The 54,580-nt window shown below is 65.0% G+C and carries 54 protein-coding genes (2 of these 54 cut by a window edge); 23 read left to right on the top strand and 31 right to left on the bottom strand.

Annotated elements, in window-relative coordinates; translation table 11 throughout:
• A protein-coding gene (locus ACFW0H_RS15730) for an ArnT family glycosyltransferase (RefSeq protein ID WP_422914823.1) crosses the window boundary here: on the top strand, positions 1-394 show its 3' end. The gene continues 866 nt to the left of window position 1, outside the view; only the last 394 of its 1,260 coding nucleotides appear in the window; the start codon falls outside the window, past its left edge; the stop codon is at positions 392-394.
• Positions 363-1,319 (top strand): lipopolysaccharide core heptose(II)-phosphate phosphatase PmrG, encoded by a 957-nt coding sequence (gene pmrG, locus ACFW0H_RS15725; RefSeq protein ID WP_422914822.1) that lies wholly within the window; start codon positions 363-365, stop codon positions 1,317-1,319. Before ACFW0H_RS15730 ends, pmrG begins: the two co-directional genes overlap by 32 nt.
• A gap of 100 nt (positions 1,320-1,419) precedes the next feature.
• On the opposite strand, the gene ACFW0H_RS15720 is transcribed toward pmrG, so the two are convergent.
• Complete coding sequence (locus ACFW0H_RS15720; protein ID WP_422914821.1) at positions 1,420-1,680, bottom strand: hypothetical protein; 261 nt, start codon at positions 1,678-1,680, stop codon at positions 1,420-1,422.
• Positions 1,681-1,932: 252 nt separating this feature from the next.
• Between ACFW0H_RS15720 and copC the strand changes: the two genes are divergently transcribed.
• The 7 genes from copC (at position 1,933) to ACFW0H_RS15685 (ending at position 10,022) form a co-directional block, all read left to right on the top strand.
• A complete protein-coding gene (gene copC, locus ACFW0H_RS15715) occupies positions 1,933-2,310 on the top strand; it encodes a copper homeostasis periplasmic binding protein CopC (protein WP_422914820.1) in 378 nt (125 codons plus the stop codon).
• Between the two features lie 5 nt (positions 2,311-2,315).
• Positions 2,316-3,179 (top strand): copper homeostasis membrane protein CopD, encoded by an 864-nt coding sequence (copD, locus tag ACFW0H_RS15710; protein WP_422914819.1) that lies wholly within the window; start codon positions 2,316-2,318, stop codon positions 3,177-3,179.
• A 56-nt stretch (positions 3,180-3,235) separates the two neighbouring features.
• On the top strand, positions 3,236-3,610 hold the full coding sequence (locus ACFW0H_RS15705; RefSeq protein WP_422914818.1) for a DUF2946 domain-containing protein: 375 nt from the start codon (positions 3,236-3,238) through the stop codon (positions 3,608-3,610).
• Positions 3,611-3,717: 107 nt separating this feature from the next.
• On the top strand, positions 3,718-5,757 hold the full coding sequence (locus ACFW0H_RS15700; RefSeq protein ID WP_422914817.1) for a TonB-dependent receptor family protein: 2,040 nt from the start codon (positions 3,718-3,720) through the stop codon (positions 5,755-5,757).
• Between the two features lie 1,390 nt (positions 5,758-7,147).
• Positions 7,148-8,011 carry an integrase domain-containing protein gene (locus ACFW0H_RS15695; RefSeq protein WP_422914816.1) on the top strand — a complete coding sequence of 288 codons (864 nt, stop codon included), beginning with the start codon at positions 7,148-7,150 and terminating at the stop codon, positions 8,009-8,011.
• A 440-nt stretch (positions 8,012-8,451) separates the two neighbouring features.
• A complete protein-coding gene (locus ACFW0H_RS15690; protein ID WP_422914815.1) occupies positions 8,452-9,189 on the top strand; it encodes a S1 family peptidase in 738 nt (245 codons plus the stop codon).
• 686 nt (positions 9,190-9,875) lie between these two features.
• Complete coding sequence (locus ACFW0H_RS15685; protein WP_422914814.1) at positions 9,876-10,022, top strand: lmo0937 family membrane protein; 147 nt, start codon at positions 9,876-9,878, stop codon at positions 10,020-10,022.
• Between the two features lie 51 nt (positions 10,023-10,073).
• Here ACFW0H_RS15685 and ACFW0H_RS15680 read toward each other — a convergent pair whose 3' ends face one another.
• Both ACFW0H_RS15680 and ACFW0H_RS15675 read right to left on the bottom strand, forming a co-directional pair.
• Positions 10,074-10,481, bottom strand: a complete 408-nt coding sequence (locus ACFW0H_RS15680) for a PRC-barrel domain-containing protein (protein WP_422914813.1) — start codon at positions 10,479-10,481, stop codon at positions 10,074-10,076.
• Positions 10,482-10,584: 103 nt separating this feature from the next.
• On the bottom strand, positions 10,585-10,761 hold the full coding sequence (locus tag ACFW0H_RS15675; RefSeq protein WP_422914812.1) for a CsbD family protein: 177 nt from the start codon (positions 10,759-10,761) through the stop codon (positions 10,585-10,587).
• Between the two features lie 455 nt (positions 10,762-11,216).
• On the opposite strand from ACFW0H_RS15675, the gene ACFW0H_RS15670 reads away from it, so the two are divergent.
• Together ACFW0H_RS15670 and ACFW0H_RS15665 are read left to right on the top strand one after the other, a co-directional pair.
• The gene (locus ACFW0H_RS15670) at positions 11,217-11,552 is read left to right on the top strand and encodes a DUF3509 domain-containing protein (RefSeq protein WP_422914811.1); all 336 of its coding nucleotides are present in this window, start codon (positions 11,217-11,219) and stop codon (positions 11,550-11,552) included.
• Between the two features lie 294 nt (positions 11,553-11,846).
• The gene (locus ACFW0H_RS15665) at positions 11,847-12,680 is read left to right on the top strand and encodes a BON domain-containing protein (RefSeq protein ID WP_422914810.1); all 834 of its coding nucleotides are present in this window, start codon (positions 11,847-11,849) and stop codon (positions 12,678-12,680) included.
• A 337-nt stretch (positions 12,681-13,017) separates the two neighbouring features.
• Here ACFW0H_RS15665 and ACFW0H_RS15660 read toward each other — a convergent pair whose 3' ends face one another.
• On the bottom strand, positions 13,018-13,260 hold the full coding sequence (locus ACFW0H_RS15660) for a hypothetical protein (RefSeq protein ID WP_422914809.1): 243 nt from the start codon (positions 13,258-13,260) through the stop codon (positions 13,018-13,020).
• Positions 13,261-13,543: 283 nt separating this feature from the next.
• Between ACFW0H_RS15660 and ACFW0H_RS15655 the strand changes: the two genes are divergently transcribed.
• Positions 13,544-14,269 (top strand): Crp/Fnr family transcriptional regulator, encoded by a 726-nt coding sequence (locus ACFW0H_RS15655; protein ID WP_422914808.1) that lies wholly within the window; start codon positions 13,544-13,546, stop codon positions 14,267-14,269.
• 205 nt (positions 14,270-14,474) lie between these two features.
• On the opposite strand, the gene ACFW0H_RS15650 is transcribed toward ACFW0H_RS15655, so the two are convergent.
• The 7 genes from ACFW0H_RS15650 to ACFW0H_RS15620 all read right to left on the bottom strand — a co-directional run bounded on the left by ACFW0H_RS15650 (position 14,475) and on the right by ACFW0H_RS15620 (position 21,376).
• Positions 14,475-14,711: a hypothetical protein gene (locus ACFW0H_RS15650; protein ID WP_422914807.1), complete on the bottom strand. Its 237-nt coding sequence runs from the start codon at positions 14,709-14,711 to the stop codon at positions 14,475-14,477.
• A 43-nt stretch (positions 14,712-14,754) separates the two neighbouring features.
• Positions 14,755-14,970, bottom strand: a complete 216-nt coding sequence (locus tag ACFW0H_RS15645) for a CsbD family protein (protein ID WP_422914806.1) — start codon at positions 14,968-14,970, stop codon at positions 14,755-14,757.
• Positions 14,971-15,188: 218 nt separating this feature from the next.
• Positions 15,189-15,446, bottom strand: a complete 258-nt coding sequence (locus ACFW0H_RS15640; RefSeq protein WP_422914805.1) for a hypothetical protein — start codon at positions 15,444-15,446, stop codon at positions 15,189-15,191.
• Between the two features lie 844 nt (positions 15,447-16,290).
• Positions 16,291-17,526: a tyrosine-type recombinase/integrase gene (locus ACFW0H_RS15635; RefSeq protein ID WP_422914804.1), complete on the bottom strand. Its 1,236-nt coding sequence runs from the start codon at positions 17,524-17,526 to the stop codon at positions 16,291-16,293.
• A 340-nt stretch (positions 17,527-17,866) separates the two neighbouring features.
• Positions 17,867-18,694, bottom strand: coding sequence for an alpha/beta hydrolase (locus ACFW0H_RS15630; RefSeq protein WP_422914803.1), 828 nt, complete (start codon positions 18,692-18,694; stop codon positions 17,867-17,869).
• 22 nt (positions 18,695-18,716) lie between these two features.
• A complete protein-coding gene (locus ACFW0H_RS15625) occupies positions 18,717-19,856 on the bottom strand; it encodes an NAD(P)-dependent alcohol dehydrogenase (protein ID WP_422914802.1) in 1,140 nt (379 codons plus the stop codon).
• Positions 19,857-19,906: 50 nt separating this feature from the next.
• Positions 19,907-21,376 carry an aldehyde dehydrogenase family protein gene (locus tag ACFW0H_RS15620; RefSeq protein WP_422914801.1) on the bottom strand — a complete coding sequence of 490 codons (1,470 nt, stop codon included), beginning with the start codon at positions 21,374-21,376 and terminating at the stop codon, positions 19,907-19,909.
• A 146-nt stretch (positions 21,377-21,522) separates the two neighbouring features.
• Here ACFW0H_RS15620 and ACFW0H_RS15615 point away from each other — a divergent pair, with 146 nt between their 5' ends.
• Positions 21,523-22,533: an AraC family transcriptional regulator gene (locus ACFW0H_RS15615; RefSeq protein WP_422914800.1), complete on the top strand. Its 1,011-nt coding sequence runs from the start codon at positions 21,523-21,525 to the stop codon at positions 22,531-22,533.
• 97 nt (positions 22,534-22,630) lie between these two features.
• Here the strand turns inward: ACFW0H_RS15615 and ppa are convergent, their stop codons facing one another.
• From ppa to ACFW0H_RS15600, 3 genes are all read right to left on the bottom strand, one after another.
• On the bottom strand, positions 22,631-23,158 hold the full coding sequence (ppa, locus tag ACFW0H_RS15610) for an inorganic diphosphatase (protein WP_004420411.1): 528 nt from the start codon (positions 23,156-23,158) through the stop codon (positions 22,631-22,633).
• 78 nt (positions 23,159-23,236) lie between these two features.
• Positions 23,237-24,055 (bottom strand): M90 family metallopeptidase, encoded by an 819-nt coding sequence (locus tag ACFW0H_RS15605; protein WP_422914799.1) that lies wholly within the window; start codon positions 24,053-24,055, stop codon positions 23,237-23,239.
• A 10-nt stretch (positions 24,056-24,065) separates the two neighbouring features.
• Complete coding sequence (locus ACFW0H_RS15600; protein WP_422914798.1) at positions 24,066-24,725, bottom strand: DedA family protein; 660 nt, start codon at positions 24,723-24,725, stop codon at positions 24,066-24,068.
• 151 nt (positions 24,726-24,876) lie between these two features.
• Between ACFW0H_RS15600 and ACFW0H_RS15595 the strand changes: the two genes are divergently transcribed.
• Positions 24,877-26,463 (top strand): serine/threonine-protein kinase, encoded by a 1,587-nt coding sequence (locus ACFW0H_RS15595; protein WP_422914797.1) that lies wholly within the window; start codon positions 24,877-24,879, stop codon positions 26,461-26,463.
• 43 nt (positions 26,464-26,506) lie between these two features.
• Here the strand turns inward: ACFW0H_RS15595 and ACFW0H_RS15590 are convergent, their stop codons facing one another.
• From ACFW0H_RS15590 to eat, 4 genes are all read right to left on the bottom strand, one after another.
• The gene (locus tag ACFW0H_RS15590) at positions 26,507-26,962 is read right to left on the bottom strand and encodes a GNAT family N-acetyltransferase (RefSeq protein ID WP_422914796.1); all 456 of its coding nucleotides are present in this window, start codon (positions 26,960-26,962) and stop codon (positions 26,507-26,509) included.
• 268 nt (positions 26,963-27,230) lie between these two features.
• Entirely contained in the window at positions 27,231-28,064 is an 834-nt protein-coding gene (gene eutC / locus ACFW0H_RS15585) for an ethanolamine ammonia-lyase subunit EutC (RefSeq protein ID WP_422914795.1), read from the bottom strand.
• A 17-nt stretch (positions 28,065-28,081) separates the two neighbouring features.
• The gene (locus tag ACFW0H_RS15580; RefSeq protein ID WP_422914794.1) at positions 28,082-29,476 is read right to left on the bottom strand and encodes an ethanolamine ammonia-lyase subunit EutB; all 1,395 of its coding nucleotides are present in this window, start codon (positions 29,474-29,476) and stop codon (positions 28,082-28,084) included.
• Between the two features lie 132 nt (positions 29,477-29,608).
• Positions 29,609-30,976, bottom strand: coding sequence for an ethanolamine permease (gene eat / locus ACFW0H_RS15575; RefSeq protein ID WP_422914793.1), 1,368 nt, complete (start codon positions 30,974-30,976; stop codon positions 29,609-29,611).
• Between the two features lie 301 nt (positions 30,977-31,277).
• Here eat and qhpR point away from each other — a divergent pair, with 301 nt between their 5' ends.
• Positions 31,278-32,330, top strand: a complete 1,053-nt coding sequence (gene qhpR / locus ACFW0H_RS15570) for an AraC-like transcriptional regulator QhpR (protein WP_422914792.1) — start codon at positions 31,278-31,280, stop codon at positions 32,328-32,330.
• A gap of 203 nt (positions 32,331-32,533) precedes the next feature.
• Here the strand turns inward: qhpR and exaC are convergent, their stop codons facing one another.
• Positions 32,534-34,054 carry an acetaldehyde dehydrogenase ExaC gene (gene exaC / locus ACFW0H_RS15565; RefSeq protein WP_422914791.1) on the bottom strand — a complete coding sequence of 507 codons (1,521 nt, stop codon included), beginning with the start codon at positions 34,052-34,054 and terminating at the stop codon, positions 32,534-32,536.
• A gap of 319 nt (positions 34,055-34,373) precedes the next feature.
• Here exaC and ACFW0H_RS15560 point away from each other — a divergent pair, with 319 nt between their 5' ends.
• Complete coding sequence (locus ACFW0H_RS15560) at positions 34,374-36,275, top strand: sigma-54-dependent Fis family transcriptional regulator (RefSeq protein ID WP_422914790.1); 1,902 nt, start codon at positions 34,374-34,376, stop codon at positions 36,273-36,275.
• Positions 36,276-36,828: 553 nt separating this feature from the next.
• Here ACFW0H_RS15560 and phnX read toward each other — a convergent pair.
• The 3 genes from phnX to ACFW0H_RS15545 form a co-directional block, all read right to left on the bottom strand.
• The gene (phnX, locus tag ACFW0H_RS15555) at positions 36,829-37,656 is read right to left on the bottom strand and encodes a phosphonoacetaldehyde hydrolase (RefSeq protein WP_422914789.1); all 828 of its coding nucleotides are present in this window, start codon (positions 37,654-37,656) and stop codon (positions 36,829-36,831) included.
• 38 nt (positions 37,657-37,694) lie between these two features.
• Positions 37,695-39,035, bottom strand: coding sequence for an MFS transporter (locus ACFW0H_RS15550; RefSeq protein ID WP_422914788.1), 1,341 nt, complete (start codon positions 39,033-39,035; stop codon positions 37,695-37,697).
• A gap of 302 nt (positions 39,036-39,337) precedes the next feature.
• A complete protein-coding gene (locus tag ACFW0H_RS15545; RefSeq protein ID WP_422914787.1) occupies positions 39,338-40,495 on the bottom strand; it encodes a 2-aminoethylphosphonate--pyruvate transaminase in 1,158 nt (385 codons plus the stop codon).
• A 133-nt stretch (positions 40,496-40,628) separates the two neighbouring features.
• On the opposite strand from ACFW0H_RS15545, the gene ACFW0H_RS15540 reads away from it, so the two are divergent.
• Positions 40,629-41,501 carry a LysR substrate-binding domain-containing protein gene (locus tag ACFW0H_RS15540; protein WP_422914786.1) on the top strand — a complete coding sequence of 291 codons (873 nt, stop codon included), beginning with the start codon at positions 40,629-40,631 and terminating at the stop codon, positions 41,499-41,501.
• Here ACFW0H_RS15540 and ACFW0H_RS15535 read toward each other — a convergent pair.
• The 3 genes from ACFW0H_RS15535 to ACFW0H_RS15525 form a co-directional block, all read right to left on the bottom strand.
• Positions 41,498-42,247 carry a GntR family transcriptional regulator gene (locus tag ACFW0H_RS15535; RefSeq protein WP_422914785.1) on the bottom strand — a complete coding sequence of 250 codons (750 nt, stop codon included), beginning with the start codon at positions 42,245-42,247 and terminating at the stop codon, positions 41,498-41,500. The two genes, ACFW0H_RS15540 and ACFW0H_RS15535, sit on opposite strands and share 4 nt — an antisense overlap.
• 79 nt (positions 42,248-42,326) lie before the next feature.
• A complete protein-coding gene (locus tag ACFW0H_RS15530; RefSeq protein ID WP_422914784.1) occupies positions 42,327-43,016 on the bottom strand; it encodes a FadR/GntR family transcriptional regulator in 690 nt (229 codons plus the stop codon).
• Between the two features lie 64 nt (positions 43,017-43,080).
• Complete coding sequence (locus tag ACFW0H_RS15525; protein ID WP_422914783.1) at positions 43,081-44,409, bottom strand: C4-dicarboxylate transporter DctA; 1,329 nt, start codon at positions 44,407-44,409, stop codon at positions 43,081-43,083.
• Positions 44,410-44,712: 303 nt separating this feature from the next.
• On the opposite strand from ACFW0H_RS15525, the gene mpl reads away from it, so the two are divergent.
• The 3 genes from mpl to ACFW0H_RS15510 are packed head-to-tail and all read left to right on the top strand — an operon-like array spanning position 44,713 to position 46,987.
• On the top strand, positions 44,713-46,065 hold the full coding sequence (mpl, locus tag ACFW0H_RS15520) for a UDP-N-acetylmuramate:L-alanyl-gamma-D-glutamyl-meso-diaminopimelate ligase (protein ID WP_422914782.1): 1,353 nt from the start codon (positions 44,713-44,715) through the stop codon (positions 46,063-46,065).
• A 9-nt stretch (positions 46,066-46,074) separates the two neighbouring features.
• On the top strand, positions 46,075-46,704 hold the full coding sequence (ubiX, locus tag ACFW0H_RS15515; RefSeq protein WP_422914781.1) for a flavin prenyltransferase UbiX: 630 nt from the start codon (positions 46,075-46,077) through the stop codon (positions 46,702-46,704).
• Positions 46,697-46,987 carry a YceK/YidQ family lipoprotein gene (locus ACFW0H_RS15510; RefSeq protein ID WP_422914780.1) on the top strand — a complete coding sequence of 97 codons (291 nt, stop codon included), beginning with the start codon at positions 46,697-46,699 and terminating at the stop codon, positions 46,985-46,987. The genes ubiX and ACFW0H_RS15510 overlap by 8 nt, the downstream gene beginning before the upstream one ends.
• Before the next feature lie 199 nt (positions 46,988-47,186).
• On the opposite strand, the gene ACFW0H_RS15505 is transcribed toward ACFW0H_RS15510, so the two are convergent.
• The 5 genes from ACFW0H_RS15505 to ACFW0H_RS15485 all read right to left on the bottom strand — a co-directional run bounded on the left by ACFW0H_RS15505 (position 47,187) and on the right by ACFW0H_RS15485 (position 51,594).
• Positions 47,187-47,654, bottom strand: coding sequence for a YbaK/EbsC family protein (locus ACFW0H_RS15505; protein ID WP_422914779.1), 468 nt, complete (start codon positions 47,652-47,654; stop codon positions 47,187-47,189).
• A gap of 62 nt (positions 47,655-47,716) precedes the next feature.
• Positions 47,717-48,583, bottom strand: coding sequence for an MBL fold metallo-hydrolase (locus ACFW0H_RS15500; protein ID WP_422914778.1), 867 nt, complete (start codon positions 48,581-48,583; stop codon positions 47,717-47,719).
• A 71-nt stretch (positions 48,584-48,654) separates the two neighbouring features.
• Complete coding sequence (locus ACFW0H_RS15495; RefSeq protein WP_422914777.1) at positions 48,655-49,296, bottom strand: oxidoreductase; 642 nt, start codon at positions 49,294-49,296, stop codon at positions 48,655-48,657.
• 28 nt (positions 49,297-49,324) lie between these two features.
• Complete coding sequence (locus tag ACFW0H_RS15490; protein ID WP_422914776.1) at positions 49,325-51,052, bottom strand: C13 family peptidase; 1,728 nt, start codon at positions 51,050-51,052, stop codon at positions 49,325-49,327.
• Positions 51,053-51,138: 86 nt separating this feature from the next.
• Positions 51,139-51,594: a MaoC family dehydratase gene (locus ACFW0H_RS15485; RefSeq protein WP_422914775.1), complete on the bottom strand. Its 456-nt coding sequence runs from the start codon at positions 51,592-51,594 to the stop codon at positions 51,139-51,141.
• A gap of 219 nt (positions 51,595-51,813) precedes the next feature.
• Here ACFW0H_RS15485 and ACFW0H_RS15480 point away from each other — a divergent pair, with 219 nt between their 5' ends.
• Genes ACFW0H_RS15480 through ACFW0H_RS15470 form a run of 3 tightly spaced genes read left to right on the top strand, consistent with a single transcriptional unit; the run spans position 51,814 to position 53,489 of the window.
• Positions 51,814-52,176: a CidA/LrgA family protein gene (locus tag ACFW0H_RS15480; RefSeq protein ID WP_422914774.1), complete on the top strand. Its 363-nt coding sequence runs from the start codon at positions 51,814-51,816 to the stop codon at positions 52,174-52,176.
• On the top strand, positions 52,173-52,889 hold the full coding sequence (locus ACFW0H_RS15475) for an LrgB family protein (protein ID WP_422914773.1): 717 nt from the start codon (positions 52,173-52,175) through the stop codon (positions 52,887-52,889). Before ACFW0H_RS15480 ends, ACFW0H_RS15475 begins: the two co-directional genes overlap by 4 nt.
• Before the next feature lie 9 nt (positions 52,890-52,898).
• Positions 52,899-53,489 carry an LON peptidase substrate-binding domain-containing protein gene (locus ACFW0H_RS15470; protein WP_422914772.1) on the top strand — a complete coding sequence of 197 codons (591 nt, stop codon included), beginning with the start codon at positions 52,899-52,901 and terminating at the stop codon, positions 53,487-53,489.
• 634 nt (positions 53,490-54,123) lie between these two features.
• Here ACFW0H_RS15470 and ACFW0H_RS15465 read toward each other — a convergent pair.
• Positions 54,124-54,580, bottom strand: the final stretch of a protein-coding gene (locus ACFW0H_RS15465; RefSeq protein WP_422914771.1) for a bifunctional DedA family/phosphatase PAP2 family protein. 860 nt of this gene lie beyond the right edge of the window; 457 of the gene's 1,317 nt are visible here — the last part of the coding sequence; the start codon falls outside the window, past its right edge — the gene reads right to left on this strand; it ends in the stop codon at positions 54,124-54,126.

Raw genomic sequence — 54,580 nt, 5'->3', positions numbered from 1 at the left:
TTGGCGGCGTCGCGTGCTGGCCTGGTTGCCGCTGTTCATGCTGAGTGGGTTCGTCGCCTTCTTCACGATTCTTGAACCCAAGGTATTTGCCTACCGGGTCCAGGCGCTGTCAGAAATCAGCCAGGCGGTCCGGGAGCATCCGGCGCAAAACCTCTACAGCCTCGGTGAACCGGATATGCGCGTGGTGTATTACGCGGGGCGCCCGGTCAAGCCGGTAACGGTAGAGACCGTTCAATCGGCGGCCGCGACTGGGACGCAGCTCTTTGTCGCAGGGACGATTCCCGCACCGTTGGCCGCGCTGAAACCCTGCGTCACCGACCACTTCAAACCCTTCCTGAAGCATGGCAAGGAAGCCTGGCTGATTGGACTCGGCGACAAGTGCGATCCTGAGTGAATGCCAATGGCGAGGTCCGGCCGGGTTGCCGGACCATCCTTGTCAGCCTTCGCATTTTTGTAACGTCTTCATAACGTTTTTTTCAGGTCGCACCGCCCATCATCGAAGCACCTGCCTGTCTAATGGTGTCGAGAAACATGGTGCAGAGATCGGTGGTGAAAAGCCTGGTGCGGTGTGGGTTCGCTCGGCGTGCTTTGTCGCTGCAAGCGTGGGCTGCGGCATGATCAGGCTGAGTGTGCACTCCCTCTGGGACGGCTGCCGGAGCCTGTTATCGCTTGCGCTGCTGAAGAAGCGTGAGCTGTTCCTGTTAGTGGTTTCCATCTACACCACCGCAGTGGCCGCGCAGGGGTTTCTGTACGAGCGAAAGATCCCGGACCTGGCTCGGGCGGACCAGGACAAGCGTGGGGAACTGCTCAGGCACTGGCAACAGGGCGACCTGGTCGTACTGGTCCGTCACGTTGAGCGGTGTGACCATTCCGAGGCGCCTTGCCTGGATGTCGAAGATGGCATCACCAGCCGGGCTGTTGCGGTCGCTGCCGAGCTTGGCGGGGATTTCAAGGCGCTAGGGTTGGAGTTGACGGATGTCTACACCAGTCCGGTGACCAGGGCGATGCAGACCTCGGCCTACATGTTCAATTCGAAGGTGCCGCAGCAGGACTGGCTGTCGAACTGCAAAGAGGCGTTCCACGACGAGATCGTTCGGCACAAAAAACCCCACCGAAACCTGGTTCTGGTGACGCACAGCGAGTGCATGAACAATCTGCAAGACAGCTTGGCACTCCCTGCTTATCGAACGCCTCACTACGGGGAGTCTCTTTTCCTGACGCTTGCAGACTCAACTACCAACCTCAAGGTGATGGGCTCTCTGAGAGCCCCTGACTGGACGGCGTTCTCGTCCATTCCCGAGCCGGTTCGCCTGCCTTGAATGGCTAGCAAGGTTCAAGGCGGGTTCTGCGGGCGGGTTCTTAACCACTGGGCTTTTCGGCCCGGACAGTAACCCGAGCGCTTCGTCGGTACTTCGATATCTAGCGGCTGTCTCTCGCTCGCAGATGGGCCGCCTCGTACAGCACGCGGGCATCGGCAAGCAGTACGCCGAGCGCGGCGGCCAGTCGCGTGGCCTGGTGCTGGACGAAGTCCCGGCTGTCGCTGAACTCCACGATGTGCAACAGACTGAGCGCCGCAGCCATGCGCTGGTCGGCGGTATCGAACAGATCGCCGGCCGGCGCATCCGCGTTGAAGAAGAGCACGTCCTTGCAGGGTTGGGGAAGCGGGCGGAAGTCGGTCATGGTGCTGGTCCGGATAGTTCCATGGTCTATACCCGGCTCGCGCAGGTCAGCCAGAGTGCCAGAAGAATTTCTGGGTCCAGCTTGCCGCATTTCTTTCGGGGAATTGCTAAGAGTTCCTTAGGCAATAAAGAAGCCGGCTTGTGGGCCGCTGCGCTGAACTGCTCCAGTAGCAACCTGACGTTCGCTCCCTGCGCCTTTGGCTCATCTACTCTCAGTCTTCTATAAGCCCCCTCACAGAAGAGGATTCCTCCCATGACAAGCCGGTTTCCTCGGCCAATGCTTACCTGCCTGATTTTGCTGGGTGCGTTGATGGGAGCGCCGGCGGCACTGGCACATGCTCACCTGGTGAATGAGATTCCAGCGGCCAATAGCAGCGTCAGCGCACCAACAGAATTGCGCCTGACCTTCAGCGAGGGCGTCGAGGCAGCGTTTACCAAGGTCAGCATCCGGGCTGCCGATGGAACCGTAATCATGATCAGCGCGATCGCCGCTGACCCGAATGACCACAAGGTGCTGATCGTCACGTTGACTCAGCCGCTGCCAGTCGGTGAGTACGAAGTCGAATGGCGCGCGGTGTCGGTCGACACGCACCAAAGCAATGGCCACTACCGCTTCAAGGTCATTCCGTAGGGCCTATGGATGACGTCCTGGTGCTGTGCCGGTTCGTGCATTACTCGGCTGCCCTGGCATTATTCGGCAGCACACTGTTTCGGACCTTGTTGGGCCGTCTTGAGCCACAGACGCTGACAGCGCTGGATCGGCGGCTGTTGCTGGGCCAGCGGTTGGTGGCCGGCCTGGCGATCGTCAGTGCATTGGCCTGGCTGTTGCTGGTCGCAGCCAGCATGGGGGGCGCGAGCGTGAGCGAACTGACGCCCTCGATCCTGCTGGCCGTACTGGGTAAAACCTTCTTCGGCAAGGTTTGGTGCTGGCATCTGGTGAGCTGTTTCGGACTTCTGCTGGTGCTCGTTCGTTCCTGGCGCGGTGAGCACCTGCTACGGCCAGTGCTGGCCGGCCTGCTGCTCGCAAGCCTGGCACCGGTCGGCCATGGGGCGATGCTCGACGGCTGGGCCGGGCGCGGGTTGGTGCTGAACCAGGTCATCCATCTGCTGTGCGCCGGAGCCTGGTTTGGCGGCCTGCTGTTGCTTGCCGGGCTGCTCTACCAGTCCCCGGAGGGCACACACATGGCGGCGCTGCGGCGTTTCAGCGGTGTCGGCTATGGGCTGGTGGCCGGTGTCACGCTCAGTGGCCTGTTGAATGTCTGGGGATTGGTGGGCACCTGGCCCACGCCCTATGCGTCGACCTTCGGCCTGGTGCTGACGATCAAGCTTGCCCTGGTCGGCGTCATGCTTGCCCTGGCCCTCGTCAATCGCCTTGCACTGGCATTCCGGCAGCGCTACCTGTTGGCGTTGCGACGCAGCGTGATGCTGGAGTGGTGTTTCGGGTTGGCCGCTGTGGCCGCGGTTTCCTTGCTGGGCACGCTTTCCCCCGTCCCCGGCTGAGGCGATGCTCTGCCCACGCTTCTCACGCTGAAAACCCGGTGCTAGAGTCGCCGCCCATGAAAATCGCCCGCCAAGACCGCTCGCTGATTGCCTGGATGCTCTATGCCTGCGTCCTGCTCAATCTGTTCGCCTGCGGCCTCCATCACGGGCAGGCGATGGGTCTGCAACTGAGCGGTCTTGGTGGACAGTTCTGCGCCATCGGATCTGACGGCGGCCCAGCACTGGACGGCGACCTGGGTGGCGTCATGCCCGGTGGCTGGTCCGGCACCTTCAGTTGCCCCTTGTGCGCGTCCATCACCCTCAGCATTGCCGTTCTCTTCGGCCTGGCCTGGCTACTCCGGCCCGGCCAGTCGCCGCGATTCGTTCGCGAGGTTCGCGCCAAGGCGCCGCCTCGGCATAACTGGCCCCCCGCCAACCCCCGCGCTCCCTGATGGCGTTCCCTGGCTACCGCGCCCATTCGCGCGGTGCCTGCCTGTGCCTGCCTGATAGCCAGGCACACACCCATAACAACGCCAACTGAAGACCTTAGGAGTGCGCCATGCGCAAATATCCCATGCTGAGCCTGCTCGCCCTGAGCGTGAGCCTGGCCAATTTCGCCCATGCCGGGCAGGTGGAGCTCGACAAGACCCTGGTGACGGACGAATACCGCAGCGACCCCTCCGCCCCGACCCTTGCCGAGAAGAAGGCCGACTTCGCCCATATCCCCGGTGGCGCCGGCGTGGTGGACGCCGAAACCTACAAGACCGGCCGCAGCAGCACCCTGCAGGACGCCCTGGGCCTGGCCACCGGAGTGTTCATCCAGCCGCGCTTCGGCGCCGAGGAGGCGCGCCTGTCGATCCGTGGCTCCGGCCTGCAACGCACCTTCCACGGCCGCGGCCTGCTGCTGATGCAGGACGGCGCGCCGGTCAACCTGGCCGATGGCAGCTTCGACTTCCAGACCATCGAGCCCCTGGCGACCGACCATGTCGAAGTGCTGCGCGGCGCCAACGCCTGGCGCTATGGCGCGGCCAATCTGGGCGGGGCGATCAACTTCGTCAGCCCCACCGGCAAGACCGCGCCGCCGGTGACCCTGCGCGCCGAGGGCGGCAGCTTCGACTACCAGCGCCTGTACGGCGTCTTCGCCCAGGACTTCGGTGACTGGGACGGCTTCGTCAGCTTGAACCAGTACACCCAGGATGGTTTCCGCGATCACTCGAAGCAGGACAACCAGCGCTATTTCGCCAACCTCGGCGGGCGCATCAACGAGCGGCTGGCCACGCGTTTCTACCTGACCCACGTGGAAAGCGACTCCGACCTGCCCGGCAGCCTGACCAAGGCGCAGATGCGGCAAAACCCCGAGCAGGCCTCGCAAAGCAGCATCACCGGTGACCAGCAACGTGATTTCGACCTGAATCGCCTGGGCAATATCACCGCCCTCGACCTGGGCGGTGGGCATAGCCTGGAGTTGTCCAGCTACTACAGCGAGAAGTCGCTGTTCCACCCGATTTTCCAGGTGCTGGATGTCGACAGCGAAGACTACGGCCTGCGCCTCGCGCACAAGTGGGAGAACGCCCAGGGTTGGCGCTGGGCCGGCGGGGTCGAGGCCAGCCAGGGCCGCAACTGGGATTCGCGCTATGTGAACGTGGGCGGGGAGAAGGGCCGCAAGGTCAACGAACTGCACCAGACCGCGCGTAACCTCAATGCCTTCGGCGAGCTGGAGATCCCCCTGGCCGAGCGCTGGGCGCTGATCGGCGGCCTGGCCTGGCTGCACCAGGAGCGCGAGGTGGACGACCGCCTGCGTTGCAACGCCTTCGTCACCGGTTTCTGCCTGGCCCAGGACGAATCCTTCAACAAGACCTACGTCGGCCGTATAGCCCGCATCGGCTTGCGCCATGACCTGAGCGAGGAGCTGCAACTGTTCACCAACCTCAGCCAGAGCTTCGAGCCGCCGACCTTCAGCGAACTCACCGGCGGCCAGGTGGTGACCGCCAACGACGCGCAGAAGGCCAACACCCTGGAAGCCGGCCTGCGCTGGCAGCGGGATGACATTGACCTGGACCTGGCCGTTTACCGCAGCGAGATCCGCGACGAACTCCTGGCCCTGAACGATGCCAATGGCCAGCCGCTGGGCACGGTCAATGCCGACCGCACCATCCACCAGGGCATCGAACTGGGCGGCGCCTGGACCCTCGACCAGTTCGTGCTGCGCGGGCAGTACCTGTTCAACGACTTCCGCTTCGACAACGATGACCGCTACGGCGACAACCGCCTGGCCGGGCTGCCGCGCCAGTTCGTCAAGGGCGAGGCGCTGTGGCAGCGCGAAGGTTGGTACGCCGGCCCGACCTTCGAGTGGGTGCCGACCCACTACAACGTCGACCAGGCGGAAACGCTCTTCGCCGACGGCTACGCCATCTGGGGGCTGAAGGGCGGCTACCGGCCGAGCGAGGGCTTTGGCTTCTTCGTCGAGGGACGAAACCTTTCCGACAAGACCTACGTCGCCACTACCGGGGTGATTGCCGACGCCCGTGGCCGTGACAGTGCTCAGTTCCTGCCGGGCGATGGCCGCAGCCTCTATGTCGGGCTGGAGTGGCGGATGTGACGGCCGCGCTGGGAAGCATCGCCTCCCAGCACCAGACCTCGCGCCAGCGCGTGCCGTGGCTCATGCCGTGGCACCGCCGGTTGTGGCTGTTGGCCTTGGAGAAACTGTGCTTGCTTGCGTCCAGGCGGTTGTCATGAGCCGCCTCGCGGACCGCCGCAGGAGACTTTCTGCCTCCCTGCAAGTCCAGCAAATACAAACCTTTCAGGCATTAAAAAGCCGGCTTGTGGCCGGCTGCTTGTCTAATTAACTATATGTATTTAAGGATATATTTTTTTTACGCCTGTTCTGTCCCCCCATGCATCCCCCCACACTTTCTTTGTGTAACCGCATTTTCCCATGCTTTCGGGGAGAGGAAGGACCTGGCGTTGGGGCATAGTGCTGGTGCCACAAACAATAGGAAGTGGTGCAAATCAGACTGTCGCCTGACCCGCAGCGAGGGGTGCCCTGCGCAATGTCGTCGCGTACTTCGATCGGCTTGGTCATCGTCGCCAGGCCTTCGCGGCCTGCGGCCTTGACCAGGAGGCGCTGCCTCCTGGACCACCGTTCTCGCCGAAGGGCAGGGGTGCAGGGGGAAAAGCTCCCCTGCACCCGCCCGGTAGGTTGGCGCGCTACGTGGGCGTCAATGGTGCGCTACGCCGGGTGCTCACCCGTTCGGTGCTCGCCTGCGGCTGCGCTCCGCGCGGTACCGGTTTTGTGCGAGCTACCGGTGCCAAGCTGACAGGCTACCCAGTCACCTTGGCACCGGTAGCCGGCAAGGCCGAAGGCCGCGCCCAGTGCCGCAGCGCCCTTTCCAGGGCACGAAGGCCACCCTTGGGCCGTCACTGCCCGCCGCAGTGACGGCCCAGTGCACCCCAGCAACAAACGGGGGAAAACGCCATTCCGATTACCTGCGGCAGACATGATGATGGCCGCGGATACTGAGCGGGCAGTTGCCACTGACCACCGGGCTTTGTACGGCGGTCTCCCCCACGGCGCGGGTTCCTGCAAGCGTCGGCCCGCAAGGGCGGAACCACCCCAGGCGTGTCCGGTTCCCTAGCGCGCCAGTCCCTCCGGGGATGGAGCCCTGCTCATCCGTTGTTCGTCATCCCTTCTGCGCCCACGGCGCAGTGTCCTTCGCGGTCGTCCCTGACGCGCCTCGCGCCAGATTGCCACTGCTTTCATTCCATCCACTCATCAACAGGAGGGTTTGCCCACGCTCACCATGCTGTTCGCGCAATGTCTCCGTCTGACCTTCCAGCAGGAGGGAGGACGGACGCCTCATTCGAGGCCTCGGTGTCTCCTGAACATCGCGCCCTTGCCCTCACGGGATCTCGCCTAGCGAGTTGGCATGAACACTAACCATGGCATTTCAGGAACAACACGCACGACCCACGCTCGCGGAGGCTAAACGATGGATGACCTGACATACGACTTGCAGCAACTCTGCCGTCGCAACCGCGACGGCAGCCATGCGACCCAGGACGACCGCAAGCGCTCGCTGAAGTTAGCCGCCCAACAACTGCGCGAAGCCGGCTTTCGGCAGATGAGGGCCACGTCGTTCAAGGGCAAACACGTGGAGGCGTTATTGGCTCGCTGGCAAAGGGAGGGTCTTGCGGTGGGAACCATCAAGAACCGCCTCGCGCACCTGCGCTGGTGGGCGGAGAAGATCGACAAGGCGGGCCTGTTACCCAAGGACAACACCCAACTGGGCATCGCTGACCGCCGCTATGTGACCAACATCAACAAGGCGGTGGAACTGGGGCCTGAGTTGAGTCGGATCACCGATCCGCATGTGCGCATGAGTCTTCAACTGCAGGCGGCATTTGGGCTGCGGCGAGAAGAGGCGATCAAGTTCCGGCCCGGCTATGCCGACCGGGGCGATCATATTGTGCTCAAGGGCTCCTGGACCAAGGGTGGACGAGAGCGCAGTATCCCGATCACCACACCGGAACAACGCATCGTGCTCCAGGCAGCCCACCAGCTAGCGGGCGCGGGGTCCTTGATTCCGGCACACAAGAACTACGTCCAGCAGCGCAATGTTTACGACGGCCAGTGCAAGTCGGCAGGCATTAGTCACATGCATGGGCTGCGTCATCAGTACGCCCAGGCTCGATACAGGACGTTGACCGGCTGGCAGGCCCCTGCGGCAGGAGGCCCATCCGGCAATGCGCTGACGCCGGCGGAGCGGGTGCAGGACACCGAGGCTCGGCAAGTCATCAGCCGGGAACTGGGGCATGAACGGACGCAGGTTACCGCTGTTTATCTTGGGCGGTAAGGGCGCTCACAGCTTGGCTGCTGGCAGAGAATAGCCGACAGCTGCCTGTGACGATGGGTAAAGATCGGCCGATAGCAGACTATGACACGCTGCTAATGACTCCATAATGTGCACTAGAGTCATGCCACTTTTCCTCCTCGCTCCATGTCGTGGTTCTGCCGCAGCGCTCAAACTTTCGCTGCTTACCCAGCAGTTCCGGGACAGACCACCCCACGACGCCCACTTCCGTCCGGCTGTCGACCAGTTGAAGCTGTTAGTCGTAGTCAACTGCCTCGACTAGGCGGATGCTCGTGGGAGGCGCACCTGTTTCCAATGGCGCGCGGCGCCTATCAATCACCGGTCAAGTCGTGGAAGGACCTCGCGGGTCAGGCTGCCGGCGTGACGCAGGTCGCCCCGCTGCGGCGGCGGTCCCTGGGACGCGAGCTAATGGAGCTTACGCAATGTCGGTAATCGAACCACTGCTGCTAAGCACGGTGCGTATCTGTACCTATGCTGGACCACGCCTGCTGACCAATGCCAGTGGCTTCTTTTTCGCGCGGGGCGAGCGCCTGTTCCTGGTGACCAGCCGGCATGTGGTGCTGGATGCGCCGAGCCGGCATTTCCCTGATCGGCTCGAAATCGAGCTGCACACCGATCGGCACAATATGGCGCGTTCCTGCGGCTTCTCCGTGCCGCTGTATCGTGACGGGAAGAGCCTGTGGCGCCAAGGGCGGGATACGGCAGGTGGTGTCGATGTCGCATTGATCGAGCTGGAACGTGCGGCATTGCCGAGTGCGGTGGTTTACCACGCTTTCACCCCGGAGCACCTGCAGGCTCCCAGCGACTTGATCGAGGTCGGCACTGCCCTGTTGGTGGTGGGATTTCCCTTAGGTTTCCACGACCACCTGCATCACATGCCGGTGGTAAGGCATGCCATTGTCGCCTCGTCGTTCGGCTTGCGCTTCCAGGGGCAGGGCTATTTTCTCACCGATGCGCGCACTCACCGCGGCACAAGCGGCGCGCCGGTGGTGATGCGGGCGCCGGATGATTGCAGCAACCTGGGCGATCTGCCCTGGATCTTGCTCGGTATTCACTCGGCGCGCCTCGATCTGGGCAACCGCGACCTGGTGCAAGACGAAGCGCTGGGACTCAATTGCACCTGGTACGCCGACATCCTCATGACCCTGAGTGCGAACTGAGGAAGGTAGTCGATGTCGTCGGTGGTCTCATAATCTGGTATTCGCGGTTCGTCGGGGGCGCAAGGAGGAACTGCTCAGCCACGCATCTTGCGGTAGCAGTCCGTCACCGCGTCATAGCATTCGCAGGCCGTCGCCTCGAGTCCAGTTGAACGAGGATGGTGATCTCTCCACGGCTGTCGTGGATGAGGTGTTCTGCTGCAACGCCGCAGCGGCCATGGTCATGCCGCTTCGACGCACACCGAGCCGGTCGGCGAGATCCGCTTGGGGGAGATGGAAGTGAACGGACTGCATGCGGTCGTGGGTCATCAGCAGCCAGTGCGAGCCGTGGCCGGATCTCGTGAATACGGTTGCAGGGTGCCGTTTACGGCAGTTGTGCCATCAGTACATAGAGGTAGCGATGCAGGTGTGGACACTCGCGCAGTTCGTGCCAAAGGTGAGAGGAGGTGATTGTATTACAGGCGCCTTGCCCACCGGCGTAGGTCGGTGCCTTGTGAATGCCTAGCGCGAGGGGCCCCAGCATGCCTTCACCGCCGATCAGCGCGATTTTCAGGGGCGGTGGCCAGTGCCTGGATGTTGAAACTGGCGAACAGGTTCCCTTCAGTGTGATGCCGTACAGACCGGTCGTTCAGACCGGATGCAACCTGTAGGCAGTTAGGTCATTGCCGCAGTGCTGAAGGAGGCCCCAGATGTTCGAAACCCTCGTGATCGTATTGTTGGCTTTGTGGGCAGTGGGAGTGGTCACGTCCTATTACATGGGCGGGCTCATCCATGTCCTCCTGTTCCTGGCAATTGCACTGGTCTTTCTCCGTTACAGGCAGGGGCGGCGTGTGTGAGGCGCAGGAGCCCGTGCCAAGAAAGGCCCTCTTCGCGAGGGCACATTTCGTTCACGCCCAACCGGTGCTGCCATAAAAACGACTGACCTCCCTTTGCCAGCGCTGGTCGGCCATGTCAGGCCAATGGTTCTTGTCGAACCCAGGCGCCTCCTTCAGTCGACTCCTTTCAACATCGAGCATGAAACGCCCGAGCTTGGTATCCAGCGTCAACGCACGCCAGGGTACGACAAAGAGTTTTTCACCAAGGCTGAAGAACGTCGTACAGAACAGCACCGCATAGATGACCCGGCCGCTGCGCAGATCCAGCATGATTTCTTTGATTACCCCGAGGTCATCGCCGTCGAGGTTATAGACATCTTTACCGATGAGTCTGTCCGTGGCCATGAGTTCAGGTGCTCTTCGAGTCGCCGGCCCGACTTCATGGCCTTCGTTTTTGGCATCGTTTCCAGGACGGGTCATGGCCACCTCCAGTCGCAATGGGGTAAGCGTTCCCCTTTCTCTGGTGTGCCTCGGTACGGGGGGCGATGGCAGTTCTCGAGTGGGGAACACGCGTGAAGCCAGGTCAAGGCTCCTGCTTGTTGTCTTCCTTCAGGTCTCCAATTCCCGCCTGGATGTCTCCAGCGGCCTGTTGTGCCTTACCTTCTTTCTCCAGTCGTTGGCTACCGAAAAGCTTGTCCGCAGCATGTTTGAGCTGACAGGCCCACTGATCGACCTTTCCCTTGAATTGATCTTTGTTCATGTGCGCGCTCCCTGGGCATCGAGAGACGCGATGCCCTTCAAATGCCCGGCTCGCCTTCGATTGTGGACACCGGAGCTATGACTGTGTTGGCCATCGGACGGTCTGTCTGTGCGTCAGCGCACAGAGATGGTTCGAGCAGTCAATGTCCTGCGTCCTACCTTCCGAGAGTGCTCCGTTCGGTAGCGTACAGAGACATTCCGTGAATGAGTTCAATCTGGCCGACTGCGGATTGCTGTGCTCATCGCAGTTGAGCACTGGCGAGCGGGTCAGCCCTACCAGCAGTCCTCGAACTCTTGCTGCTCACCAGGCGGTGGGGCATCGGGGAAGGCCAATGCGGCAACAGCTGGCAAATGGATTGGGCGTCTTCGGGGAGGTTTGAGCATTCCCGCTCATCCAGGGGCAGCACACGCCGGCATTCCCACCACGGGCGCCCTGCTCGGGCGCAAGAGGGACACATGAATATCACTTCAATTCTTTTATCGGATGCTTTCCCAGGTTACGCGGTGTCGTTGACGTCACGCCCCGACAACAGGGTGCTGATGACGCTAATGCGATTGGAAGCATGCGCCATTAGCAAGGTCATCGATGCCCAGGCGCTGTTCAACCCGGCGATGGCGGCCAAGGTGATCTGGCAGGTCGAGCGCGACCTGAAACTGAAGGAAGGTGGCCTGAAATGGCACACGCCGGATGATCATTGGATCAGCCGTGAACTACCCACCTACCACGAAAATCCCCTGTGGCAGCGTGCCATCAAGACCCGGACGGGACGACGCCACAGCAGGCTCATCTGATGGTTGGGCTGCCGTCCAGGGCGAAGTCATTCAATTTCCTGATAGTCGCGGCGACCACAGGCGGCAGGTGCATATACGGCGCGATGAATTGCCATCACCTGGCTCAGGTGCACGGAGCAGTATTCCTCGGCAGGTAAGCGCGATAGCGCACCGACGCGGAGTCTTGCTGGCTGCGACAGTGCAGGCCCTACGACTGACTTTTTGCGGTCAACATGAGTAGGTGACCGAATCCAGCGGACCAGTCGTACTGGGTTCCCAGTTCGTTTGAATCCCTTTCCTGAATGGTGAAACCAGATGCATGCACAATTCCGCAAGCTGGCCCTCGCAGCCGGCGTTGCCATGGCGCTGGGAGCAATGAACAATGTGACCGCCGCGGAGTCGCAGAGCTACACCGACACTCGCCAGGAAACCCAGATCTGGACGACTTATGCATTGAGTCCAGAACTGCGGGCCAACGATCTCAAGGTGTTGGTAAGAAACGGAAAGGCCACCCTGAGCGCCATGGTCGCGGATGAGGTCCACAAGGAACTGGCTACAGACATTGCGCTGGCTGTCAGCGGAGTCGACTCGGTGGACAACCAGATAGTGGTTACGTCCGACTACGTCCCGCCGGAGCCGAGGCCGGGTATGGACCGGAGCTATGGGGTCATGGTCGACGATGCCGCGATCACCGCCGCGATCAGGTCGAAGCTGTTGTGGAGCAAACAGGCCGATGGCATGACCACGAGCGTCAAAACCCGCTCGGGCAGGGTGACGCTGACCGGCAATGCCGATAGCCAGGCGGACAAGGATATTGCCGGTCGCCTGGCCTCGAACACTGACGGTGTGATGGTGGTGGACAATCAGCTTGTGGTCGACGCCCTGAAGCCGACGCCTGTCGAGGGCGCCAAGGGTGCCGTGGAGCAGGCGCGGGATGATGTCGCCGATAGCTGGATCACGACCAAGGTGAAGTCCACTTTAATGTACTCGAGCAACGTCAGCGGTTCCGCTATCTCAGTGAGCACCAACGGCGGCATCGTTACCCTGAGTGGTCTCGTCGCCAGTGGTGTCGAGCGTGACTTGGCAATCGAACTGGCGCAGAACGTGCGTGGTGTGAAGAGCGTCCGCTCAAGCGAACTTCGCTATTGATACGACGGCCCTACGCCGGGCACGTCGTTGAATCCGAACCTAAAAAAAGCCCGCACGGGCGGGCTGTGGAAGCGTGGCCTCGGCAGCTATGGGTCAGCCATAAGGTCCACAATGGCCTCGCTGATGAAATCGGCGTTGGCCTCTAAGGTTGCCAGGCGACGGCAGATCAGCTCTGAGGTGTCCGGAGAGCCGCATTGGTCGATCCAGATCGTCAATTCGGCAAGCGCGGCACCCAACATGATCTAATTCATGTGGATGCGACGGATAAGCAGCGGGAGAGCGACAGGATCGGTCATGGTGCCCCCGCTGCGGCAGCCGTGGTGGGCGCTGTCGTCGATCAGCACTCCGGCGAACTGAACACCGGCGTATCGCGAGCGTCGAAGCCCAGGATCTTGCTCAGCGCACCTTCAGCCGCGGTGACCGCGTCCGAGAGGCGAGCAAAGGTGATGCCGTCATAGACCAGGTGAAAGTGCAGTTCTGTATCTTGGCTGCGCGGTTTGACCGCGACGAATGCCAGAGCGTGGTCACCATTCATCTGTGCTTGGCTCCATGCGACGTGCCCGGGGAAGTCTCGTTTCATGATGTCCTCGGCCTGAGCGTGACGATGGTTAGAATTCGACTATCTACCCTTTGACTCGCAATTGCTTGCCTTTATTGGTAAACCGGACCAAGGGTTACCGCTAGCCAGCCGCTTCAAGGGCCAAGGCTCTGGACCGGTGAGGAAATGGGTACTCAGGCGTCCTGCACAAGCACGAGTGACATCGATCGAACTGCCTTTCCGACGATTGGAGAATTGCGGCTCCCGTGGCCTATCGTTACCAAAGGGAGGCCTTTCTACGCCGTCTCGTCCACGGGTGGCACTCATGCCCGATACGCCTTCGCCCTTGCATAATTACCTGCTGGCCGCCTTGCCCGAGGAGGTCCAGCAGCGTCTGATCCCGCAGCTCGAACTGGTGCCGATGCCCCTTGGCAAGGTTCTGTACGAGTCGGGGGACACCTTGCGACACGTCTATTTCCCCACCGACTCAATCGTTTCCCTGCTCTATGTGATGGAAAACGGCGCTTCGGCGGAAATCTCGGTAGTCGGCAATGAAGGGCTTATCGGCCTGGCAGTGTTCATGGGCGGCGAAAGTACTCCCAGCCGAGCCATAGTACAGAGCGCCGGCCACGCCTACCGGTTGCAAGGTGTGCGGTTGACCACCGAGGTCAATCGCCATGGCGATCTGCTGCAGCTGATGCTGCGTTACACCCAGGCGCTGATCACGCAGATGGCGCAAACCGCGGTTTGCAACCGGCACCATTCGATCGACCAGCAGTTGTGTCGTTGGTTGTTGCTGTCGCTGGATCGCCTGCCGGGCAACCATCTGACCATGACCCAGGAGCTGATTGCCAACATGCTCGGTGTCCGCCGTGAGGGGGTCACCGATGCCGCTGGTAAATTGCAGAAGCTCGGCGTGATCGAATACAACCGCGGACACATTACGGTGCTTGACCGTCCCAGGCTCGAGGAGCTGAGTTGCGAGTGCTATGCCGTGGTCAAGAAGGAGACGGACCGTCTTTTGCCCTACGCAGCGTCGATCAGGCGCTAGCCAGTGGTTTCAGCTGTAGCAGGATGCCAGCCCAGGCAAGGCCGACCGTTTCTGGTTGGGAGCGCCGCGGGATCGGGTACAGCTGGACGCCGGACTTCCGGGCGCGGGTTGTCCACTTCGCGGGTAGCGGCACCTGTTTGTCCGCGCAGACAGGCAGGACGTCGGCGTGGATACAGGCCAGGCAGAGAGGGCGGGAATTCGCGCTTCAGTCTATCCGGCACGAATTCTGGGGCTTTGCGTTGTTGGCCTTGGCCAGCCAGGTGACGCGTTGCAGGCTGATCAGGTCCTCGCCATTGGCGTACAGGCTGTCGTAGCGCATCTGGCTGGAGGTCGAAATGGGCACATTGAAGATGGTGGGGGTATCGTCTGGAGGGCTCTCGCGCCGGGTGATCCGGATGATGTTACCGGAGCTTCTCGAAACGACGAAGTATGCACTAATCATGGGTCTCTCCCTTACTGGGCCTGGCCCCACGCTGCATTTGCAGTTACAGGGTACGGCTTCTCTCGAAAAAGCTGACTACTTGTTTCTCAGCCTCCTCATGGGTCATCTCGTAGCGTTCTTGGATCAGGTTTGCCAACTTCTGCGCATCCCCTTCAGAGCTAATCAGTTCGGCTACGGTCAGTTCATCCCACACGATCCTGGCGGTCCCCACCAGCTCTCGCCATTTGCTCTTGATAATGTCTGCAAGAACCCTGCTCATGGCTTGTCCTCAGTCATTGGATGGCATTGCTCGCGGTCTGGCGAGCGCTCATCGAAGACATCATGGCAGGGATGAAGCAATCGGTCGGTGCGCCACCGCGCTTAGGGCTGCAAGAGCTCATGGGCAGTGACGGGAAGCGGTAGACAGTCGCTGGTGAGAGCCGGGCTGCGTTCAGAGGATCAGCGCTTGGGAGCCTCAGCAGGGCCATGGCCGGTGAGTTAATCATCGCAGCGCGGGGTGATGGAGTGGTCGAAGGACGGGGGCGCCTGCGCTTTTTGTCGCTGAGGCGCACCACTGATAGCCTTGTCCTCGGTCTGTTGCTCCAGCAGAAGCACGCATCTCTTCTTGATGACCGCGTCGACCTTGCTGAGGAAGTGATAGAGGGCGCGTGTTCGTTGACGGCGCGCGAGATTGTCTGGTTTCTGCGCAGTGCTATCAGAAGGGTCGGCAGTGTGGCGATCGGCTTCGTCTGTCATGGCGGTTCCTTGCAGGACACTCGGGATTGTGTGCTGCAAGCAGGGTGTCAGGGTCGCAGCTCGCAGTCGGTGCGTTGGAACACTTAGCCATCTGTGGGCTGACGCACCGAGTTGGCCTACGCGACCTGCAATGCTGCACAGGATGCACTGCATACCGCGGTGCCCTCATCCCCGAGGTGGATATGCACACTCACATGGGGCCCAACCTGCGGCGCAAGCCCCTTCCGAGGAGATGGCCACTTATTAAGACGCCCGGTCAATTACTGCTGCAGCGTGCCGAGGAAGCGAACGAAGCGGCGCGGGTATCACAGAATGACGAACTGCTGCCGCATCAGGGTCCCACGCCCTGAGCCTGGTGCTTTACAGAGCGTAAGTGCCATAGCGAACTGACAGCTGTCATGTGCCCGGACATGCTTGCTGAACCAGCCCGCAATGTTTCGGGCGTCGTCGAGAGTGCCATGAAAATCTCAAGCTACAGCGACAAGCCGGTTGAGCCGTGGACGCCCCGTGTTCCACGAATGCCTAGTGAAAGGTCACCACACTGACCGGTCTTTTCCCGGTCCGAACTCTACTCGTTCCCAGCCCCGGAGGATGATATCGAGACAGTCCCCGACAGTGTGCCTGCCAGAAGACGCCGCCGGCAAAAGGGGCGATGCCAGGGTTGCGAATTTACCCCTCGGGCTTATGGATCAAGCAAGGGAATGTTGGACCTCTATCCGTCTTGGCCAGATCTACCTTGATGCATCGCCAGTGTATGACCTCATCTTCGCGTGCTTTGGAGAGGAAGTGCCGATTGGACGAGTGTTCATAGTACCGTCAGTGGCAGCTAGTACAGCAGATGCTGTCACCTACGCTTGAAGTCGCCGATTACGATATTGTCTGCTGGTGGCGTAGTGGCATATCGAGCCCAGTCAGCCATCAGGGCCCGGCGCTTTTCCAGAAAGTCAGAGCGCGAATAGGCCGCCTCGGTCTGGCCGCGTTCATCATGGGCTAGCGCCATTTCACAAAGCTCTCGTGGGTAGTGAGTACGCTCGTTCGCCCAGTCCCTGAAGCTCGAGCGAAAGCCGTGCCGGGTGATGTCGTCATGGCCCAAGTTGTGCAGCAGTTTGCGGATTGAATTGGCATGCATGACGCCACTTTTACCCTGGCCGGGGAACAGGTAGGGACTGCCTTCTGTTCGAATTATCCCTTGCAGCATTTCAACTGCTTCCATCGCTAGAGGGATGTCGAAGGGCTTGCGCATTTTCATGCGTTCGGCAGGAAGGGACCATATGCCTGCTTGCAGATCGAACTCCGACCACTGGGCGAAATGGATCATGTGAGAGCGGGCGCCTGTAAGGATCAGCAAGCGAGCCGCCACGGAGTCCCTGTTCGGCAGCGTCGATAGCTTGGCCATCAGCTTGGGGATATCGCGCCAATCCATGGCGGGAAAGTGCTGCCTTTGGCGAGCCTTCTTCTTCTCGGCCTTGCTCAGCAGATTGGCCAAATGGCCACGCCAGCGGGCAGGGTTGTCTCCTTCACGCAGGCCGCGAGCTTTGGCTGCATCCAGGATCTGTTCGATCTGCCCACGTACTTCATCAGCAGTACGCGTCTTGGTCGCCCAGATTGGGCTCAGCACTTTTAGGATGTGTTCCGTCTGGATGGCATCCGCCGACAATCTGCCAATGATGGGGAAAGCGTATAGGTCCAGCTTGCGCAGCCAACCCTTGCGCCACTTCTCCGACCATGATGTGCCATGCGCGGCCTGATAGTCCGTGGCGAGCATCTGGAAGCTCAGCTGGCGTGCGGCGGCTTGCCGTTCCGCCTCACGCTTGGCAGCTCGTTCGGCGTCTCGGATCGCCAGTGGATCGGCTCCGCTGGCTAGCAGTTTGCGAGCATCGGCGGCTAGCTGACGGGCGAGTTTCAGCGGGACGCTCGGGTACTTGCCCAAGCCCATTTCCCGGCGTCGGCCATCCATCTGGTAGCGGAATGTCCAGGACTTGGAGCCGCTGGATTTCACGTCCAGTCGCAGGCCATCGCCGTCTTCGTAGGTGCCGGCTTCCGCCAGGTTCTCCACTTGCTTGGGATTGAGCTTGCCCATCGGTCCTCCTGTCAGTGGGGGGATGAATCTGTCCCCCCACTTGTCCCCCCACTTTTCGCCGGATCACGGTCATTTTGAGTGGAGGTTGACGGACTGAAAATAGGCTGAAATGCCCGTGGTGTCTAGGTTGTGTGGATTTCAGTGGAAAATGGCGGGCAATAAAAAAGCCGGCTTGTGGCCGGCTTTGATTGGGTGGCCAGGGCTCATTTTTGGTAAGCGCCGGCCGCCTTGAGAAGTCTGCGAGCATCAGGACCATGGCCTGGCTGCGGGCGCGAACTCTAACAAATTCATACCCATACCGCCACTTCTAAACGTACTTGGCTTGGCCCCCGGCCCTGCGTCAGTGCCCGGCCATTTCGGCCAGAGCACCCAGCAGCAAACCGTCCGCCCGTGCCAGATCATCGAGTACGGAGAAGTGCGTGCAGTCCGGCACGTGGATCAGCGAGGCGGTTTCACCGGCGGCCTTGCACGCCATTGCATATTCATCCGCGTGGCGGACGAGTTCCGGCAATTCGGCGGCGCCCACGGCAACCAGGGTTGGCGCGCCCGCACCGATGTGGCGCAACGGGCTGTAGGCCTGGATCTCCTGCGCCGTGAGGCGCAGCTTCTCGTCGAGCCATGACAGGCTGATCGGCTCCAGGTCCACCAGCGGGCTGATCGGCAGCGCGGTGCTCACCACCGGGTGCGCACGATGCTGGGCGGTCAGGTGACCGCCTGCCGAGTGGCCACTGAGTACCAATGGACGGCCTGCGCTGCCCAGGTGATCGCGGTCTGCAGCGAGGTGGCCGAGCAGGTTGCCGATTTCGCCGACGATCTGGCTCATGGAGGCTTCCGGCGCCAGGGTGTATTCCGCCAGCACGACGTTGAAGCCGTTGGCCAGTGGTCCGCTGGCAATGAAGGCGAAATCCTCCTTGGTGCAGTTCTGCCAGTAACCTCCGTGGATGAAGACGAAGGTGGATGCATCGGTCCTGCCACAGGGAATCCAGTCATAGCGCTCCCTTGGGCGCGCGCCGTAGCGCAGGTCGCGCCGGCAGGCCGTGCCGGCGTAGAGCTGCGCGCTACGGGACTGGAAGTCGGCCAGGATGGCGGGGAAGTCCGCGACCGCTGCGGTGTTGTCGTAGGCTGCATCGAGCGTTGCGCGGTCCATGCCGCGATAGAGGGTGGTCATTTTCAGGTCCTGATGAGGGTGTTCAGTGGGCGGGTCGATGGCCGTCCATGAGCAGGATCGGCTTCAGGGTCACGCCTGCCTCGCTGTCCGCGACGGCCTGGTTGATCTCGTCGAAGGGGTAGAACTTCACCAGCCGGTCGAAGGCGAAACGGCCCTGCATGTACAGCTCAACCAGTTCCGGGATGAATTTGCGCGGCACGCTGTCGCCCTCGCAGATGCCGCGAATGCACTTGCCCGCGATCATCAGGTCGTTGAGGTCGAATGCGGCCTGGGTGCCTTGCGGCGATGCGCCCACCACTCCCAGTACGCCCAGCGGCGCCAGGACCGATACGCCCTGGGCCAGGATGGTCGGGCGTCCGGTGGACTCGAGCGCGAAATCCACGCCACCGCCGGTAATTTCCCTGATGGCCTCGACCCAGTCGGGCTCCCGGCTGTCGATCGCATGAGTGGCGCCGATCTCCCGGGCCAGCTCAAGGCGGCTGGGAACCCGGTCGACCGCGATGATGGTCGCGGCACCGCCGAGCCTGGCCGCCAGCACGGCGGACAGCCCGACCGCACCGGCACCCAGGGCGAGGAAGCGGCTGCCGGGGGAGACCTTGAGGGAGTTGATGACGGCGCCGGCGCCGGTCTGTATGCCGCAGCCGAGCGGCCCCAGCAGTTCGAGGGGCGCGTCCTTCGACACCTTGATGGCGCTGCTTTCGCGGCTCAGGGCGAGTGTTGCGAAGGAGGACTGGGCGAAGAAGTGGTCGTGCAGGGGCTCGCCGTTGGCGTCGACGATGGCGCAGTTGCCCTCCTTGTCGGCCCCGCCGAAGTTATGGGCGTAGAAGTCGGTGCAGTAGGAGGTAAGTCCGGCGCTGCAGGGCAGGCAATGTCCGCAGTGGCCGTAAGTCAGCACCACGTGGTCGCCGACGGCGAGGGAGCTGACTTGCGGACCTATGGCTTCGACTATGCCAGCGCCCTCGTGCCCCAGCACCGCCGGCAGGGGCACGGGGTAGTACTGGTCGCGGATGATCAGGTCGGTATGGCAGAGGCCGCTGGCGACGATGCGCACCAGCACCTCGTCGCCCTGCGGTGCCCGCAGGCGGGCCGCCTCGAGCCTGAACGGCTCGCCCTTGGCGCGGGTGACGGCGGCGAGGATGTCGTGGAATTCAGGTTTATTCATGGATCGTCTCCTGGCCGGCGCCGCCTTTGGTGGCGCCTGGAAATCGAAGGTCAACCCAGGTACCAGGGTTCGATCACGCGGTTGCGGACGGTGATCGACTTCACCTGCGAGTAGAGATTCAGGGTTTCACGGCCGTGTTCGATCCCGATGCCGCTTTCCTTGACCCCACCGAAGGGAACGCCGCTGCTGAGGTTGAAGTACTGGTTGATCCAGACCGATCCGGCTTCCAGCGCGTCGGCGGTGCGCATCGCGTTTTCCAGGTCGGCGGTATAGAGACCGGCGGCGAGTCCATAGGGGACCCCGTTGGCCTCTTTCAGCATCTGCTGGTAATCGCTCCAGCGGATGATGCTGAGTACCGGCCCGAAGATTTCCTCCTGGGCCACGCGCATGCCGTGGCGGACTTCCAGCAGGGTCGGCTGGATGAAGTAGCCGGCCTCGCAGCCCGCGACGGGCTCGCGCTCGCCGCCGAAGAGGACCTTGGCCCCTTCCTTCTTGCCGATGTCGATGTACTCCAGCACCCGTTTCCCTTGCTTGGCCGATACCAGGCAGCTCAGGTGCACCGATTCGTCCAGCGGGTTACCGACCTTCAGGCGGGAGGCGGCGCTGGCGAGCTTGTCCACGAAGGGCGCGTAGAGGTCGTCGTGAACGAACAGGCGGGTGCCGGCCAGGCAGGACTGGCCATTGCAGTACATGGCGGCGAACAGGGCGTTATCCACCACCGCATCGAGGTCATCGGCATCCGGGAACACGATGTTGGGGCTCTTGCCGCCCAGTTCCAGCGACACCGGCACCAGCCGTTCGGCACCGGCGTGGGCGATGATCCGTCCGACCTCGGGGCTGCCTGTGAAGGCCAGCTTGGCCACCTGCGGGTGGGCGGTCAGGGCGGCGCCCACTTCCTCGCCATATCCCGGCACCACGTTGATGACCCCCGGCGGGAAGATGCCGCCGGCGATCTCGGCGAACTCCAGGGTGGACAGCGAGGCGTTCTCGTCGGGCTTGAGCACCAGGGTATTGCCCGCCGCCAGCGCCGGCGCCACCTTGAGGGCGACCATCAGCGCCGGCACGTTCCACGGGATGATCTGCCCGACCACGCCGATGGGTTCGCGCTTCACCATCAGGTAGCCGTCCGGGATCGGTCGCCCGTACCCCTCGTGAGTCAGGATCGCACCGGCGAAATAGCGGTACTGGGCGATGGCTTTCTGGTGGTCCAGGCGGGTTTCAGCGATGCGCCGGCCAATGTCCAGGGCGTCGATCAGCGCCAGGCGCGGGAGCTCTTTCTCCAGGGCGTCGGCGAGCCGGTTCAGCAAGGCGGCGCGTTCTTCGTAGCTCGTGGCCTTCCAGCCGGGCAGGGCCCGTTGCGCGGCCTGGACCGCCGTGGCGACGTCGGCGGCATCGCAGCGGGCGATGTCGGCGAGGTGCTCGCCCGTGGCGGGATTGGTGGCGGCGAACACCGCTCCGTGGGACGGAACAAATCCACCGTTGATGTAGGCCGTATAGTTTTTCTTGAGTGAAGGTTTCATGGTTCTACGCAAGGCTCCATCGATAGGCGACAGGGCCCCATGGTCGGCCGAGCGTCAGCGGGCCGGCTATCTATCGGGCGCCATCCGCATCGGAAACGCGCCCTTTTTCCACAGGCCAGGTCCTCGTGTCATGGAGGCAGCAGAACGTGAACACCCCGTTTTCCCATCCCGGAACGCCACCCAGGTCATTCGGCTCGTCGCTGCTCCATGGCGACATTCCGCGCAGCGCGCTGGTGTTCGAGTCCACGGACCTGGAGCGCGCCCGTGAAGAAGTCGGCCGGGTGTTTTGTCCCTACCGCTTCCGTGCGGCCCGCCAGCGTCGTTGGCCCGCCAGCATGTCACGGCTGCAGGGCGAGAGCGTTGTGCTGTCCTGGTTCACATACGGGGCGGACATTTCGATCGAGCCGGAGGTTTTCGGGGACTTCGTCCTGGTGCTCACCACGCTGGCGGGGCGTGCGGACATCCGCAGCGGAAGCCTCGAACACATGGGAAAGGCCGGCTCGACCGTGGTCATCGCCCCGGATGCGCAATCGAGCTACCGCTACAACCTGGACAACGTGCAGCTGGGCGTGCGCATCGATGCGCGGCGGGTGGATGAGTTCTGGCGGCGCCTGTCCGGGCGGTCGCTGCCGGGAGGACTGTCCTCCTGGGTGCTGGATGCGCCGGGACAGCGCGATCGCTGGCTGGCCTCCGTGGAGATGCTCCGGCATTTGCTGCACCCCGATACGCCGGAGACCTTGAGGGCGATGCTGCTGCCGCGTGCGGAAGAGTTGCTGATCATGCACTTGGTCGCGGACCGGGTGGCCGGGCTGCCTGGAGCGGCCAGCGCTATCGCCCCGGCCTGCCTGAGGCGTGCCATGGCGTTCATCGATGAACAGGCCGGGCAGCCACTGACGCTGGCGGCGATCGCCGCCGCGGCCCATTGCAGTATCCGGACCTTGCAGAGGGCCTTTCACCAATGGCGCGATATCGGGGTGATGCGCTACGTGAAGGAGGTCCGCCTGCAGCGGGTGAGGGAGGCGCTCCTCGAACCGGAGCAGACGGCGTCGATCACCGAGATCGCCTCGAGTTGGGGACTCGCCCATCTGGGTCAGTTCGCCGCGGATTACCGACAGGAATTTGGCGAGCGGCCGTCGGATACCCGGCGGCGGGTATGAGCGGGAGTCGGGCCCTGAAACGACAACGCCCGTATCGTTCGATACGGGCGTTGTCTGCAGCTGGGCGAGACTTCGGAGGGAAGTCGCAGCCGGGGGCTTACTTCTGGTAAGCCGCAACCGCCTTGGTGATTTCAGCGCGGGCTTCGTCGGCGTTGCCCCAGCCTTCTACTTTCACCCACTTGCCTTTCTCGAGGTCCTTGTAGTTCTCGAAGAAGTGCTTGATCTGCTCCAGCAGCAGAGCCGGCAGGTCGGTGTATTCCTTCACGTCCTTGTAGAGGACGCTCAGCTTGTCGTGGGGTACGGCCAGCAGTTTGGCGTCGCCGCCGGCTTCGTCGGTCATGTGCAGGACGCCGACCGGACGGGCGCGGATCACGGCGCCCGGAGCCACCGGGTAGGGGGTGACGACCAGCACGTCCAGGGGATCGCCGTCGTCAGCCAGGGTGTTGGGGATGTAGCCGTAGTTGGCCGGGTAGAACATCGGGGTGGCCATGAAACGGTCGACGAACAGGCAGTCGCTGTCCTTGTCGATTTCGTATTTGATCGGCGCGTGGTTGGCCGGAATCTCGATCGCGACGTAGATGTCGTTCGGCAGGTCTTTGCCGGCCGGGATCTTGCTGTAGCTCATGGTCAACTCCCAAAGGTGGGGCCAAAAAAGTGGGCGCGATTATAGGCACATTCCGACACCGATGCCACGCCGTTCTGCTCATCCATTGGTCGCGTTTCGGTAGTCCGGATGGATTTCCTGCAAGCGCTGCAGGCGGCCCAGCGGATCCTGGCGATAGAAGGCCTGGAGTTGGCGGTACACGGCGGGGAAGGCCTGGTCCAGCAGGTCCGGGGCGCTGAAGAAGTACTCGCTGGTGACGGCGAAGAACTCCGCCGGGTCTTCGGCGGCGTAGGGGTCGATGGGCGTTTCGGCATCGGGGTCGCGGTCGAGCTGGGCGTTCATTTCATCAAAGGCGCTTTTCATGGCCAGCGCCCAGTCGGACTGGCGCATGTCCCGGTGCAGCGGCGGCAGGCCGTTGGGGCCGCCGCTGAGCATGTCGAGCTTGTGGGCCAGCTCGTGGATCACCAGGTTGTAACCGTCCCAGCCGCCGCTGGCCTGCACGCCGGGCCAGGCGAGGATGACCGGGCCGAACTGCCAGGATTCGCCGCTGCGCGCGTCGTCGTATTCATGCTCGACGCCAGCGGCATCGCGGTGACGCTGCGGGCTGACGAAATCGTCCGGGTAGAGGACCAGTTCGTGGAAGCCCTGGTACCAGTTGAGGTCCGGCAGGTGCAGCAGGGGGAGCTGGGCCTGGGCGGCGAGCAGCAGGCGATCTTCCCGGGAAAGCGTGACGCCGGACAGGGCGGTGATGCGCTTGTCATGCAGGAACAGCACGCTGCGCTCGCGCAGGCGCTGGTCTTCGCCTTCGTCCAGGCCGTCGAGTATCGGCAGGCGCCGGCGCACGGCCGCCCACTGCTGCGGGTCGACCGGGTTACGGGCGAGGATGCGCTGGCGGCGCCAGGTGCGGTAGGACCACATCGACGGCGGGTCAGCTCGATTGTTCGGCGCTCTTGCCGGCAGGCCGAAGACGGCTGCGCACCATGCTGATCACCATCGGCAGCATGGAGATGCCGATGATGGCGACCACCATCAGCGACAGGTTCTGCTTGATGAAGGGCACGTTGCCGAAGAAGTAGCCCAGGGTCACCAGGCCGCCCACCCAGAGGAGGGTGCCCAGTACGCTGAAACCGAGGAAGCGCGCATACGGCATCTTGCCCACGCCGGCGACGAAGGGGGCGAAGGTGCGCACGATGGGCAGGAAGCGCGCCAGGGTCACGGTCTTGCCGCCATGGCGGTCATAGAACTCATGGGTGCGCTGCAGGTAGTCGCGGCGGAAGATTTTCGAGTCGGGGTTCTTGAACAGCTTTTCGCCCACCGTTCGCCCGATCAGGTAGTTGAGGCTGTCGCCACTGATGGCCGCCAGCATCAACAGGCCGCCGAGCAGCAGGGGGTCCATGGCGCCACCGGCGGCGACCGCGCCGGCGATGAAGAGCAGCGAGTCGCCCGGGAGGAACGGTGTCACCACCAATCCGGTTTCGCAGAAGATCACCAGGAACAGGATCGCGTAGATCCAGGTTCCGTAGTTGCTCACCAGCTGATTCAGATAGACGTCGAGGTGGAGGATGAGGTCGATCGGGTTGAAGTCCATGAGGCGCCTTGTCGATGGCAGGAGCAGGTATAGGGCGTAACTGACGCATTATAGGGGCAAGTCTTACAGCTAGAGCGAGCCGTTGGCCGAATGGTGAACGGCATGAAGGCTGCAACTGTTTCCGCTGATTTCCCGGATTCAGGATGGGCCCATGTCGTTGCAGTTGTTGGAACACCCCGCCGTGAGCCTCGCCCATGGGCACGGGCTGGATCTGCCCAGCCAGGCGGCCCGCGCCCGCGCGGGCTGGGTGGCGGGGCGGCGGGGGCGTCCGCCGCTGCTGCTGGTGGCGCTGCTCTGGGGGCGTTCCTGCACCAATGCGGTGCAAATGCTGGGGCAGTACCTGGACGCCCTGTTCGCCGACTACGCCTGTACGCCCGAGGGCTGGAGCGAAACCCAGGCGGCGCGGCAGGTGCTGGCCGCGCTGAACCTCCAGCTGTTCCGCCGCCGCCAGGCCGGCGAGGCGGTGCCGGAGCTGAGTGCCGGCCTGCTCCTGGTGCAGGACGGCGAGGCGCATTTCCTTCAGGCCGGAGCCATCGGGCTGGTGCGATTTTTCGGCGAGCAGGCCCATGGCCTGGTCGGACGCGACAATCCCCTGGGCAGCCAGGCGGAGCTGGCGGTGATCCAGCACAGCCTGCCGCTGGCGCCGAACCAGCCCTTGCTGATGGCGCCCCAGCCCTTGCTCGAAGTGGCTGATCTGCGCGCGCTGTGCAAAGCCGGCGCCGGCCTGCAGCCGGGCGATCTGGCCGACTTGCTGGGGCCGCTGCTGGGCGCCCCCGGTGCAGCTGCCCTGGTTCTGCCCGGCGAGCCCCATTGGCTGCCGCCGTCGGCGTCGGGCGGTCATTGGCCGAAGCTGGATGGGGCGGTGCCGGGCATGCAGGTGGATGGCTGGACCTTGCTCGAACCGTGCGACTACGGGCCACCAGGGCGATTGTTCCGTGCCAGGGCGGAGGGGCGCGAGGCGCTGCTCTGGCTGGCGGAGAGGGACGCCGATGAGGCTTTCTGGCAGCGCGAATGGGTACTGCGGCGCAGCCCGGTGGCCACCTTGCCCCAGGTGCTGTCGCCACGCCAGGGCCGCCAGCATGCCTTCCAGCTCTTCGCCCTGCCTGGCGCCGGTGCGCAGAGCCTGGCGCGCTGGCGCGAGGGCCAAGGCCCGCTGGATGCCGAAACCACCTTCGGCCTGGTGGTGCAACTGATCGAGGCAGTCCGCTCGCTGCAACGGCGGGGCATGCAGGGGCTCTGGCTGAATCCCCGGCAGATTCTGCTGGACGAGCACGGGCGCCTGCTGCTGTTGCCGGAGTTCGCCGCCATCCTTCCCGGGGTCGCTCGCCAGGCCGCTCCCGATCAGGCGGTGCCTCTTTCTCCCGAGCTGCGGCATGGCCGCGCGCTGGATGGCAGTGCCGATCAGTTCGCCCTCGCGGCGCTGGTCTACTGGTTGCTCAGTGGGCGGTGGCCGGAGGCGGCGCGGCCCGAGGGCGGCCAGGCCAGCCGCTACGTGCCGCTTGCCGGACAGCTCGCGGACCTGCCTGAAGGCTGGGACGGCGTGCTGGCCAAGGCGCTGGCGCCGCACCCCGGGGCGCGCTTCGAAGCGTTGTCGGAGTTCCAATCGGCCCTGGAGCGGCTGCTCGTGCAGGCGCGTCGGCAGCGGCCCGCACACCGGCGCGGCAGGTCACGACGCCTGGCCGTGGCACTGATGCTGGGGCTGCCCCTGTTGCTGGGGCTGTGGCTGGGCTTGGGTTAGGCAGGACGCGCCCGGACCAGGCGGTCCGGGCGGGTTGCCGGTGTCAGTCGCTGTTGATCGGCAGGATGTAGTTCGTGAACTCGGTGTCTTCGTGGAAACCGATGGACTCGTACACCTTCTTCGCCACCTCGTTGCTCACGCTGGTGGATACGCGCATGCGCACGGCGTTGGTCTCCCGCGCCATCTTCTTCGCCGTCTGCAGCAGGCGGTCGGCCACCAGCTGGCGGCGGGCGTCTTCGGCGACATAGATATCGTTGAGGATCCAGACCCGCTTCAAGGCCAGCGAGGAGAAGCTCGGGTAGAGCTGGCAGAAGCCCAGCAAGCGCCCGTCGTCATCGGCAAGGGCGAGGTAGATCACGGATTCCTGGCGGCTCAGGCGCTTTTCCAGGAACTTTCTCGAGGACTCCGGGAACGGCAGTTCACCGTAGAACTCACGGTACTTCACGAACAGCGGCGTAAGCAGGTCCAGGTGCTCCAGGGTGGCTTGGACGATGCGCATGATGGGCCTCGATATCAGTAGTTGGGGCAATGTTCGCAATGCAGGTGCTGTGCCAGCGAAGCGATTCGATCCTGCACCAAAGCCAATTGAAAGCGCAATCCAAGCAAGCGTTTGATTTGCATCCTTGCCCCGTGCACCTTGCGGATTCGCGAGCCGACACCAGACAAGGCAAGGATGGCCGAGGGAGCGCGGTTTTCGAGGCACGCCCGTGCAGCTCGGGGCCCATTTCAATGCCGTCTGGCCGATACACGGCAAACGCCCACGGATCTCAGTCCTGCGCCCCCATCAGCAGGAAGTTGCCCGCCAGGGTGCGGTCCGCCTCACCGTCAAGGCTCGGCACCTCGGCTTCGTCCTTCAGGCTCACCCCCGAGAGCTGGCGGCGGCAGGCTTCGCGCATCAGGTAGAGCAAACGGTGGGCGGCCATGCCGTAGGACAGGCCCTCCAGGCGCACGTTGGAGATGCAGTTGCGATAGGCGTCGGTCAGGCCTACACGTGGCGCCCAGGTGAAGTACAGGCCGAGGCTGTCCGGGGAGCTGAGACCGGGGCGTTCGCCGATGAGGATCACCACCATCTTCGCCCCCAGCAGTTCGGCGACTTCGTCGGCCACCGCCACCCGGCCCTGCTGCACCAGCACCACCGGCGACAGCGACCAGCCTTCGGCCAGGGCCTGTTCCTCCATGCGTTCGAGGAAGGGCAGGGTATGGCGCTGGACCGCCAGCGCGGAGAGGCCGTCGGCCACCACCACGGCCAGGTCGTAGCCACCGGGATTGGCCTGGGCGTGCTGTAGCAGCGTCTCCCGCGACGACGCATCCAGGCGGCGGCCCAGATCCGGGCGCTGCAGGTAGGTGTCGCGGTCCTTGGCGGCGCTGTGCAGCAGCAGGGTGTCGCGGCCACGCTCGGCCAGCTTCGCGGACAGCTCGGCATGCTCGAAGGGCAGGTGCACGGCATCCCGCGCCTGGGCGTGGGCGTACTGGAAGTTCAGCTGGGCGTGGGTCGGCAGGCTGATGCCGGCCCGGCCCAGGGCGATGCGCGCGGGGGTCAGGCGGCGCAGTTCCTGCCAGGGGTTGGCGGTGTGGCCGGAGGTGGGGCGTGGGTCTTTCATCCGTCTCTCCTCGGAGTTCAGGCGAGTCGCGCGATGGCCTGGCGGAAGGCGTGTGGCAACTGCTCGCCAAGAATCACCCGGCCATCGCTCTGCACCAGGATACCCATGCGCTCCAGCCAGGCCTCGAACTCCGGCGCGGGCTTGAGCCCCAGGCTCTGGCGGGCGTAGAGGGCGTCATGGAAGGAGGTGGTCTGGTAGTTGAGCATCACATCGTCCGAGCCGGGGATGCCCATGATGAAGTTGATGCCGGCCACCCCGAGCAGGGTCAGCAGGGTGTCCATGTCGTCCTGGTCGGCCTCGGCGTGGTTGGTGTAGCAGATGTCGCAGCCCATGGGCACGCCGAGGAGCTTGGCGCAGAAGTGGTCTTCCAGCCCGGCGCGGATGATCTGCTTGCCGTTGTAGAGGTATTCCGGGCCGATGAAACCCACCACCGTGTTCACCAGGAAGGGGTTGAAGTGCCGGGCCACGGCGTAGGCGCGGGTTTCGCAGGTCTGCTGGTCGACACCGTGGTGGGCGTTGGCCGACAGGGCGCTGCCCTGGCCGGTCTCGAAGTACATCAGGTTGTTGCCGAGGGTGCCGCGCTTTTGCGACAGGCCCGCCTCGTAGCCTTCCTGGAGGACCTTCAGGCTGACGCCGAAGCTGGCGTTGGCCGCCTCGGTGCCGGCGATGGACTGGAACACCAGGTCCAGCGGCACGCCGCGCTCGATGGCGGCGATGGACGTGGTGACATGGGTCAGCACGCAGGCCTGGGTGGGGATTTCGTAGCGCTGGATGATGGCGTCGAGCATTTCCAGCATGGCGCAGATGGACGAGATGCTGTCGGTGGCCGGGTTGATCCCCAGCATGGCGTCGCCGTTGCCGTAGAGCAGGCCGTCGAGGATGCTCGCGGCGATACCGGCGGGCTCGTCCGTGGGGTGGTTGGGCTGCAGCCGGGTGGAGAGCCGCCCGCGCAGGCCCATGGTGTTGCGAAAGCGGGTGACCACGCGGATCTTCTGCGCCACCAGCACCAGGTCCTGCACGCGCATGATCTTCGACACGGCGGCGGCCATCTCCGGCGTCAGGCCTTTGGCCAGCGCACGCAGGCTGGCCTCGTCGGCATGTTCGCTGAGCAGCCAGTCGCGCAGGCCGCCGACGGTGAGGTGGCTCACCGGGGCGAAGGCGGCGCGGTCGTGGCTGTCGATGATCAGGCGGGTGACTTCGTCGTCCTCGTAGGGAATCAATGCCTCATCGAGGAAGTGCTTGAGCGGGATGTCGGCCAGGGCCATCTGCGCCGCGACCCGTTCGCCATCGCTGGCGGCGGCGACCCCGGCCAGGTAGTCGCCGGAGCGCGCCGGGCTGGCCTTGGCCATGACTTCCTTGAGGCTGTCGAAGCGCCAGGTCTCGCCGCCGACGCTGTGGGAAAAGCTTGCCATCTGTGTCTCCGTCCTCGGGTGAGCCTGGGTAGAGCGGAACCCGTAGGGTGGATAGCGCTCTTCTATCCACCGCTGTGGTGGAAATCCAATTCGTGGATTTCCACCCTACGGGCCGGTTCCTCGCAGCCGAATTCAGGCGCGGGTCAGCATCGCATCTTCCGGTGCACTGGCGCGATGGTGGGCGGTGAACTGGAAGTAGATGTAACCCGCCGCCATGAAGCCAAGGAAGATGAAACCGATCAAGGTGTTGAACCAGGCCATGGCCAGCAGGCAGACCACGGCCAGTACCAGGGCGATGGCCGGCACCACCGGGTAGCCCGGCGCGCGGAAGGTGCGCTCCAGGTGCGGCTCGCTGGCGCGCAGCTTGAACAGGCTGAGCATGCTGATGATGTACATGACGATGGCGCCGAACACGCTCATGGTGATCATCGCCGCGGTCAGGGTCATGCCCTGCAGGTTCACCAGGCCGTCGCTGTAGATGGCGGCGATGCCGATCACGCCGCCGGCGATGATGGCGCGGTGCGGGGTCTGGAAGCGCGACAGCTTGGCCAGGCCGCGGGGCAGGTAGCCGGCGCGGGCCAGGGCGAAGAACTGGCGGGAGTAGCCGAGGATGATGCCGTGGAAGCTGGCGACCAGGCCGAACAGGCCGATCCACACCAGCATGTGCATCCAGGTGGAGTTGTGGCCCACCACGGCTCTCATGGCCTGGGGCAGCGGGTCGTTGATGTTCGACAGTTCGCGCCAGTCACCCACGCCGCCGGCCATGATCATCACGCCGATCGCGAGGAACACCAGGGTCAGGATGCCGGCGATATAGGCGCGCGGGATGGTGCGCTTCGGGTCCTTGGCCTCTTCCGCCGCCATGGCCGCGCCCTCGATGGCGAGGAAGAACCAGATGGCGAAGGGGATGGCGGCGAAGATGCCGGAGAAGGCCGCGCCGCTGAATTCGTTGGAGCCGGCCCAGCCATTGAGCACGAAGTTGCTGAAGCTGAAGCCCGGCGCCACCACGCCCATGAACACCAGCAGTTCGGCCACCGCCAGCACGGTCACCACCAGCTCGAAGGCGGCGGCGATGCTGACGCCGAGGATGTTCAGGGTCATGAACACGAAGTAGGCGCCCACCGCGGCGTGCTTGGGGTTGAGTTCCGGGTATTGCACGTTGAGGTAGGCGCCGATGGCCATGGCGATGGCCGGCGGGGCGAAGACGAATTCGATCAGGGTGGCGATGCCGGCGATCAACCCGCCTTTCTCGCCGAAGGCACGGCGGCTGTAGGCGAAGGGGCCGCCGGCATGGGGAATGGCGGTGGTCAGTTCGGTGAAGCTGAAGATGAAGCAGGTGTACATGGTCGCCACCAGCAGCGCGGTGACCAGGAAACCGAGGGTGCCGGCGGCACCCCAGCCATAGCTCCAGCCGAAGTATTCGCCTGAGATCACCAGGCCGACAGCGATGCCCCAGAGGTGCAAGGTACCGAGCGTGGGTTTTAGTTGTGTTGTGCTCATCGGGACTCCTCTGCCCTTGGGGGGCCTTGTTATGGATGACCGGGGGTTCGATCTTATCCAGCGCCCCCGCCCAGGACTTGACCCTGGAGGGCGCTGTGCGATACCTGCGGTCAAGTTGCGCGGCGTTGTTACCCATTGCCCCAAACAGGGTTTGCCCCGGTACGGGGCGAGGGCTGCTTCCCTGCACGGAAATGGCTCGGGAATGGCCTGGGGGCTGGCCTCCAGGCCAACGTCCTTGCGGCCCCGCGCGGGGGCATGGGTTTTGCTTGGATGAGCGATCAATAAAAACCGGTGGTCCGTGATGAGCCAGTCCCTGTTTTCCAGTGCCAGCCTGCAGGTGCCTACGGCGAGCAATGTCGGCGTGCTGTCGGCGGCTGCCAGTGGCCTCGATCGTTTCATCACCGACCAGGGCGGCGACCTGGACCTGGTCTTCGGCCGCGCCGGCATCGACCCGGAGCGTTTGCGCCACCCCACGCTGAGCCTGGCCTTGCCCAACTACTGCCAGGTGCTGGAGGAAGCCGCGCGGCAGTCGGGCTGCGACAACTTCGGGCTGCGCTATGGCCAGCAGTTCCAACCCCGCGCGCTGGGGCTGCTGGGGTATGTCGGACTCTGCTCGGACACCCTGGAAGAGGCCCTGAAGAACTTCGCCGCCGCCTTTCCCTATCACCAGCACAGCACGCTGATCCGCCTGGTGGATTGCGGCGAGTGCTACCGCTTCGACTACCAGGTCCGCCACGGCGCCATCCTCGACCGCCGCCAGGACGCCGAGCTGACCATGGGCATGGCGCTCAATCTGATGCGCCATGTCCTGGGCGCTGACTGGACGCCACGCGCCGTGGCCTTCGAGCACGAGCGCCCGGAGGGCTGGCAGGAGCACAGCCAGGCCTTTGGCGCGCCGGTGCAATTCGGCCGGCCCTGCAACTTCCTGCTGCTACCCAAGGGCGACGTGCACGACAAGGCCATGCCGGAGCGCGATGCCAACCTGCTGTTCCTGGTCCAGGATGTGATCCGCAGGCTGGGCGAGCAAGACATGCGGCCGAGCCTGCTGGAGGAGGCAGGCACCCAGATCCGCCTGGCCCTGGCCCTGGGCGAGCCCAGCCTCGAACAGATCGCCGAGCGCCTGGAACTGACCCCGGCGGGCCTGCAACGGCGCCTGCGCGAGGAGAATCTCAGCTTCAGCCAATTGGTGGAGCAAACCCGTCGCGAGCTGGCGCTGCACTACCTGCGCCAGCGCCAGCGGCCCATCTCCGAACTGGCGCCCCTGCTCGGCTATTCCGAGACCAGCGCCTTCTCCCGTGCCTTCCGCCGCTGGTTCGGGGTGAGCCCCCGGCAGTGGCGGGGCGACGAGCGCTAAGCTTGGCCCAAGCGACGGAGCTGCTTTTCCTGTGGGGGCGATTTCAATCGCCAAGGGCTGCGTAGCGGCCCCCTGCAAGGCCTAGGGGCAGACCTTCGGCCTGCTTGGCGAATGAATTCGCCCCTACAGGGTGTGTGTCCGCGGTGAGGGTGTAGAAAAAGAAAAACGCGGCCGAGGCCGCGTTTTTCGTTACCGGGCGGAGATCAGAAGAAGCCCAGCGGGTTGATGTCGTAGCTCACCAGCAGGTTCTTGGTCTGCTGGTAGTGGTCGAGCATCATCTTGTGGGTTTCGCGGCCGACGCCGGACTTCTTGTAGCCACCGAAGGCGGCATGAGCCGGGTACAGGTGGTAGCAGTTGGTCCACACGCGGCCGGCCTTGATGCCGCGGCCCATGCGGTAGGCGCGGTTGATGTCGCGGGTCCAGAGGCCGGCGCCGAGGCCGAACTCGGTGTCGTTGGCGATCGCCAGAGCTTCGGCTTCGTCCTTGAAGGTGGTGACGCCCACCACCGGGCCGAAGATCTCCTCCTGGAACACGCGCATCTTGTTGTGTCCCTTCAGCAGGGTCGGCTGGATGTAGTAGCCGGTGGACAGGCTGCCTTCCAGCTTCTCCACGGCGCCGCCGGTGAGCACTTCCGCGCCTTCCTGCTGGGCGATGTCGAGGTAGGAGAGGATCTTCTCGAACTGCTGCTGGGAGGCCTGGGCGCCGACCATGGTGTCGGTGTCCAGCGGGTCGCCGCGCTTGATGGCTTTGACCTTCTTCATCACTTCGGCCATGAACGCCGGGTAGATGGATTCCTGCACCAGCGCGCGGGACGGGCAGGTGCACACCTCGCCCTGGTTGAAGAAGGCCAGCACCAGGCCTTCGGCGGCTTTCTCGATGAAGGCCGGCTCGGCCTGCATGATGTCTTCGAAGTAGATGTTCGGGCTCTTGCCGCCCAGCTCCACGGTGGAGGGAATGATGTTCTCGGCCGCGCATTTCAGGATGTGCGAGCCCACCGGGGTGGAGCCGGTGAAGGCGATCTTGGCGATGCGCTTGCTGGTGGCCAGGGCTTCGCCCGCTTCCTTGCCGAAGCCTTGCACCACGTTGAGCACGCCGGCCGGCAGCAGGTCGCCGATGATCTCCATCAGCACGGCGATGCCCAGCGGAGTCTGCTCGGCGGGTTTCAGCACGATGCAGTTGCCGGCGGCCAGCGCCGGGGCGAGCTTCCAGGCGGCCATCAGCAGCGGGAAGTTCCACGGGATGATCTGGCCGACCACGCCCAGCGGCTCGTGGATGTGGTAGGCGACGGTGTTCTCGTTGATCTCGGCGGCGCCGCCTTCCTGGGCGCGGATGCAGCCGGCGAAGTAGCGGAAGTGGTCGGCGGCCAGCGGGATGTCGGCGTTCAGGGTTTCGCGGACCGGCTTGCCGTTGTCCCAGGTCTCGGTGACAGCGAGGACTTCCAGGTTCTGCTCGATGCGATCGGCGATCTTCAGCAGGATGTTGGAGCGGTCCTGGACCGAAGTGCGGCCCCAGGCATCGGCGGCGGCATGGGCGGCGTCCAGGGCTTTCTCGACGTCTTCGGCAGTGGAGCGGGGGAATTCGGCGATCGGCTGGCCATTCACCGGGGAGGTGTTGGTGAAGTACTGGCCTTTGACCGGGGCGACGAACTCGCCACCGATGTAGTTGCCGTAGCGGGACTTGAAGGAAACGACAGCGCCGGGGGTACCGGGTTGGGCGTAACGCATGGTGTTTCTCCTGTCTCTTGTTGTAGTTGCAATGACGCCGGTTGGCGTTTGTATCCTGACAAGAGCAAGGCCTGGGCCAGAGTGCTGAAAGCCTCGGTACAGAGCGGTTTCGTCGAGTTGCGAGGGGCGCTTCGAACTGCCGATGTGACAAGGCTGGCACAGCTGTTCGTGACACTTTGTCACGTAATTGGCACAGCGGGTGACCGACGGGTCGGCCAGCCATTGCAATGGCTTTCACGCTGGAGGATGCTGCGTCGATGCGGGTGCCGTCCAACGGCCAGGGCTGCCTCCCGGAAGCCCGCACTGGAGAAGAACAACAATGCAGAATCCTCTCAGCCGTCACGCCCAACAGGTGATGACCCTGGCACAGGGGAAGGCGCAGGCCAGCGGGCCGGCTGCCGACCCTTCGATCGCTCGCTCCTGGCTACGCTGCCTGGAGGATTACCACCTCGACCCGGCCTTGCCGGTGGCGCCCACGGTGCTGGAGCACGGGCGCATGCTCGAATGCCGCGAGCGCATGCAGCAGGTGCTGGAGGTGGCCAATGGCGAGATGAACAACCTCTACCGCCAGCTCTCCGGCGCCGGCCACGCGGTGCTGCTCACCGACGCCCGCGGGGTCATCCTCAATTGCGTGACCGCCCATGCCGAGCGGCCCACCTTCGAGCGCGCCGGGCTCTGGCTCGGCGCCGACTGGAGCGAGGCCAGCGAAGGCACCAACGGCATCGGCACCTGCGTGGTGGAGCGCCAGGCGCTGACCATTCACCAGGACGAGCACTTCCGCAGCCGCCACACCGGCCTGACCTGCTCCGCCAGTCCGGTGTTCGACCCCCAGGGCGACCTGATGGCGGTGCTGGACGTGTCATCCGCGCGGCACGATATGTCGCGCCAGAGCCAGTTCCACACCATGGCGCTGGTCAATCTCTCGGCGAAGATGATCGAGAGCTGTTATTTCCTGCGCCGCTTCGAGGGCGAGTGGCTGCTGCGCTTCCACTTGCAGGCCGAATACATCGGGTTGTTCAGCGAGGGGTTGCTGTCCTTCGACGGGGAAGGGCGCATCAGTGCGGTGAACCAGAGCGCCATCAATCTGCTGGGATGCCCTCGCGAGCGCCTGTTGGGCCAGCCGGTGGAAGCCTTTTTCGACTGCCGCCTTGACGACCTGATGGGACGCGCCAGCCCGCAGCCGGTGACCAGCTGGCCGTTGCGCACGCGCAATGGCCGCGCGCTGTTCGCCGCCCTGCGCGGCCAGCCCCGCAGCCTGCCGCAGCCGATTCCGCTGCAGCCGTCGAAACCGGCGCGCCCCGGCATCTGCCTGGGCGACCTGGCCCTGCAGCACGACTTCCGTCGGGCCCTGCGGGTTTACGAGCGCGATGTGCCGCTGCTGGTCAATGGTGAAACCGGTTCCGGCAAGGAGGCCTTCGCTCGGGCGCTGCACCAGGCCAGCTCCCGCGCTGAACGGCCATTCGTGGCATTGAACTGCGCCGCCATTCCGGAAACCCTGATCGAGAGCGAATTGTTCGGCTATCGCGGCGGCAGTTTCACCGGTGCGCGCAAGGAAGGCATGCGCGGCAAGCTGCAGCAGGCCGATGGCGGCACGCTGTTCCTCGATGAGATCGGCGACATGCCCCTGGCCTTGCAGACCCGCCTCTTGCGCGTGCTGGAAGAGCGCCAGGTGGTGCCCATCGGCGGTGAGCCGCAGCCGGTGGACGTGCGGATCATCAGCGCCACCCACCGCGAACTGGAGGAGAAGGTCCGCGACGGCGGCTTCCGCGAGGACCTGTTCTACCGCCTCAACGGCCTGATCCTCGACCTGCCGCCCTTGCGCGAGCGCAGCGACAGGCCGGAGCTGCTGCAGCACCTGCTGGAGGAGGAGGCGCGGGGTATGCGCATCTGTCTGGCCGAGGACGCTCGCCAGGCGCTTCTGGACTATCACTGGCCGGGTAACGTGCGGCAGATGCGTACGGTGTTGCGCACCCTCACGGCCCTCTGCGAGGACGGCCTGATCCGCCTTGCCGACCTGCCCCGTGAGGTCCTGCGCGCGGCATCCCCACCGGCTGCCCCCGAGCCGCAGGCCAATCCCCTGGACGATGCCGAGCGCACGGCCCTGCTCAACGCCCTGGACAGCCAGCGCTGGCACATGACCCGCACCGCCGAACAGCTCGGTATCAGCCGCAACACGCTGTATCGCAAGCTGCGCAAGCATGCGATCGCGACCCGAGGTTAGGGCCGAGTTCCTGTAGGGGCGAATTCATTCGCCAACCGGCCCGCAGGGCCGGCCTGAGGATTTGCCCGGGGGACGCTGCGCATCCCTTGGCGAATGAATTCGCCCCCACAGGATTGTCCGGTGCCGCCGGTGGGGGGAGTGTTGGCCGGGGGGCGCTTTTCGTGGGGGCGATTTCAATCGCGAACCGGTCCGCAGGACCGGCCTGCGGACTTGCCGGGGGACGCTGCGCATCCCTTGGCGAATGAATTCGCCCCCACAGGGTTGTCCGGTGCCGCCGGTGGGGGCGAGTGTTGGCTGGGAGTCGCTTTTTTGTAGGGGCGAATTTATTCGCCAACCGGTCCGCAGGACCGGCCTGCGGACTTGCCGGGGAAGCTGCGCATCCCTTGGCGAATGAATTCGCCCCCACAGGGTCGAGGCCCGCCGGTGGGAGAGTGTTTGCCGTCCCGACCAACGAAAAAAAGCCCGGCCCCTTCGCAGGGGCCGGGCTTTTTGACGAGAGGTGCGGGCATCCTTGCCCGCCGGGGGAGGGGCCGACGGCAGACCCCGTTTCCAATCAGGCCCCTTGCGGGGTTTCGCCGCGGGCCAGGCGCTTGTTGATGTCGTCGATCACCGCCGGCAGCTCGGCGATGGTGTCGATCAGGTAGTGCGGGCGGGAGGCTTCGAACATCTGGCCGATGCGCGCGCGCTCCTGGTCCAGCTTGTCTTTCGGTAGCGCCTTGAACTGCTCATAGGTCAGGCCCAGGGCGTTGCCGGAGCAGGTCAGGGCCACGGTCCACATGCCGGCGCTGCGGCCTTCGAGGATGCCCGGCCAGGTGTCGTCCACCTTCACGCAGGCGGCGACGTCGTTGATGCCGAGGGCGATCACGTTGGCCAGGGACTGCGCCGGGTACGGGCGACCGTTGGGTACTTCGTCGGTGGCCACCACGTGGTCCGGCTGGTAGCCGTTCTCGCGGGCCAGTTCCACCACCTTGGCCATCACCACCGCCGGGTAGCCGGAGCAGGTACCGATCTTCAGGCCCTTGTCGCGCAGGGTGGCGATGGCGTCGAGGGCGCCGGGGATCAGCGCCGAGTGCAGGCCGATCTTCTCGATCTGCAGCGGCATGAAGCGCTCGTAGATGGCGGTGACGTCATCGTCGGTCGGGGTGCGGCCGAAGGCGGCGCGGTAGCGTTCGGCGATCGCCGGGATGTCGCAGAGGGTGCGGATGTGGTCCCACTTGCCCATGCCCATCGGGCCGCGGGCCTCCTCCAGGGAGACGGCGACGCCGAACTCGGCGAAGGCCTCGACGAAGATCTGGGTCGGCGCGAAGGAGCCGAAGTCGACGACGGTGCCGGCCCAGTCGAGGATGGCGGCTTGCAGGTGGGTGGGTTGCTTGTAGTGCATGGTGATCGCTCCAGCGGATTGCAGTTGAGTAAGGGAATTCAGGATTTGGCGCCGGCCAGGGCCGGTTGACCGGAAGCCGGGACGCTGTCCGGCGCTTTCAGGGTTTGCGGGCGGCTGTTCCAGAAGGGCACCAGCATCAGGCTGGCCAGCAGCGCCGCGGCGGTGAACACCAGGAACACGGTGGTGGTGTCGAAGTAGCCCGGCAGCAGGCCGCCGAGGATGGCGCCCACCGAACCACAGCCGTTGACGAAGCCCGCGGCGGTGCCGGCGCCATCCTGGGTGCCGAAGTCGATGGCGGCCGAACCGCTGATCATCGAGTCCGGTCCGTAGAGGGTCATGCCCATCATGAACAGCAGACCGACCACCAGGTACAGGCTGCCGCTCTGCATGGCCGGGACGAAGAGGGCCAGGCACGCGGTGAGGGCGATCAGGCTGAGCACGCAGGCCGGCATGCGGCGGGCGCCAAACAGCTTGTCCGAGGCGTAGCCGATCAGGATCGGGCCCACCAGACCCGCGACTTCGAAGGAGGTGGGGACAATGGCCGAGGCGACCTTGCCAATGGCCGGCATGCGTTCGTAGACGATCACCGGCCCCCACAGGAGGATGGCGTAGCGCGCGGGTTTCAGCAGGAAGTAGGCCAGGCCCAGGACCAGGACGGTGCGGTTCTTCAGCACCTTGCGCAGGGCGTTCCAGTGGCTTTCACGCGGCGCGTCGCGCTTGTCCTGCGGCTCGGCTTCCGCTTCCACGGGCGGCAGGCCGACGTCCTGCGGGCGGTTGCGTTGCAGGAGGAAGAACAGCACGGCGACGCCGAATACCACCAGGGCGCTGGAGATGAATGCCATGCGCCAGTCATGGAACACCTCATAGGCCCACCAGCCGGCGAAGGGCGTGGCCACCAGGCCGCCGAAGGCGTAGCAGGTGCTCCAGTAGCCGAGCACGCGGCCACGCTCGCGGGTGGCGAAGAAGCTGCCGATGTTCTTGCACAGGCCCGACCAGCCGGTGGACTGGGCGAGGCCCTGGACCACCATGCAGGTGGCGAAGATCGGCAGGGTGGCGAAGCTGCCCATGACGACGGCCGCGACAGCCGATATCACCAGGCCGCCGAGCACCACCACGCGCGGACCGAAACGGTCGGCGAAGATGCCCCAGGTGAACTGGCCGATGGCATAGGCGGTGAGGTAGAGGGCATCGAGGTTGGCCATCGCGGCCTTGTCGAGTTCGAAGCTCGGGTCTTCGCCGATGCCGAGCTTGGCGACGGAGAAGGCCTTGCGGGTGAAGTAGAAGGCGGCGTAGGCCAGCCAGGTGATGAGGAAGATCTGGACGCGCCAGCGCTGGAGGGACTTCCAGCCGCTTTGCAGGTTTCCTGCGTTGTTGTTCATGGTTCTGACCCCGTGTGGGTTTGCCGGACAGTGCAAATAGGGAGGTTGTTGTTGTTTTGCTGCTGGGCTGTCTAAACGCACGACCTTGGTCAGATGGCAGCGGCCGTGGCGTCAGGCGGATGGATGGGATTCGGCGCTAGTCTTGGCTCCTGCCCGGCGCGGCCGAGCGGCTGATTTACTACAGAGATGTTTCAGAAAGAGGTCACCACACCACGCTCCCCTTACCCGCAACGGGACCGTCTCAGGACGGTGGGTGACCTTGAATGGGTCTGCCGTTCGACTTCGGCAGCCGTTTCGGAGGGTTACTTCATGTCCACGCCCATCACCTCGAGGGTGTCGGCGATGGCGCGCAGCAGCTGGCGGACGATGTGTTCGTCGATCTGGCCGATGCAGCCGATGCGGAAGCTTTCGGCCACGGTCAGCTTGCCCGGGTAGATGATGAAGCTGCGGGCCTTCAGCTCCTCGTAGAAGCGCTTGAACTCGAAGTTCGGGTGTTCCGGGCTGAAGAAGGTGGTGATGATCGGCGACAGCCAGCGGTCTTCCAGCAGGGTCTTGAAGCCCATCTCGCGCATGCCGGCGACCAGCACGTCGCGGTTGTTCGAGTAACGCGCCAGGCGGCCCGGTACGCCACCTTCTGCGGCGTGCTGTTCCAGCGCCGCGCGGAAGGCCACCACGCTGTGGGTCGGCGGGGTGAAGCGCCACTGGCCGGTGCGCTCCATGTAGAGCCACTGTTCGTAGACATCCAGGGCCAGGGAGTGGGCGCGTCCCTTGGCGGCTTCCAGCACCGAGCGGCGGATGATCACGAAACCGAAGCCGGGGATGCCCTCGATGCACTTGTTGGCCGAGGACACCAGCACATCGAGGGCCACTTCATTGACGGTCAGCGGCACGGCGCCGAAGGAGCTCATGGCGTCGACGATCAGGCTCTTGCCATGGGCCTTCACCACATCGGCGATTTCGCGCAGCGGGTTGAGGATGCCGGAACTGGTCTCGCAATGGACCAGGAAAACGTTGGTGACGTCCGGGTTGGCTTGCAGCAGGGCGTCCACTTCCTCCGGTTGCGGCGGCAGGTAGTCGCCCTTGTCCAGGGTGAGGTAGGCGCGGCCCAGGTAGTCCAGGGTCTTGGCGGCGCGCTGGCCGTAGGCGCCGTTCATCAGGATCAGGCACTTGCCATCGCGGGGGATGGCGGTGGCCAGGGCTGCTTCCACCGAGAAGCTGCCGCTGCCCTGCAGGGGCACGCAGGCGAAGCTGTCGTCCTGCACGCCGGCCATGGACAGCAGTTCCTGGCGGACCTCGGCGGTCACCAGGTTGAAGGCGCCGTCCCAGGAGCCCCAGTCGCGCAGCATGGCTTCCTTGGTGGCCTTGGAGGTGGTCAGCGGGCCGGGGGTCAGCAGGTAGGGCTCGCCGAGGGCCGGGGCGGCCAGGGGCTGGGTGGAGGTGGGGAATTCGGCTTTGGTCATGATCGTCTCCAGCGTCTTTGTTCTGGTGAGGGCGCGTTGCGATGGAGAGATAAAACCAATTTGCTAGAAATAAAAAAAATCGATTTATAGTATTTCAAAAATAACTAGAGCTTATTTATTGGAGGACAGGCGGATGGCGGTTTCCCAGGCGCAGCTCAAGGCCTTCCATGCCGTGGCGGTGCACGGCAATTTCACCCGCGCGGCCGAGGCCCTGTTCCTCAGCCAGCCGGCGGTTTCCGACCAGGTGCGCAAGCTGGAGGAGCGCTTCGGCATCCTGCTGTTCAACCGCAACAAGCGCTCCGTGCAGCTGACCGACCTCGGCGAGCGCCTGCTGGCCATCACCCAACGGCTGTTCGCCGCCGAGTCCGAGGCCCATGAGCTGTTGTCCACCTCGCGAGCGCTGGAAACCGGCAGCCTGACCCTGGCCGTTGATTCGCCGGTACACCTGTTGGGGCACATCGCGCGGTTCTGCGAGCGCTATCCGGGCATCCGCGTCAGCCTGGTTACCGGCAACAGCGACGAGTGCCTGCGCAGGCTGCAGGAGTACAAGGCGGATTTCGCGCTGCTCGGCCGGGTGGTGGAGGACGACAGCCTGACCACCCAGGTGCTGAGCAGCGATCCGCTGGTGGCTTTCGTCGCCCATTCGCACCCCTGGGCGGCGCGGGAATCCATCGTCCTCGCCGACCTGGACGGCATGCCCATGGTGCTGCGCGAACGCGGGTCGATGACGCGGCAGATACTCGAGGACGAGATGCAGCGCGCGGGGCGCTCCATCCGTCCGGCCATCGAGGTCGAAGGCCGCGAGGCGACCTTCGAGATGGTCGCCGCGGGCCTGGGCGTTGGCGTGGTCTCGGCGGCGGAAGTGGGCGCCAGCGCCAATGTCCATGTGCTGCCGATCCGCGACTGCCTGCAGCGCATGACCGAAACGCTGGTGTGCCTGCGCGAGCAGGGCGCGCGGCGGATCATCGAGGCGTTCCTGGAGACGGTCCGCGGGCGCCGCGCCTAGGCCCGGCGGCGCTGGACCGAATCGAGTTTGCCCTGGAAGGCGGCCCGCAGGTCCTCGGTGGGCGGCGGCGTGAAGCGCAGCCGGGCGAACAGGTTGTTCAAATGCCGGCCCATCAGTTGGCTGGCCCGCTCCGCGTCGCCTGCCGCCAGGGCCTCCACTACGGCCTGGTGTTCGTCGCAGGCGGCCTCGCTGTAGGCGCGGCTCCGGCTCAGGGCAATGCTCAGCGCGGCACGGCGCAGCAGTTTGGCGAGGAAGTCCGGCAGCCAGGGGTTGCCGGAGTGCTCGGCCAGGCGCAGGTGAAAGCGGTTCGCCTGGTCGATCAGGCCGGCATGGTCGCCGGCGGCCAGGCACTGCCGCTGGCGTTCGACCATGGCGCGCAGATCGTCCAGTTGCCCCCGCGTGAGGCGATTGCCGATCAGGCGGATGGCCTGGGACTCGATCATCAGGCGCGCTTCCAGCAGCTCGCGGGCGTGTCGCTCGCAGGGGCGGGCGATGGAGGCGACCTGGTTCGGCGCCAGCTCCACCGCGCCTTCCTCGGCCAGGCGGCTGAGGGCGCGCTGCACGGTGCCGGTGCTGACGCTGAAGATGCGGCCGAGGGTCTCCTTGCTGAGCCGGGTGCTGGGCGCCAGGCGGCGGTCGAGGATTGCCGTGTAGAGGGCTTCGTAGACCAGATGTCCGGGGGCGCGGGTCTGGCCCTGGAGATCTCTGCCGATCGGGGCGGAGATTGTGATGTTGGTGTCGTGCATGGTCCCACCTCGCATCGCGTGAAGTGTCGACTGGGTGGCCCCGGTTTCGGGGCCGTGTGGGGGCGGCGTGGGCGCCGCGTCAGGTCTCTGGCAAACGCAGGTCGATGTTCAGCCGCACGCCCTCGTTGAGGATGTGCTGGCGCATCGCCCGGCTGGCCTGCTCGCTGTCATGGCGGCGAATGGCGCGCAGGATGGTCTCGTGTTCCTCGAGCACCTGCTCGGCATGCTCCGGGCTGTGCAGCACCCTTCCCTCGCTCTGCTCCAGGGCCGTGCCGATCTGCCGGGACACGCTGAGGAAGATGGGGTTGGAGGTGATCGCCACGAGCTTGCGGTGAAAGGCCGAATAGGCGCTCGCCAGGGCCGTGGGATTGCGATCCTCCACCGCCTCGCGCATATCCAGCACCAGCAGGCGCAACTGGCTGAGGGCGTTGTCGTCCACCGTCTGCGCCACCAGGCCGACGATGAAGGGTTCCAGGGCATAGCGCAGTTGCAGCACGTCCCCGGTGGTCGCGGCGCTCGGCACGGGCACTTCGGCCAGCGGCTGGCCGCGGCGCTCCAGCACCATCACGCCCTTGCCCGGCAGCGAGCGGACCACGCCGAGGGTTTCCAGCACGGTGATGGCCTCGCGCAGGCTAGGGCGGCTGATCTCCAGCTGCTCGGCCAGTTCGCGCTGCCCCGGCAGCATCTGGCCGGCGGCCCACTGCCCCTGTTCGATGGGTTCGAGCAGCTTCTGCACGATCGAGTTGACCAGTTTGGATGACGAGAACATTTAACCTCCCTAATGCGTGGAATCCGTCGACGAAGCGGCGCCCCGAGTGGAGCGCCAGCCGCCGTCAGGCATCCGTTTTCCCCGGTCTGACCAGTTGGGTGCGCAGCTGCATGGAGCCGTCATCCTGCCCGTTGCCGCCGCCGGCAAGCACGTCCTGGGCGCGCTGCAGGTCGATGTCGTTTTCCCAGCGGGCGATGGTGACGGTGGCGACGCAGTTGCCGATGAGGTTGGTCAGGGCCCGGCCGATGCCCATGAACCAGTCGACCGAGAGTACCAGCACCAGGCCGGCGGCGGGGATGGCCGGTACGGCGGTCAGGGTGGCGGCGAGGATCACCAGGGCCGAGCCCGGGATGCCGTGGGCGCCCTTGGAGGTGACCAGGGACACCAGCAGGATGGTCAACAGGTCGCCGGCGGACAGCGGCGTGCCGGTGGCGTGGGCGATGAACACCACGGCCAGGGTCAGGTAGATGGAGAAACCGTCGAGGTTGAAGGAGTAGCCGGTGGGGATCACCAGGCCGACGGTGGAGCTGCGGATACCCAGGCGTTCAAGTTTGCGCATCACCTGCGGCAGCACGGCATCGGACGAGGCGGTGCCGAGCACGATCAGCAGTTCCTCGCGGAAGTAGCGCAGGAAGGGCAGCAGGGGTACGCCGCACAGGCGCAGCACGCCGCCGAGTACGACCAGCACGAACAGCGCGCAGGTGAGATAGAAGACTGCCACCAGGGCGCCGAGATGGCTGAGGGATTCGATGCCGTAGCGGCTGGTGGTGAAGGCCACCGCGCCGAACACGCCCAACGGCGCCAGGCGCACGATCATGCCCATGATGCGGAAGATCACGTGGCTGACTTCGCCGATCAGCTTGGAGACGCCGCTGGCCTGTTCACCGACCAGGTTCAGGGCGCTGCCGAACAGCACGGCGAACAGCAGCACCTGGAGGATGTTGTTCTCGGCGAAGGCGCTGAAGATGGAGGAGGGGATCAGGCCGAGGATGAACTCCACGGGGCCGTGGAGGTGCGAGCCGCCCGAGGTGTAGGCCGCGGCATCCTTGCCGGACAGGTTGGATAGGTCGATGTTGGCGCCGTCGCCCAGCCCCATGCCATAGGCCACCGCCAGGCCGAGGACCAGGGCGATGGTGGTCAGCACTTCGAAGTAGATCACCGACTTCAGGCCGATCCGCCCGACCTTCTTCAGGTCGCCCGCGCCGGAGATGCCATTGACCACCACGCAGAACACGATCAGCGCGATGAGCATCTTGATCAGTTTGATGAATCCGTCGCCCAGGGGCTTGAGTTGGGAAGACAGCTCGGGGAGCGCGACGCCGCAGAGGACGCCGATCGCCAGGCCAATCACGACTTGCAGGAATATCGAGCGGGAGCAGAGCTTCAGAAGCATCGGGGTGGTCTCCGTTCGGCGCATTCGCCTGGTCCCGCCGGGTGCGGAGGTGAGGGGGGCGAATGCATTAATTGTTGTTGTGGTATTACCGGTCAGACCAGTGCAGCCTAGGGCCAATCCCGGGCACTTGGCAAGCGCCATTTGTCATGGTGCGCAAAGGGGGCCCGCCGACCTTTTGTCCCGGGTTGGGGTCGAACGGCGGCAGCGGGAGGCCGTGCCGGCCTCTGGGCGCCGGAGGCGGCCGCTGTGCTAACCTGCGACAAGTTTTTTCCGGGCCGGGGCGGCCCGTTTCAGAGGTCATCCATGCATATCCACATCCTCGGCATCTGCGGCACCTTCATGGGTTCGCTGGCGGTGCTGGCCAAGGAACTTGGCCACCGTGTCACCGGCTCCGACGCCAATGTCTACCCGCCCATGAGCACCCAGCTCGAGGCCCAGGGCATCGAGTTGATGCAGGGCTATGATCCCGCCCAGCTGGAACCGGCGCCGGACCTGGTGGTGATCGGCAATGCCCTGTCCCGCGGCAACCCGGCGGTGGAGCATGTGCTGAACAAGGGCCTGCCCTACGTCTCCGGCCCTCAGTGGCTGGCCGATCACGTGCTGCAGGGCCGCTGGGTACTGGCGGTGGCCGGGACCCACGGCAAGACCACCACCACCAGCATGCTGGCCTGGGTGCTGGAGCACGCCGGCATGAGCCCGGGCTTCCTGATCGGCGGCGTGCCGCAGAACTTCGGCGTTTCCGCGCGCCTGGGTGGCACCCCCTTCTTCGTGGTGGAGGCCGACGAGTACGACAGCGCCTTCTTCGACAAGCGCTCCAAGTTCGTCCACTACCGCCCGCGCACCGCGATCCTCAACAACCTGGAATTCGACCACGCGGACATCTTCCCCGACCTCGCGTCCATCGAACGGCAGTTCCACCACCTGGTGCGGACCATCCCCGGCGAGGGGCTGATCATCCACCCGACTTCCGAACCCGCCCTCAAGCGCGTGCTGGAGATGGGCTGCTGGACGCCCGTGCAGACCACCGGCGAAGGTGGCCAGTGGCAGGCGCGCCTGCTGGCCGAAGACGGCTCGCGCTTCGAGGTGTCCTTCGACGGCGTCGTGGCCGGCACCGTGGAGTGGGAGCTGACCGGCCAGCACAACGTCGCCAACGCCCTGGCCACCCTGGCTGCCGCCCGCCATGTGGGCGTGGTGCCGGAACTGGGTGTCGCCGCCCTCAGCACCTTCAAGAGCGTCAAGCGGCGCATGGAGAAGGTGGCCGAGGTGAAGGGCGTGACCATCTATGACGACTTCGCCCACCACCCCACCGCCATCGCCACCACCCTCGACGGCCTGCGCAAGCGCGTGGGGGACGCCCCCGTGGTGGCGGTGATCGAGCCGCGCTCCAACTCCATGAAGCTCGGCGCCCACCGCGACGGCCTGCCGGATTCGGTGAAGCTGGCCGACCAGGTGTTCTGGTACGCGCCGCCGAACCTCGGCTGGGACCTGGCGGGGACCGCCATGGCCTGCCCGGTGCCGGCGCAGGTCTGCACCTCGCTGGAGAGCATCATTGCCGAGGTCAAGGCGCTGGCTCGTCCCGGCACCCAGGTGGTGATCATGAGCAACGGCGGTTTCGGCGGCCTGCACGGCAAGTTGGCCAAGGCCCTGGCAGAGTAAGGAGCGGTCATGAGCGGACCTTCCCGCATCACCCTGGCGATGACCGGTGCCTCGGGCGCCCAGTACGGCCTGCGCCTGCTGGACTGCCTGATCCAGGAAGACCGCGAGGTGCACTTCCTGATCTCCAAGGCGGCGCAACTGGTGATCGCCACCGAGACCGATGTGACCCTGCCGGCCAAGCCCCAGGCGATGCAGACCTTCCTCAGCGAATACACCGGCGCCGCGCCCGGGCAGATCCGCTGCTACGGCAAGGAGGACTGGATGGCGCCGGTGGCTTCCGGTTCCGGCGCGCCGGGGGCCATGGTGGTGGTGCCCTGTTCCACCGGCACCCTGTCGGCCATTGCCAGCGGCGCCTGCAACAACCTGATCGAACGTGCCGCCGATGTGGCCCTGAAGGAGCGCCGCCAACTGATCCTGGTGCCGCGCGAGGCGCCTTACTCCAGCATCCACCTGGAGAACATGCTCAAGCTCTCCAACCTCGGTGCCGTGATAGTGCCGGCCTCGCCGGGCTTCTATCACCAGCCGCAGACCATCGACGATCTGGTGGACTTTGTGGTGGCGCGTATCCTCAACCTGCTGAATATCCCGCAGGACATGTTGCCGCGTTGGGGCGAGCATCATCAGGGTGTCGATGATTAAGGCCGTGGCCACCACCCTGCTGGCGCTGGCCATGTTGCAAGGCTGTGCCAGCGTCGGCACGCTCGATGCGGCCAAGCCGGGGGCGCCGCTCATCTATTCCGGCACCCGTCTGGACTGGTATTCGCTGAACGGCGGTTGCTGCCCCGTGGACAAGTTCGGTGCGGAACCACCGCGTTACCCGGCCATCGACCTGCCGGCCAGTGCCTTGCTGGATACGCTGCTGTTGCCCTTTGCGGTGGCGGCGGAACTGGGCGTGGGGTTGGGGGTTACCGGCGGGTACTGAGTCGTTCCCCGTAGGTCGAGTTCGGATGGGTCGGGCGGCGTTGTCCGCATGGGTATCGCTCCGCTCCACCCATCCTACGGGGCTGAGGCATCCCCTCGTAGGGTGGAAATCCCGGTAACGGATTTCCACCGCAAGATACGGCGCGGTGTCATGTTCGGGAGTTTCCGGCGGGGTCGGCAGAAACCTGTAGGAGCGGTCCTCAGGCCATTTCCTGGCACACATCCACCCACTGCGCTTCGACCAGCTCGGCCAGATGGTCCGGGGCGATGCGCACCGCGCTGTGGATGGCGCCAGCCGCGGGCAGGATCTCGTCGAAGGCTTGCAGGGAGCGGTCGCAATAGACCTGCAGCGGGGTGGCCAGGCCGAAGGGGCAGACGCCGCCCACCGGGTGGCTGGTCAGCTTTTCCACCGTCTCGGCGTCCAGCATCCTGGCCTTGGCACCGAAGGCTTCCTTGAACTTGCGATTGTCGATGCGGGCGTCGCCCCGCGCCACCACCAGCACGGCGTCTTCACCGACGCGGAAGGCCAGGGTCTTGGCGATGCGGCCGGGCTCCACGCCGTGTGCCTCGGCGGCCAGGGCCACGGTGGCGGTGCTGGTCTGCAGTTCGATGATGTCGATTTCGGGCGCCTTTCCGGCAAGGAAGGCACGTACCGATTCAAGACTCATGGGCGATCCCTCTGTAAAGAGCCGAATCCTTGAGCAGTGGCTGGCGCGGCGTCAACCGCGCATCAGGCCGCCAGGCCGCGCACTTCCGCCAGGCTGTCGGCCAGGCCGTAGCGCCCCTTGCCGTCACGTACCACGCGGCCCATGGCGATGGCCGGGTCGTGGGTGAAGACCAGGCGGCCATTGCGCGCCAGCAGGTCGGCCAGCAGGGCTTCCTTCTCTTCGATCAGGCCTTCGGGGAAGCGGTCGTAGCCCATGGTGATGGGCAGGTGCACCCAGGGCGCGCCGGGGATCAGGTCGCCACTGAACAGTACCGGGCCGTCGGGCATGTCCACTTCCGGCAGGAGCTGGCCGGGGGTATGGCCGTCGCTCCAGTGGAAGCGCCAGCCGGCGCCCAGGCTGGCGCTGCTGCCACCTTCCTCGATCAATTCCAGGCGGCCGCTGTTTTCCAGCAGTTCGAGCAGTTCCGGGATGTAGGAGGCGCGGTCACGGGGATGGGGCTTGCAGGCCCGTTGCCATTGGCGGCGGCCGGTGACGAAGCGGGCATTGGGGAACAGCAGGCGCGCCGGCTGGCCATCCTCCCAGGGGGCGAGCAGGCCGCCGGCGTGGTCGAAGTGCAGGTGGGTGAGCAGAACGACGTCTATGTCGGCGTCGGTCAGGCCGGCCGCGGCCAGGCTGTCGAGCAGCACGTGGCGTTCTTCCTGGACGCCGAAGCGCTGCTTGAGCTCGGGGGAGAAGAAGGCGCCGATACCGGTTTCGACCAGTACGTTGCGGCCGGCGTCCTGGACCAGCAGGGCACGGCAGCCGAGGTCGATGCGGTGCTCGGCGTCCGGCACCATCCAGCGCTCCCAGAGGGCACGGGGGGCGTTGCCGAACATGGCGCCGCCATCGAGTTTCTGGCTGTTGCCGAGCAGGGTGGTGAGGGTACGCATGACGGGGCTCGCATCCGGAGGCGGGGCGTCAAGGCTAACCGCTGCCTCCACGCCTGCCCAGTCCCCGCTCGTCAACGGCCCAGGCGACGCAGGTCATCCGACTCGATAACGCGCACGCCGCTTTCCTCTTCCAGCGCCAGGCGCCAGAGCGCGCGCGCCAGGGTGCAGGCACCGATCCCGCGGTACTTGCCCGGCAGCCAGCGCATGAACAGGGCGGCCAGGCGCTCGCCGAAGCGGAACTCGCCGCGCGGCCCCATCAGCAGTGATGGGCGGGCGATGGTCAGCTGCGGCCAGTCCATGGCTTTCAGCGCTTCTTCCATCTCGCCCTTGACCCGGTTGTAGAAGACCGGGGAGGCGCGATTGGCGCCTAGCGCACTGATCACGATCAAGTGCCGGGCGCCCAGCTCACGGGCGCGCTCGGCGAAGGTCAGGACCATTTCCAGGTCGACCGAGCGGAAGGCGTCCTGGGAACCGGCCTGACGGATGGTGCTGCCGAGGCAACAGAAGGCCGTATCGATGCGCCCGTGCAACTGCGGCAGCAGTTCGAGCAGCGGGCCTACGGGATTTTCCAGGTGCGGGTGCTCGGCCAGGGGGCGGCGGGTCGGTGCCAGTACCCGCGCCACGGTGGGTTCATTGAGCAGTCGGTCGAGCAGGTGCTCGCCGGTGAGTCCTGTGGCGCCGGCAAGCAGAATGCGCTGGGGCGTCAGATGCATGCTGTTTCTCCACTGATACAAACTGAGCTTAGTGGCTACGAGCGGTTTTGTCGGGGCCCGCGGCACGCTGCGCGGTCAGGGCCTCTTCGGCCTGGTGCTCGCGCAGTGCCCGCCAGCGGGTGGTGACAGCCTTGGGCGCCCAGATCTGCGGCTCCGAGGCTTCGAAGTCGTCGGCCTTTTCACGTTCCGCGACCTTTTCCTTGGCGATACCGAAGGCCCGCTCCAGGTCGTCGGTCTCGCTGAAGGCGTCGGCGAACAACGCACGGCCGAAGTAGGTGAAGTCGTTCTCCTCGGAGCAGCCGAAGGAAACCCGGTCGGAGCGGGCAGCGGTCATGATCAGGGTCCTCTCATCCTTCAGTGGCGGGATGAAGCCGCCGGAATAACAGGCGGAGATCACCAACACCTTGTACCTATCCTTGAGAGGGGCGAGCAGGCTGGCGAGTTCCTGCGCCGGGAGGTGGCCCAACTGGAGGCCGGGTTGTTCCAGGGCCAGCTCGTGGGTCGGCGAGCCGTGACTGGTCAGGTAGAGGAACACCAGGTCCTCCGGGCCGCTGCGCCGGGCGACGGCCCGGATGGCGCGGGACAGGCTCTCGCGGGTGGCCAGCGGGCGGTCGGCCATGTGCTCGCGGTGGTTGACCAGGGTGATCTGGCCGAAGGCGCCAAAGCGTTCGGCCAGGAGTTTCGAGACGTAGTCCGCTTCGCGCAGGAACACACTCTGGCGGCCGTCGCCAGCCAGGGCGATGGAGTAAAGCTCCACCTCCGGGGTGGACGCCGGCAAGGCATCGATCGCCTGGTCGAGCAGGCGGCCCTGGGCCAGCAGGCCGAGTTCCAGCGGGTCGGGGAGGGCCTTGCCCTGTTCATCGCGGATGCGCGTGCCGTCCTGCCAGACACCGGATTCGTGCTTGCCGCCAGGCAGGGTCAGGCTGCCGCTGCCGCTGTACAGGCCGTCGTTGAAGTGGCCCTGGTAACGGCTGCCGTCGGCCAGGGACAGCTTGCCTTCGCCCTGGTAGCGCCAGTGCTTGAAATGGCCCTGGTAGTGACTGCCGTCGGCCCCGATGAACTCGCCCTGGCCGGCCAGGTTGCCTTCCTTGAACCTGCCGCTCCAGACGTCGCCGTCGGCGCTGCTGAAGCGGCCCTTGCCGTCGAACAGGCCGTTCTTGAATTCGCCGATGTAGTGGGAGCCGTCTTCGCCCTGGTAGGCGCCCTGGCCGTCCAGCTGGCCGCGGTGGAAGCGACCGCTGAAGCGATTGCCGGCCTCGTCGGTGCGTACCCCTTCGCCATCCGGCTGGCCGGCGCTGAAGAGCCCCTGGTGATTGCTGCCGTCGGGCCATTCGAGGATGCCGAAACCCTGGTACTTGTCGCTGTGGAATTGCCCGCGGTAGGTGACGCCGCCCTGGCGCAGGGTACCTTCCCCGTCGAACTGATTGTGGGCGAAGCCGCCCTCGTAGGTGGTGCCGTTGCCGTAGGCGAGACGCCCCTGGCCATGGAACAGGCCGGCCCTGAATTCGCCGACATAGACCAGGCCGTTGGGGCCGTGCCATTCGCCTTGGCCTTCGGGCTGGCCGTCTTTGAACTGCCCCTCGAACCAGGTGCCGTTGTTGTAGTCCAGGCGGCCCGGCCCCTGCAGCAGGCCGTCGACCAGCTCGCCGCGATAGCGGGAGCCATCCGGCAGGCGTGCGTCCGGCGGGGTGAGGGGTTCCCCCTCGCCACAGGCCGCGAGCAGCAGGGCGAAGGTGAGGGGCAGAAGCGGCTTCATCGGGGGTCCTTGCGCAGGCATCTGCCAATCAGTGTGGCGCAAAAAAGCCCGCGATTGCGGGCTTTTTTGGGCGGACGGCTTCTGGCTCAGACGAAGCAGAGGCTCAAGGACTCGGCAATGTAGGCGGGCTTCTGCTGGCCTTCGATCTCCAGGGTGCAGAGGGCCTTGATCAGCCATTGGCCAGGATTCTTCTCGGTGACGTCGCTCACCTTCACCGCCAGGCGCACGCGGGAATCCACCCGCACCGGCTGGATGAAGCGCACGGTGTCGAGGCCGTAGTTGACCACCATCTTCACGCCTTCGGGCATGACCAGCAGGCCGTCGATCAGCTTGGGAATCAGTGACAGGCTGAGGAAACCGTGGGCGATGGTGGCGCCGAAGGGCGTCTGCTTGGCGCGCTCCGGATCGACGTGGATGAACTGGTGATCTTCGGTGCATTCGGCGAACTGGTCGATGCGCTGCTGATCGATGGTCACCCAGTCCGAATGCCCCAGCTCCTTGCCAACGTAGTTCTTCAGTTCCGCTACTGGTACGAACGCCATACGTCATCCTCCGTGGATGCAGTGTTGTAATAATTCTTCTGGTGCGGGGTCCGGCCGCCCCGTCTTGCGTTGCAGGGCGTAGATCAACATGCCTGGCTGGACCGGTCAAGGCGCAATGGCCCCTGCGAATGGCGGGTTATAGCGCGGCGATGGGCGGGCCTATAATGCCGCCGTCCCGGCCGAGGCGTGCCCGGCCGGGCCTCATCCATGGAGATTTTCATGCTGTTGCGCGGACTGACCTGGCTGGTGCTGTTCCAGCTGATCGGCAGCGGGCTCAACGCCCTGTTCCTGTCCATGCTGCCCGGACCCATCATCGGTCTGGTGCTGCTGTTCTGTTACCTCCTGGCCCGAGGCGAGGTGAGCGAGCCACTGAGCCTCGCCGCCAGCAGCCTGCTGCGCTACCTGCCGCTGTTGCTGGTGCCGCCGGCGGTGGGGGTGATGGTCTATGCCACGGCCATCTGGGCCGACTTCTGGGCCATAGTCGGGGTGTTGGTGCTTTCCCTGCTGGTCACCTTCATCTTCTGCGGTTGGCTGATGCAGAAGCTCATCGAGCGCCAGGCGCGCCATCGGGAGGACATATGAGCCTTCAGTGGCAGGCCGCCATCGACGCGGTGGTGCACCATCCCCTGTTCGGATTCGGCGTGACCCTGGCGGCTTATCAACTGGCGCTGGCCGCTTACGAGAAGACCCGCTGGGTGTTCCTGCAGCCGGTGCTGCTTTCGATGCTGCTGCTGATTGGTGTGCTGCTGGCCTTTGGCATCAGTTACCAGGAGTACCGCCAGAGCACCCAGCTGCTGACGGTCTTCCTCGGCCCGGCCACCGTCGCCCTGGCGGTGCCGCTGTTTCTCAACCTGCGGCGGATACGCCAGCTGTTCTGGCCCACACTGCTGACGCTGGTGTTCGGTGGGGTCTTCGCTACGCTGTCGGTAGCGCTGTTGGGCTGGTGGTTCGGCACCGAACGGATGGTATTGATGACGCTGTTGCCGAAGTCGGTGACGTCGCCCATCGCCATGCTGGTGGCCGAGCAGCTCGGCGGCGTGGCCGCCCTGGCGGCGGTGTTCGTGCTGATTACCGGCGTGCTTGGCGCCATACTCGGTCCGGAACTGCTGCGCCGCTGCGGTGTTCATCATCCGGCCGCCCAGGGCATGGCCCTGGGGCTCACCGCCCACGCCGTGGGTACCGCACGGGCGCTGCAGGAAGGCGAGGAGTGCGGCGCCTTCGCCGCCCTGGCGATGAGCCTGATGGGTGTCGCCACCGCGGTCCTGCTGCCGCTGGCCGTGGCCATGATTGCTTGAGGTCGATGCATGAAGTTGCCGTTGTTTCCGCTCAACACCGTGCTTTTCCCGGGGTGCACGCTGGACCTGCAGATCTTCGAGGCGCGCTATCTGGACATGATCGGGCGCTGCATGAAGCAGGGTGAAGGGTTCGGCGTGGTCTGCATCCTCGAAGGTCAGGAGGTGGGCGAAGCCGCCAGTCGTTTCGCTGCCGTCGGGTGCGAAGCGCTGATCCGCGACTGGCAGCAGCGGCCCAACGGCCTGCTGGGTATCCGGGTCGAGGGCGGCAGGCGCTTCCATGTCAGCTCGGCCGAGGTGCTGCGTGACCAACTGACCCTGGCCGAGGTTGAGTGGCTGGTCGATGAGCCCGAACGACCGCTGGGCGCAGAGCACGCCGACCTGGCGGCGCTGCTCAATGCCCTGGCCGAGCACCCGATGGTGCAGGGGCTGGGCATGGGCGGTGTGGTGGAGGGGCAGCAGGCCCTGGCCAACCAGCTGGCCTACCTGCTGCCGTTTCACCTGAAAGAGAAGCAGCACCTGCTGACCCTGGCCGATCCCGACGAGCGCCTGGATTTCCTGCAGGGATTGCTCGACCGGCTGCAGGGCGAGTCCATCGCCTGAGGCGTGGAAGAGGGCGCTGCGGCCTCACTGACTGGGTCGTGCCCGCTTGGCGCCCACTTGCGGCAGGGCTGCGCCCTGCTTGGCGAATGAATTGGCTATGCCTGCGTTAAGTGCTGCTAGAACGTCCTGAGCCAAGCTGATTATCGAGTGGGCGGCGAGTCTCTGTTTCGCCCTCCCGGCGAGTCTCTTTTGGCAGTCGTCGGAATGCCGCACCACCCAAAAGAAACCAAATGGCTTGCCCCGGCATCCGGCCCCGGCTGCACCGGGGTGACCAGCCTTCGGCTGTTACTGCGTTTCCCTCGCTCCATCGTTGCTCCGGGGGCCCCGCACGCCTCTCGCGGCATCCATGCCGCTCGTCCCCCTGCGCAACGCTTCCGCTCGGCCTCCTGACGGGGCGCAGTCGCTGCCCCACCTCTTCTGCACAAGTTCAGACAATGACCAGGCATCAGGATTGCCGCGCCCGGCCAGGCGCGAGTCACCCCTCTCCCTATGGGAGAGGGGCCGGGGGTGAGGGAGGTGTCAGGCTAGTGCGGAGGCCTGAAAGCCCCGTGTTAGAGGCCTCAATTCAATGCTGCAACAGCTAGCGCAGACATAGCCAATGAATTCGCCCCTACAGGCACCTGAAAGCCATCACCTAGTAGCTGTAGCGCGCCAGGGCTTCCGGCAGCGCCCAGGTGGCGACGCCGCCGAGCAGGGCCAGGCAGGCCGGCAGCACCAGCAACCAGACCCGCGAGCTCATGGCCGTCAGGGGCGCTGCACGCTGCATCAGTGCCAGGCCGGCAGCCGTGATGCCGCCGGCCAGCAGCGCGCCGGCGAGGATGTCTGTGGGCCAGTGTACGCCGAGGTAGACCCGCGACAGGGCGATGGCCAGGGCCGGCAGGCAGGCCAGCAGCAGCCAGGTCAGGCGCAGGCGCCCCGGCTGGTCGCGACCGGCGAGAATCCCCAGGACCAGGAAGAAGGCGAAGGCTGCCGAGCTGTGGCCGCTGGGGAAGCTGAACGTGCTCAGCGGCTCGTGGAGAATCTCCGGCCTTGCCCGCGCGAAGAGGTGCTTGAGGCCGGTGTTGGCCAGTGCCGTGACCACCAGTGCGCCA

Source organism: Metapseudomonas cellulosilytica, from assembly GCF_049334135.1.
Classification (GTDB): domain Bacteria; phylum Pseudomonadota; class Gammaproteobacteria; order Pseudomonadales; family Pseudomonadaceae; genus Metapseudomonas.
This window is presented reverse-complemented; position numbering and strand designations above follow the sequence as displayed.

Excerpts from the sequence above, each read along its gene's own strand:
- ACFW0H_RS15525 (WP_422914783.1), bottom strand. The coding sequence starts at position 44,409 with ATGCTTCTGAAGCTCTGCTCCCGCTCGATATTCCTGCAAGTCGTGATT.
- ACFW0H_RS15690 (WP_422914815.1), top strand. The coding sequence starts at position 8,452 with ATGTCGGTAATCGAACCACTGCTGCTAAGCACGGTGCGTATCTGTACC.
- qhpR (WP_422914792.1), top strand. The coding sequence starts at position 31,278 with ATGAGCCAGTCCCTGTTTTCCAGTGCCAGCCTGCAGGTGCCTACGGCG.
- ACFW0H_RS15510 (WP_422914780.1), top strand. The coding sequence starts at position 46,697 with ATGATTAAGGCCGTGGCCACCACCCTGCTGGCGCTGGCCATGTTGCAA.
- ACFW0H_RS15685 (WP_422914814.1), top strand. The coding sequence starts at position 9,876 with ATGTTCGAAACCCTCGTGATCGTATTGTTGGCTTTGTGGGCAGTGGGA.
- ACFW0H_RS15545 (WP_422914787.1), bottom strand. The coding sequence starts at position 40,495 with ATGACCAAAGCCGAATTCCCCACCTCCACCCAGCCCCTGGCCGCCCCG.
- ACFW0H_RS15590 (WP_422914796.1), bottom strand. The coding sequence starts at position 26,962 with ATGCGCATCGTCCAAGCCACCCTGGAGCACCTGGACCTGCTTACGCCG.
- ACFW0H_RS15705 (WP_422914818.1), top strand. The coding sequence starts at position 3,236 with ATGAAAATCGCCCGCCAAGACCGCTCGCTGATTGCCTGGATGCTCTAT.
- ACFW0H_RS15695 (WP_422914816.1), top strand. The coding sequence starts at position 7,148 with ATGGATGACCTGACATACGACTTGCAGCAACTCTGCCGTCGCAACCGC.
- ACFW0H_RS15540 (WP_422914786.1), top strand. The coding sequence starts at position 40,629 with ATGGCGGTTTCCCAGGCGCAGCTCAAGGCCTTCCATGCCGTGGCGGTG.
- ACFW0H_RS15700 (WP_422914817.1), top strand. The coding sequence starts at position 3,718 with ATGCGCAAATATCCCATGCTGAGCCTGCTCGCCCTGAGCGTGAGCCTG.
- exaC (WP_422914791.1), bottom strand. The coding sequence starts at position 34,054 with ATGCGTTACGCCCAACCCGGTACCCCCGGCGCTGTCGTTTCCTTCAAG.
- ACFW0H_RS15595 (WP_422914797.1), top strand. The coding sequence starts at position 24,877 with ATGTCGTTGCAGTTGTTGGAACACCCCGCCGTGAGCCTCGCCCATGGG.
- ACFW0H_RS15530 (WP_422914784.1), bottom strand. The coding sequence starts at position 43,016 with ATGTTCTCGTCATCCAAACTGGTCAACTCGATCGTGCAGAAGCTGCTC.
- ACFW0H_RS15630 (WP_422914803.1), bottom strand. The coding sequence starts at position 18,694 with ATGACCACCCTCTATCGCGGCATGGACCGCGCAACGCTCGATGCAGCC.
- ACFW0H_RS15620 (WP_422914801.1), bottom strand. The coding sequence starts at position 21,376 with ATGAAACCTTCACTCAAGAAAAACTATACGGCCTACATCAACGGTGGA.
- ACFW0H_RS15475 (WP_422914773.1), top strand. The coding sequence starts at position 52,173 with ATGAGCCTTCAGTGGCAGGCCGCCATCGACGCGGTGGTGCACCATCCC.
- ACFW0H_RS15635 (WP_422914804.1), bottom strand. The coding sequence starts at position 17,526 with ATGGGCAAGCTCAATCCCAAGCAAGTGGAGAACCTGGCGGAAGCCGGC.
- ACFW0H_RS15655 (WP_422914808.1), top strand. The coding sequence starts at position 13,544 with ATGCCCGATACGCCTTCGCCCTTGCATAATTACCTGCTGGCCGCCTTG.
- ACFW0H_RS15580 (WP_422914794.1), bottom strand. The coding sequence starts at position 29,476 with ATGGCAAGCTTTTCCCACAGCGTCGGCGGCGAGACCTGGCGCTTCGAC.
- ACFW0H_RS15625 (WP_422914802.1), bottom strand. The coding sequence starts at position 19,856 with ATGAATAAACCTGAATTCCACGACATCCTCGCCGCCGTCACCCGCGCC.
- ACFW0H_RS15645 (WP_422914806.1), bottom strand. The coding sequence starts at position 14,970 with ATGAGCAGGGTTCTTGCAGACATTATCAAGAGCAAATGGCGAGAGCTG.
- ACFW0H_RS15480 (WP_422914774.1), top strand. The coding sequence starts at position 51,814 with ATGCTGTTGCGCGGACTGACCTGGCTGGTGCTGTTCCAGCTGATCGGC.
- ACFW0H_RS15605 (WP_422914799.1), bottom strand. The coding sequence starts at position 24,055 with ATGTGGTCCTACCGCACCTGGCGCCGCCAGCGCATCCTCGCCCGTAAC.
- ACFW0H_RS15495 (WP_422914777.1), bottom strand. The coding sequence starts at position 49,296 with ATGCATCTGACGCCCCAGCGCATTCTGCTTGCCGGCGCCACAGGACTC.
- ACFW0H_RS15670 (WP_422914811.1), top strand. The coding sequence starts at position 11,217 with ATGAATATCACTTCAATTCTTTTATCGGATGCTTTCCCAGGTTACGCG.
- ACFW0H_RS15535 (WP_422914785.1), bottom strand. The coding sequence starts at position 42,247 with ATGCACGACACCAACATCACAATCTCCGCCCCGATCGGCAGAGATCTC.
- ACFW0H_RS15600 (WP_422914798.1), bottom strand. The coding sequence starts at position 24,725 with ATGGACTTCAACCCGATCGACCTCATCCTCCACCTCGACGTCTATCTG.
- mpl (WP_422914782.1), top strand. The coding sequence starts at position 44,713 with ATGCATATCCACATCCTCGGCATCTGCGGCACCTTCATGGGTTCGCTG.
- ACFW0H_RS15680 (WP_422914813.1), bottom strand. The coding sequence starts at position 10,481 with ATGACCCGTCCTGGAAACGATGCCAAAAACGAAGGCCATGAAGTCGGG.
- ACFW0H_RS15720 (WP_422914821.1), bottom strand. The coding sequence starts at position 1,680 with ATGACCGACTTCCGCCCGCTTCCCCAACCCTGCAAGGACGTGCTCTTC.
- ACFW0H_RS15550 (WP_422914788.1), bottom strand. The coding sequence starts at position 39,035 with ATGAACAACAACGCAGGAAACCTGCAAAGCGGCTGGAAGTCCCTCCAG.
- phnX (WP_422914789.1), bottom strand. The coding sequence starts at position 37,656 with ATGCACTACAAGCAACCCACCCACCTGCAAGCCGCCATCCTCGACTGG.
- ACFW0H_RS15500 (WP_422914778.1), bottom strand. The coding sequence starts at position 48,583 with ATGCGTACCCTCACCACCCTGCTCGGCAACAGCCAGAAACTCGATGGC.
- ACFW0H_RS15650 (WP_422914807.1), bottom strand. The coding sequence starts at position 14,711 with ATGATTAGTGCATACTTCGTCGTTTCGAGAAGCTCCGGTAACATCATC.
- ACFW0H_RS15660 (WP_422914809.1), bottom strand. The coding sequence starts at position 13,260 with ATGAAACGAGACTTCCCCGGGCACGTCGCATGGAGCCAAGCACAGATG.
- ACFW0H_RS15665 (WP_422914810.1), top strand. The coding sequence starts at position 11,847 with ATGCATGCACAATTCCGCAAGCTGGCCCTCGCAGCCGGCGTTGCCATG.
- ubiX (WP_422914781.1), top strand. The coding sequence starts at position 46,075 with ATGAGCGGACCTTCCCGCATCACCCTGGCGATGACCGGTGCCTCGGGC.
- ACFW0H_RS15485 (WP_422914775.1), bottom strand. The coding sequence starts at position 51,594 with ATGGCGTTCGTACCAGTAGCGGAACTGAAGAACTACGTTGGCAAGGAG.
- ACFW0H_RS15470 (WP_422914772.1), top strand. The coding sequence starts at position 52,899 with ATGAAGTTGCCGTTGTTTCCGCTCAACACCGTGCTTTTCCCGGGGTGC.
- ACFW0H_RS15490 (WP_422914776.1), bottom strand. The coding sequence starts at position 51,052 with ATGAAGCCGCTTCTGCCCCTCACCTTCGCCCTGCTGCTCGCGGCCTGT.
- ACFW0H_RS15505 (WP_422914779.1), bottom strand. The coding sequence starts at position 47,654 with ATGAGTCTTGAATCGGTACGTGCCTTCCTTGCCGGAAAGGCGCCCGAA.
- ACFW0H_RS15675 (WP_422914812.1), bottom strand. The coding sequence starts at position 10,761 with ATGAACAAAGATCAATTCAAGGGAAAGGTCGATCAGTGGGCCTGTCAG.
- copC (WP_422914820.1), top strand. The coding sequence starts at position 1,933 with ATGACAAGCCGGTTTCCTCGGCCAATGCTTACCTGCCTGATTTTGCTG.
- copD (WP_422914819.1), top strand. The coding sequence starts at position 2,316 with ATGGATGACGTCCTGGTGCTGTGCCGGTTCGTGCATTACTCGGCTGCC.
- eat (WP_422914793.1), bottom strand. The coding sequence starts at position 30,976 with ATGAGCACAACACAACTAAAACCCACGCTCGGTACCTTGCACCTCTGG.
- eutC (WP_422914795.1), bottom strand. The coding sequence starts at position 28,064 with ATGAAAGACCCACGCCCCACCTCCGGCCACACCGCCAACCCCTGGCAG.
- ppa (WP_004420411.1), bottom strand. The coding sequence starts at position 23,158 with ATGAGCTACAGCAAGATCCCGGCCGGCAAAGACCTGCCGAACGACATC.
- ACFW0H_RS15640 (WP_422914805.1), bottom strand. The coding sequence starts at position 15,446 with ATGACAGACGAAGCCGATCGCCACACTGCCGACCCTTCTGATAGCACT.
- ACFW0H_RS15560 (WP_422914790.1), top strand. The coding sequence starts at position 34,374 with ATGCAGAATCCTCTCAGCCGTCACGCCCAACAGGTGATGACCCTGGCA.